This window comes from Cohnella sp. GCM10012308 (genome assembly GCF_042649185.1).
Taxonomy (GTDB): Bacteria; Bacillota; Bacilli; order Paenibacillales; family Paenibacillaceae; genus Cohnella.
Map to the genome: position 1 here is coordinate 115,343 of NZ_JBHRYU010000013.1, position 57,671 is coordinate 173,013.

Annotated in this window: 38 protein-coding genes (2 of these 38 running past the window's edge); 15 read left to right on the plus strand and 23 right to left on the minus strand. The window is 56.8% G+C overall.

Translation table 11 applies throughout. The features are described 5' to 3' along the window. The 10 genes from ACFOTD_RS16100 to ACFOTD_RS16145 form a co-directional block, all read right to left on the minus strand. Positions 1-615: the start of an extracellular solute-binding protein gene (locus tag ACFOTD_RS16100; RefSeq protein WP_378120460.1), read on the minus strand. The gene continues 1,071 nt to the left of window position 1, outside the view; 615 of the gene's 1,686 nt are visible here — the first part of the coding sequence; its start codon is at positions 613-615; its stop codon lies off the left edge, out of view. 60 nt (positions 616-675) lie between these two features. Further along, on the minus strand, positions 676-2,775 hold the full coding sequence (locus ACFOTD_RS16105; RefSeq protein WP_378120462.1) for a beta-galactosidase trimerization domain-containing protein: 2,100 nt from the start codon (positions 2,773-2,775) through the stop codon (positions 676-678). Between the two features lie 40 nt (positions 2,776-2,815). Further along, on the minus strand, positions 2,816-3,943 hold the full coding sequence (locus ACFOTD_RS16110) for an aminotransferase class V-fold PLP-dependent enzyme (RefSeq protein ID WP_378120464.1): 1,128 nt from the start codon (positions 3,941-3,943) through the stop codon (positions 2,816-2,818). A 210-nt stretch (positions 3,944-4,153) separates the two neighbouring features. Continuing rightward, positions 4,154-6,883, minus strand: a complete 2,730-nt coding sequence (locus tag ACFOTD_RS16115; RefSeq protein ID WP_378120466.1) for a hypothetical protein — start codon at positions 6,881-6,883, stop codon at positions 4,154-4,156. 686 nt (positions 6,884-7,569) lie between these two features. Next, positions 7,570-13,245 (minus strand): endo-1,4-beta-xylanase, encoded by a 5,676-nt coding sequence (locus ACFOTD_RS16120; protein WP_378120468.1) that lies wholly within the window; start codon positions 13,243-13,245, stop codon positions 7,570-7,572. 247 nt (positions 13,246-13,492) lie between these two features. Then, positions 13,493-15,670 (minus strand): alpha-glucuronidase family glycosyl hydrolase, encoded by a 2,178-nt coding sequence (locus ACFOTD_RS16125; protein WP_378120470.1) that lies wholly within the window; start codon positions 15,668-15,670, stop codon positions 13,493-13,495. A gap of 96 nt (positions 15,671-15,766) precedes the next feature. Continuing rightward, entirely contained in the window at positions 15,767-16,912 is a 1,146-nt protein-coding gene (locus ACFOTD_RS16130; RefSeq protein WP_378120549.1) for a family 8 glycosyl hydrolase, read from the minus strand. Between the two features lie 171 nt (positions 16,913-17,083). Continuing rightward, positions 17,084-18,007, minus strand: coding sequence for a carbohydrate ABC transporter permease (locus tag ACFOTD_RS16135; protein WP_378120551.1), 924 nt, complete (start codon positions 18,005-18,007; stop codon positions 17,084-17,086). 28 nt (positions 18,008-18,035) lie between these two features. Continuing rightward, on the minus strand, positions 18,036-19,010 hold the full coding sequence (locus ACFOTD_RS16140) for an ABC transporter permease (RefSeq protein ID WP_282910540.1): 975 nt from the start codon (positions 19,008-19,010) through the stop codon (positions 18,036-18,038). Positions 19,011-19,113: 103 nt separating this feature from the next. Next, the gene (locus ACFOTD_RS16145; protein WP_378120472.1) at positions 19,114-20,847 is read right to left on the minus strand and encodes a type 2 periplasmic-binding domain-containing protein; all 1,734 of its coding nucleotides are present in this window, start codon (positions 20,845-20,847) and stop codon (positions 19,114-19,116) included. 296 nt (positions 20,848-21,143) lie between these two features. Between ACFOTD_RS16145 and fni the strand changes: the two genes are divergently transcribed. The 8 genes from fni (at position 21,144) to ACFOTD_RS16185 (ending at position 30,180) form a co-directional block, all read left to right on the plus strand. Beyond that, the gene (fni, locus tag ACFOTD_RS16150; RefSeq protein ID WP_378120474.1) at positions 21,144-22,202 is read left to right on the plus strand and encodes a type 2 isopentenyl-diphosphate Delta-isomerase; all 1,059 of its coding nucleotides are present in this window, start codon (positions 21,144-21,146) and stop codon (positions 22,200-22,202) included. A 72-nt stretch (positions 22,203-22,274) separates the two neighbouring features. Next, positions 22,275-23,156, plus strand: coding sequence for a phytoene/squalene synthase family protein (locus tag ACFOTD_RS16155; protein ID WP_378120476.1), 882 nt, complete (start codon positions 22,275-22,277; stop codon positions 23,154-23,156). Positions 23,157-23,159: 3 nt separating this feature from the next. Next, positions 23,160-24,653 carry a phytoene desaturase family protein gene (locus ACFOTD_RS16160; RefSeq protein WP_378120478.1) on the plus strand — a complete coding sequence of 498 codons (1,494 nt, stop codon included), beginning with the start codon at positions 23,160-23,162 and terminating at the stop codon, positions 24,651-24,653. Then, positions 24,646-26,043: an aldehyde dehydrogenase family protein gene (locus ACFOTD_RS16165; protein ID WP_378120479.1), complete on the plus strand. Its 1,398-nt coding sequence runs from the start codon at positions 24,646-24,648 to the stop codon at positions 26,041-26,043. Before ACFOTD_RS16160 ends, ACFOTD_RS16165 begins: the two co-directional genes overlap by 8 nt. Before the next feature lie 29 nt (positions 26,044-26,072). Beyond that, entirely contained in the window at positions 26,073-26,579 is a 507-nt protein-coding gene (locus tag ACFOTD_RS16170; protein ID WP_378120481.1) for a glycosyl-4,4'-diaponeurosporenoate acyltransferase CrtO family protein, read from the plus strand. Beyond that, a complete protein-coding gene (locus tag ACFOTD_RS16175) occupies positions 26,576-28,102 on the plus strand; it encodes a phytoene desaturase family protein (RefSeq protein WP_378120483.1) in 1,527 nt (508 codons plus the stop codon). The genes ACFOTD_RS16170 and ACFOTD_RS16175 overlap by 4 nt, the downstream gene beginning before the upstream one ends. A gap of 16 nt (positions 28,103-28,118) precedes the next feature. Further along, positions 28,119-29,234, plus strand: coding sequence for a glycosyltransferase family 2 protein (locus ACFOTD_RS16180; protein WP_378120485.1), 1,116 nt, complete (start codon positions 28,119-28,121; stop codon positions 29,232-29,234). Between the two features lie 64 nt (positions 29,235-29,298). Then, a complete protein-coding gene (locus ACFOTD_RS16185; protein ID WP_378120486.1) occupies positions 29,299-30,180 on the plus strand; it encodes a MerR family transcriptional regulator in 882 nt (293 codons plus the stop codon). 45 nt (positions 30,181-30,225) lie between these two features. Here ACFOTD_RS16185 and ACFOTD_RS16190 read toward each other — a convergent pair whose 3' ends face one another. From ACFOTD_RS16190 to ACFOTD_RS16205, 4 genes are all read right to left on the minus strand, one after another. After that, positions 30,226-31,119 (minus strand): cation diffusion facilitator family transporter, encoded by an 894-nt coding sequence (locus tag ACFOTD_RS16190; RefSeq protein ID WP_378120488.1) that lies wholly within the window; start codon positions 31,117-31,119, stop codon positions 30,226-30,228. Between the two features lie 220 nt (positions 31,120-31,339). Beyond that, a complete protein-coding gene (locus ACFOTD_RS16195) occupies positions 31,340-31,993 on the minus strand; it encodes a glycosyltransferase (protein ID WP_378120490.1) in 654 nt (217 codons plus the stop codon). A 114-nt stretch (positions 31,994-32,107) separates the two neighbouring features. Then, positions 32,108-33,883, minus strand: a complete 1,776-nt coding sequence (locus ACFOTD_RS16200; RefSeq protein WP_378120492.1) for a sensor histidine kinase — start codon at positions 33,881-33,883, stop codon at positions 32,108-32,110. A 24-nt stretch (positions 33,884-33,907) separates the two neighbouring features. Further along, positions 33,908-35,497 (minus strand): response regulator, encoded by a 1,590-nt coding sequence (locus ACFOTD_RS16205; RefSeq protein WP_378120494.1) that lies wholly within the window; start codon positions 35,495-35,497, stop codon positions 33,908-33,910. A gap of 410 nt (positions 35,498-35,907) precedes the next feature. Here ACFOTD_RS16205 and ACFOTD_RS16210 point away from each other — a divergent pair, with 410 nt between their 5' ends. Then, complete coding sequence (locus ACFOTD_RS16210; protein ID WP_378120496.1) at positions 35,908-36,705, plus strand: Nif3-like dinuclear metal center hexameric protein; 798 nt, start codon at positions 35,908-35,910, stop codon at positions 36,703-36,705. 78 nt (positions 36,706-36,783) lie between these two features. Here the strand turns inward: ACFOTD_RS16210 and ACFOTD_RS16215 are convergent, their stop codons facing one another. Together ACFOTD_RS16215 and ACFOTD_RS16220 are read right to left on the minus strand one after the other, a co-directional pair. Beyond that, the gene (locus ACFOTD_RS16215) at positions 36,784-37,686 is read right to left on the minus strand and encodes a formylglycine-generating enzyme family protein (protein WP_378120498.1); all 903 of its coding nucleotides are present in this window, start codon (positions 37,684-37,686) and stop codon (positions 36,784-36,786) included. 108 nt (positions 37,687-37,794) lie between these two features. Continuing rightward, positions 37,795-38,430 carry a glycoside hydrolase family 11 protein gene (locus tag ACFOTD_RS16220; protein ID WP_378120500.1) on the minus strand — a complete coding sequence of 212 codons (636 nt, stop codon included), beginning with the start codon at positions 38,428-38,430 and terminating at the stop codon, positions 37,795-37,797. Positions 38,431-39,098: 668 nt separating this feature from the next. Here ACFOTD_RS16220 and ACFOTD_RS16225 point away from each other — a divergent pair. Then, positions 39,099-40,145, plus strand: coding sequence for an NAD(P)-dependent alcohol dehydrogenase (locus ACFOTD_RS16225; RefSeq protein ID WP_378120502.1), 1,047 nt, complete (start codon positions 39,099-39,101; stop codon positions 40,143-40,145). Between the two features lie 370 nt (positions 40,146-40,515). Here ACFOTD_RS16225 and ACFOTD_RS16230 read toward each other — a convergent pair whose 3' ends face one another. Next, positions 40,516-41,139, minus strand: a complete 624-nt coding sequence (locus ACFOTD_RS16230) for a TetR/AcrR family transcriptional regulator (protein WP_378120504.1) — start codon at positions 41,137-41,139, stop codon at positions 40,516-40,518. A gap of 149 nt (positions 41,140-41,288) precedes the next feature. On the opposite strand from ACFOTD_RS16230, the gene ACFOTD_RS16235 reads away from it, so the two are divergent. From ACFOTD_RS16235 to ACFOTD_RS16250, 4 genes are all read left to right on the plus strand, one after another. Next, a complete protein-coding gene (locus ACFOTD_RS16235; protein WP_378120506.1) occupies positions 41,289-42,524 on the plus strand; it encodes an MFS transporter in 1,236 nt (411 codons plus the stop codon). A gap of 50 nt (positions 42,525-42,574) precedes the next feature. After that, positions 42,575-42,952, plus strand: a complete 378-nt coding sequence (locus ACFOTD_RS16240) for a hypothetical protein (RefSeq protein ID WP_378120508.1) — start codon at positions 42,575-42,577, stop codon at positions 42,950-42,952. A gap of 184 nt (positions 42,953-43,136) precedes the next feature. Then, the gene (locus tag ACFOTD_RS16245; protein WP_378120509.1) at positions 43,137-44,588 is read left to right on the plus strand and encodes a stalk domain-containing protein; all 1,452 of its coding nucleotides are present in this window, start codon (positions 43,137-43,139) and stop codon (positions 44,586-44,588) included. A 203-nt stretch (positions 44,589-44,791) separates the two neighbouring features. Next, the gene (locus ACFOTD_RS16250; protein WP_378120511.1) at positions 44,792-46,894 is read left to right on the plus strand and encodes a TerD family protein; all 2,103 of its coding nucleotides are present in this window, start codon (positions 44,792-44,794) and stop codon (positions 46,892-46,894) included. A 1,067-nt stretch (positions 46,895-47,961) separates the two neighbouring features. Here the strand turns inward: ACFOTD_RS16250 and ACFOTD_RS16255 are convergent. The 4 genes from ACFOTD_RS16255 to ACFOTD_RS16270 all read right to left on the minus strand — a co-directional run bounded on the left by ACFOTD_RS16255 (position 47,962) and on the right by ACFOTD_RS16270 (position 49,771). Next, positions 47,962-48,495: a VanZ family protein gene (locus tag ACFOTD_RS16255; RefSeq protein WP_378120513.1), complete on the minus strand. Its 534-nt coding sequence runs from the start codon at positions 48,493-48,495 to the stop codon at positions 47,962-47,964. Between the two features lie 157 nt (positions 48,496-48,652). After that, positions 48,653-49,003, minus strand: a complete 351-nt coding sequence (locus tag ACFOTD_RS16260) for a DoxX family protein (RefSeq protein ID WP_378120515.1) — start codon at positions 49,001-49,003, stop codon at positions 48,653-48,655. Positions 49,004-49,025: 22 nt separating this feature from the next. Then, positions 49,026-49,445, minus strand: a complete 420-nt coding sequence (locus ACFOTD_RS16265; RefSeq protein ID WP_378120517.1) for an SRPBCC family protein — start codon at positions 49,443-49,445, stop codon at positions 49,026-49,028. Next, positions 49,442-49,771 (minus strand): ArsR/SmtB family transcription factor, encoded by a 330-nt coding sequence (locus ACFOTD_RS16270; protein ID WP_378120519.1) that lies wholly within the window; start codon positions 49,769-49,771, stop codon positions 49,442-49,444. Before ACFOTD_RS16270 ends, ACFOTD_RS16265 begins: the two co-directional genes overlap by 4 nt. A 158-nt stretch (positions 49,772-49,929) precedes the next feature. Between ACFOTD_RS16270 and ACFOTD_RS16275 the strand changes: the two genes are divergently transcribed. Next, positions 49,930-50,361 carry a hypothetical protein gene (locus ACFOTD_RS16275; RefSeq protein ID WP_378120521.1) on the plus strand — a complete coding sequence of 144 codons (432 nt, stop codon included), beginning with the start codon at positions 49,930-49,932 and terminating at the stop codon, positions 50,359-50,361. 103 nt (positions 50,362-50,464) lie between these two features. Here the strand turns inward: ACFOTD_RS16275 and ACFOTD_RS16280 are convergent, their stop codons facing one another. Next, positions 50,465-54,571, minus strand: coding sequence for an S-layer homology domain-containing protein (locus ACFOTD_RS16280; RefSeq protein ID WP_378120523.1), 4,107 nt, complete (start codon positions 54,569-54,571; stop codon positions 50,465-50,467). 251 nt (positions 54,572-54,822) lie between these two features. Continuing rightward, positions 54,823-57,671: the 3' portion of a beta-galactosidase gene (locus ACFOTD_RS16285; RefSeq protein ID WP_378120525.1), read on the minus strand. The gene runs 343 nt beyond the window's last position; 2,849 of the gene's 3,192 nt are visible here — the last part of the coding sequence; its start codon lies beyond the right edge, outside the window; its stop codon occupies positions 54,823-54,825.

A 57,671-nucleotide genomic window follows, 5' to 3' on the forward strand; every position in this document is an offset into this window, starting at 1 on the left:
CAAGTTCAGCTTCTTTCTCCAGTCTTCGCGAATCCACAGTACCGGGCTCTGTTCGACGGCGCCGGCGTTGAACGGGATCGCCATCAGCTTGCCGTCCTTCGAAGCCATTTTGAAGGACAACTCGCCGCCCTCGTCCATGTATTTGCGGGCCGTCTCGGAAATATTGTTCTCGTAGGCGTCGGTCAGATCGGCAATAAGATCGTCGGCGATCAAATCCTGCAACTGCGCGTCCGTCACCTTGAAGAAATCCGGCATTTCCCCGGAAGCCAGCATAATGCTTAATTTTTGATCGTAATCTCCGCTGCCAACCCAATCATACTTGATTTTGATGCCCAGTTCCTTTTCGATCCCTCTTGTCCATACGTTATTCTCAATGGAGTCTCCATCGGGATACTTAAGGTTCAGAATCTGGTCCCGTACCGTCGTCACCTCGATGGACGGCTCGTATTTGCCCGTTGCCGTTTTGCCGGTGCTTGCCGCCGAAGAGGCTGCCGGGCTGGACGAAGCAGCGGACGTCGCTTCATTGTTTTTGTTCGCTTCGTTGCCGCTGCAGGCCGATAGAAGGAGTGCCGATACCAAAGTCAGTACGAGTGCTGTCCCCTTTGTTCTTTTCACTGTACATCCCACCTTGTCCCATAAATTATTTATTTAAACTCTCAAGAGTCTAAACCAAGATTACGCGCCATAGTCCAATACGATCATGACGTGGGTTACCAGCAGCGGCAATTCGAACGCCACATATCGTCCGTCGAATCGATAATCGAGCGCCAGCCCTGAAGGGATGATCTGCAAGGCTTCGGGCTGCGCGAATTCCAGCAAAATCTTCACCTCTATATTGCGGACCGGAATGTTGGGCAATTCCTTCTGGATATTGACGGCGTGCATGACGAATCGACGGTTGTTAGCTTGATGAAACAAAGTCAGTTCAACGGCTTTGGGCGCATTCGTCATAAACTTTTTCGGTTTGGTTATCAGACTTTCTATGATGCGAATGAAAAATCTGCGTTGTTGTTCTTTCTCCATTCTTTCCAGCGGTCCAGCCGCGTATATCGTTTTCCCGAGACCATAGGAATGAGATACGACGGAAGGATAGTCGGTTTCAATTTCCGGCGGACTGCTGATCGCCGATGAGAACCGGTGAACGTTGCGCGGATCCAGATCGGGTAACGCAAGCGTGGCCAGAATCTCGGCTGAAGCATGGGCGGTAATCAGCAATTGATCGCTGGTCATGCTCAAGGGATACTTAACGGAATAATCCGGGAGAAGCCCTTCGCCCCTGCCTTTGGGTGCGACATACGTGACATTCTCCTGTGTCCGGCCCACATATGATACGCCCAGTACTTCCGACAATAGAAAATCGGGATGCCGCTTTCCTTCGTTGTCCAGCAGCGAGGAATTAAAGCTGGCGTAGAGACCTCCACCCCGCTCCACGTACTGCTTGAGCGCTTGTACCTCTTCCGCGCCGATCACGAGCAAATCGGGGAGAATGACAACCTGATACTGATCAAGCTTGGACAAACTAAGGTTGTTGATAACACCAAACGGAATATTGGCGTTGATCAAAGATTTCGCGGCATTCATCGAAGCGATGAAGTGCGGAGACATACCGACTTCCACTTCTCTGGTTTCCTTGCGGTTGTCGCCAATATCGATCAGCGACTCGAAGTTCGTATAGATGGCCACGTCCTGACAGAACGCCGCCGACGCATCCAGATAAGGTTCCAGCGGAATCAACTCGTCATACAGCTCGCCCATCATCAGGTACGTCTTCTCGTTCAGGGTACCCGCAGGATCGATGGCGTCAATGAAGCCGAAGGAGGACTGGTGTGCAATCGTCAGAAATAATTGCGCCCGCAGGTGGTCCTTGGTTTTCATGATGGTATGCTCAAGCAAATTCGAATCTGCCAACGATGTCATGAATTCCATGGCATGCTTCGGGTTGGAGCTGTGAAACAATTTGCATGTATAGGAGACGGTCAGCGGATCGCTGGACACATCACCGCTTAAATAGCTGTTGTAGTTGAAGAAGTCCTTGTTGCCGCCGCTTTGCCAACCGACAGAATAGGAGCTTACGTTGTAGCCGATGGAAGCCGTCGGCTTGATTCGGGAAACGGTTTCCGCGATCAAACCGGTAAATTCGTTCAACCAGCTTTCCCTGCGCCGTTGAAAGGCGACGAAACCCGCGTCGTCCCAATCGATGACGGTTGGCAGCTCGCTGATCCCGGTTTCTTCGTAATACCGTTTGCGGCAGTCCGCACAGTAACAGATCGTCTGCGGCAACAGGATCATATCGATCCAGAATCCGTCAAACGTGTAGTTCTCGCAAAGCTCCGCGATCTGCTCCAAGGCGAACAAGCGATACGGCGAGTTAATGCAGCAGACGCCGTAACGGCCGGGCTGGTCCCACATGTAATCCGCAGTGCCCTTGCCTTTCGCGCTGACCACGCGCCATTCCGGATGATGATCGTAGGCCCATTTCGACCATATATTATAGTAGACAACGACATTCATGCTCCGGCTCTTGGCAAGGGTCGTGATTTCGCCGACGATATCCTTGCCCGCAAGCCCCTTATGCCCATTGTCGGCTTTGGCCGGATAGTTGGCCAGACCCACGCAGGAGGTGGCATAGATGTATACCGTATCCACTTTGGCCAACGCCATCAAACGAATATATTCCTCGCTCTCGAACTCCGCCAGAAAGCGTTCGTCCCAGTCCGGTATATGCATATCGACAAGACTTCGGCGATAGCTTGTTTCGTACCACTGTCGTTCCATCTCGACCGCCCCTTGCCCAACAGAGTTTAAGCTTCGCTCTTCAGCCGGCGGCCGTAATTTCGGCCAACGCTTCCACTGCCCTATCTACATCGTTCTTATCGTTAAAAAGATGAATCGATAGGCGAAAGCGGCCGTCGCCTCCCATGACGTATACGTTTCTCTTGTACAGCGCTTCTGCGATTTCCTCTCCCTGGTCCGAAGAGAAACAGATGTTGCCGGCACGTTTGGCCGGATCGATCGGCGTCATGCGTTCAAAGGCCAAAGCTTCCATCCGTTGCAGGCAGTATTGCCCCAAATCCAATACATGACGCTCGATGCTGTCGATGCCGATTGTGTTCAGAAAAGCCGCCGATTGATTCAAAGCATAAATGGCCGCATAGTTCGGATAACCCCACTCGAACCTCCTGGCATCCTCCATCCACTCGAAGGACGGGGATTGCGATATGCCCTTGAATCCTTTCACGCTTCTCCAGCCGATCAAGCTGGGCTTGATCACGTCCATGCGCTGCGGATTAATCCCTAGTATACCAACTCCGTGAACCGACAAAAGCCATTTATAAGAGCTGCAAACAGTAAAGTCGGCATCGTTCATATCGACTGGTACGACGCCCAACGATTGTGTTACATCCAGCAACAAGAGCGTCCCGGTATTTTTCAGTTGTCCGTAGAGCTTCTTGCTGTCCAGTCTCGCACCCGATAAGTAACTAACCTGGCTTGTGACGACCAGCTTTGTTCTGCTGTCCACTTTGTCTAGAATGGCTTGCTCCGAAATCTGCCAATCGGCATGCTCCACGACCCTGACTTCCAGTCCCTTCTCCTTCAGCAGCAACCACGGCAGGACACCTGATGGGAACTCCAACGTATTGATCACGACATTATCGCCTTCCTTGAATACAAGGGATTGGGCAATCATCGAGATAATTTCCGACGAATTGGATAACAACGCGATATCGGAAGCTTTCCCCTTCAGCATTGCAGCCAGTTGTTGCTTGCATTGGAATTCGATCTCCTGGTTGCGTTCTCTTCCTTTCGCACCAAGCTCTCGATTGTGCAAGTATTGCGAAACCGCTTCCAAACCAGCTTTTAACGGAGGGCTTTCGGCACCTGTAAATAACCAGGCTTTATTCTGCAAGCCATTAAATAAACTTTTGTCCACTAAGGATTCCATGGGGTACCTCATTTCAATTTCTAATTATTATATATAATATATTCTATTAATTACATTATACTTCCGAAAAAATAAGATAGTCAAATCTTTTTTTGTCGGTTTGTGCGGATATTAATAAGGAAGCATCGAAGCAGCCAGCCTTATCTTTAGACCGCTTGCTTCGATGCTTTACTCGTTTAATGTCAGCTCAATCGTTCCGCCCGTGTCGACTCAGTATCCAGCGGGCAACGCGTAGAGCTTGCCTTCGCCGGGAAGGAACGAAGCGGTAAGCGAACCGGTAACCGTGTTGTAGGCTGTAGCGACCTCCAGGCCGGTCGTTTTCGATACTTCGGTTACCGAGGCCGGTTTTGGATTCAGATTAAAGGTGAAGCTGGTTGTGGTCGTTAAAGATTTGTTGACCGCCATAATATATTTGCGCCCCAAAGCGTTCTGGTAATAGGAGAGGATTACGTCGTCGGAAGAATTGCCCGGCTTCCAGAAGAAGTTATTCGGCACCCCCCGCACGCCTGTATACGTACTGCCGGAATGATACACATCACGGTTCGTAAGCCCCATCAGTGTCGGTCCAAGCCGGGTAATCTCAGCGTTCAGCGTCTGTACCGGCGCGTATAGATCAGTCTTGTTTCCGTCACGGTCGATGATCGCTGTAGTGAACGGGCCCTCTATCAACTCCGGCGTTTTCCATGTAAACCAGGACAGCCCCTTCATGCCGTAAGCAAGGCCAGTGTAAACATTCCAGCGCATTTGGTTTTCGTTCGGTCTGTTCATATAACCGCCCAATCCGACGGATTGCAGGAACATATGCGTTTTCACCTTTTTCCTTAGACCGGTATCCCTGACCAGTTCAAGATTAAGGAAATAATCGACGGTCAAGCCGCCATTCTGGAAAGGATAATGATCATAGGATAAGTACTTCAGACTTAAAGGACCTACCAGATCCACCCACTCGTCCAGATAATCGGAATAGAATTCCGTATATAAATTTCTGAAATAGAGATCCCAGGTCTGTGCCGTGCCGGATTGGTACGCTGTGCCATCGGTATACGCGTTCGTTGCGGAATGGACGACCCAACCTACCGAGTTGTCGCCGCCGCCGTTGTGGGACAGCTCAAAATAATACGTCGTATCCGGTTTAAGCAGCGCATTGACCGGGAAGCGAGGGTAAAAACCGTTATTGGTCTGGTTAAGCGTCGCCTTGCCGAGTAATTGGTTTTTCGCCGTATTATCGTAGACGGACAATGTCAACGCCTCTGTACTCGCCCATGTGTTGTAATCGATATACAGTTCTACGTACTTCAGCATGCGATCCAGATTGGCAGGGGTCCTAAAGGTTTGTCCGACCGGACTCGCGGAGCTGACGAAGGTCCCGCTGCCCGTCGTCTTTTGTTCCAGCACCTTGTCGCTAATGGCTGCAGCACCGAATGCCTTAAATACGAAATCCTTGGCGACGGCTGAACCGTTGATGTAAGCCGAACCGTCCCCATACACATTGCCCGCGGAATTCCAAACCGTAATGGAACCCGAACCGCTTAATGTAAGCTCCCAGTAATAACTCGTGTTCGGCACAACCGTCGCATTGACGGCAAACGCCGGATTATTGAAGCTGTTCGTGAAAGGCAAGGTGACCGTGGAACCAAACTGCGTTGTTCTTGACGGGGAGTCCCACAGCTTCAATGTAAGCGTGTTTCCCGCCGTCCATGTATTGGAATCGATCAACAATTGTACGGTATCGATTTTGGTGTTGTTAGCAGGATTCAGAAAAGTTTGTCCAAGACGTGCCGCGCTCGAAACCGAGCTTACGCTTTGCAACAAGGTCTGCGATGCGAGCAGCGTTTTTTTGGCCAACGGTTTTTTGAAAACTTTGAAATAAAAATCCCAGTTCTGCATCGTTCCGTTAATGTAAGCGGAGCCATTAGGCAAATCCGCCCCGTTCAATGAGCTGGCCCCCGAGATTGGACCCACGGAATTGTCGCCGCCGCCATTGTGAGTCAATTCCCAATAATAATCCGTGTTCGGCGTTACGGCAGTGTTCATAGCGAACAACACATGATTCATATTATTTGTCGAATAAAGCGTCTTGGACGAAAGCAAAGTGGTTTTGGCCGGTGAATTCCACAGCGAAAGGGTGAGCCCTTCTGTCGTGCTCCAGGTATTGTAATTAATATACAATTCCATATTCCCGATATAATCCATTTCCGCGGAAGTTCTGAAGGTTTGTCCCAGGCTGTTCGTACTGCTGACATAGTGGCTTACATCATCTCTGGTGGATTGCAGAACGGGCGATACGGGAATTTGGGCTCTGCCTGAAAGCGCCTTGAAATAAAAATCGTTGGCCTGGACCGTTCCCGTATTGTAAGCAGCCCCGTCAGCATAAGCGTCCGATGTCGATGTCGTAACCCAGCCTACCGAATTGTCTCCGCCGCCGTTGTGCGTCAGTTCCCAGTAATAGGTCGTATTCGGCGAAACCGCCGTCAGCAATTCAAAGCGAGGAAACGCTCCGTTATTGGTAGCAAAAAGCGTGCTTGAGGATAATCGAACGGTCTTTGAAGGCGAATCCCATAACGTTAAAGTAAGACCTTCGGTCGATCCCCAGGACGAGGCGTCTATATTCAACTCAATGGCAAAAATGTAATTGGAATCGGCGGCGGTCTTAAAGGTCTGGCCCAGCCGATTCGTGCTGTTCACCCAGGTTCCGTTGCCCACAACGGTTTGCGACGCGATTGGCGTAGGCGCAATTTCCAGTTGTGTGTAAGGATCGGCATAGGTGGGAAATAAATTCGCATAAGGAATGGCGTTCGTTTTGTTGAACAGGAAGCGGTTATACGCCTTGGCATAGCCTTGCCATCTGCTAGTGTCGGGCTCGTCGCGGACATAGAATCCGCCCAGCCCTGAATGCGCGTTATAATCATCCGCAAAATCGTCAATCTCCGCATCCGACAACCCGTCGACATACCAGAGCCGGTCGTCGGCCACGATGCCTTTCAACCCTCTCGCCGCGGACTTGTCCAACAATGCCGTGTTTTCTCCGACCGTATTGATACTTGTTCCGATTCCATTCAAAACATGAGTAATGTAAGCGTTTTCAATATAATCGTACTGCGTGTCGTTCGTAAGATCTGCCGGCGGAGCCAGAAAAAAACTGATCATAAAATCGTCGGCAAAAGCTTTGTTCGCCATTCCATTCGTCAACAAAAGAAGCAAGCCTAACAGTATGCCTTTCTTGAATGAACCTTTCATAAACGCACCTCACCTCTCAAATGTTTTGCATTTAATAGACGATTCAAGTCTATAAATTATATATAATATAATGTGTTTTATATGTAAATAGCTTCAATACCGATAAACAAGATATTTATTCACTTTCTCTCGCATGCTCGGCCTGATGCGCGAGCTTATCTCGAACCCACGCATGAACGCATACGGCAAGCCGGTCCGCTATGCCGTCTGAGGCAACGAGCAGTCTGACAGCCCGTTCGGCGCCATCGAAGCGCGTATCGCAAATGAAAAACAGGGCTGTCTCTGAGGTCAAATTGATGACCCCTTTGAGACAGCCCCTCCATAGAATTCTCGATGCCCTAGGATGAAAGATCAAAGAACAGCCTGGCTGAGCGGCATCGCCGCTTCGGTCACCGCAACTGCAGCAGAAGCACACGTTCCAGCATGACCGCGGCTTGCGCGCGAGTGCACGTACCGCCAGGCGCGAAGCTGCCGTCCGGCATGCCGCTCGCGACGCCGGTCCGGCGAAGCGCGGCTATGGCTTCCCGGGCGTAGTTCGCGATCGCGTCTTCGTCCGCAAAGGCGGCTGCCTCCTGGGCCGCTGCGCCAAGGTCGGCCCCGGCTGCGAGCAGCGCCCGGTGCGTCATGACCGCCATATCCTGACGGCTGATCCGGTCCCGGCCGCCGAAGGTGCCGTCTCCTTTGCCCCGCACGATGCCGGCTTGATAGGCTGCCGCAGCGGCGTCTGCGTACCAGTCATTCGCCTTGACGTCAGCGAACGGCAGCGCGGCAGAAGCATCGTCGGCCTTCAGATCGAGCGCCCGCACGAGCATCTGCGCGAACTCGGCACGCGTGACCGCTCGCTCCGGCGCGAAGAAGACTTCAGAAGCGCCTGCTGCGACGCTCGAGACATTCGGTTCGCTTACGGCACTCGAGCCGCTAGCGTCGTTGCCATTGCGGCCATTTACGCCGTTCACGATGCCCCGCGCCGCTAGCGCGAGAATGCTGTCCGTCGCCCAAGGCGCCAGACGCTCGTCGGCGAAGCGTACCTGTACCGGCGCTGCAGCATACAGGCTGAAATGGCTTGCATCGAACGTAACGGTGCCCGCGGCCGGATCGTAGCGGCCGTTCTTGATAACTTCAAGTTCGCCGTTATCGGATACAGCATAGATCACGACCTGGCCTGGACGGATGCCGGGCTCCTGCGCATAAGGTATCGCTACCCGAACTTTCCTGTCCGCGCCGAACGCGGCGATTCGCGTCCCGGCTGCACGCAGCGTGAAGTCGTAAATCGGCCGTTCGCCGATCTTCCCGCGGACTTCCCCGGACAGCGCGGCGGCATCCTTCAGACTCACGCTCAGTTCGACGTCCCCTGCGAGGCCCGCTTCTTCCAACAACGAGAGCGGCAGCGTAAAGTTGGCAAGTCCCGTGTTTATCCGAATTTCTCGCACGCCTGCCTCGTCCGCGGATTTCACCTGTGCAAGCGGCAATTGGACGGCCATGCTCTTCGTGCCGGCTGGCATTCGAACGTTGAAAGCGATGCGTCCTTCCTTCACGTCCTTCAGCGCTTCCGCAAATGCCGCCGCGCCTACGCTCGCCGTCGCATTGCCTTTGGCATCCGTCGTCACGGCGATCGGATCGGCGCCGGTCTGCGTTCCCGGATTCGTCCCCGTCACCGGTCCGTTCGTACCGTCATCCGGCTTGGGCCCGGCGGTCTCCGCGAGCTTCAAGACGCCGAATCTGGAGGTGTTCGCGTAGGACTGTCCGGTCGGGTCGTTCCAGGTGAATACGCTGTCCCGCGTCCCGCCGTCCTGATCGTTATTGACCTGCAGATCGAAGCCGATCAACGTGCCTGTGGCAGGCGATATCGTATCAAGGGCGATCGCAGCCTCCACGGCATACCCACCCTCTACAAGCTTCGTGGCAGAGATATAGTTGTCGTCTCTCGCATGCCCGCCGACCGTTTTCGCATTTTTATAGCTGATGCGATACTGACCGTCGTCATCTTCGTATGCAGCCGTCTTGCCATTATTTTGATCGACGAAAATCTCCAGCGAATCCTGTTCCCAGGCGTTCGCGATGACATCGCTCAGCTGAGCGTCAGTCACGACCGCGTAAACGTACAAGTACTGCGCATCCCACAGCGTGCGGAACTCGGCCTTCGCGGCCGCGCCGCCATGCTGCTCGACGACGACGTCCGTCCGGTAGGCGGGCGCCGCGGACCAGATGCCGTCGGGTTCGCCGTCGATGACGGGCGTGCCGCGCAGCGCCGTGCCGATCCGGGTGGCCTCGATATACGTCAGCACGCCGTAGCCCAGGCTGTCGCCGTCCTGCGAGCTGCGCGGATCGCTCCAGGAGACGATCACCCCGTTGCCGCCCTGCTCCGTACCGTCGTTAATCCCCTTGTCGGTCACTCGCACGTCGAATTTCACCTGTTTACCAAGCGCTCCATCCACTGGAATCGCCGTCTCCAGCACGTATCCGTCAGCAGTCTCCACGATGGACGAATGACCGCGCGGGAAGACTAGCTTGCGGATGCGGCCGTCGTCGACGAACAGCTCGACCTGATCCGTCGGCGTACCGGTAAGGTCCCGGACCGCAACGCGAACGTACAGTTGCTGCGCGTCCCATAGCGTCTTCACCTCGGCGTCCAGCGTACCGAGGCTCTCCGTATACATCGCCGGAACGGTCTGCCACGCTTGATCCGCGGCGTTCGCCGGCGAGCCCTGCGCCGTGTTCGCGGCTTTTGCCGTGAGCGGCAGCTTGGACGGATTCAGCGTTTTCACCGCTTCGATCATGCCCCAGTAGGCATACTTGGCCTGGTGCCGCTTATCGAACGGGAAAGGCGCGTCCTGACGGGTCGTACCGCGATTATGCAGCCACGTATAGTCGTCCGCGACGCCCCACAGCGTTACGTTGCTGATCCACCCTTCGGGATTGCCCGCGACCTTGCCCGCCTCGTCGAGCCGGACCAGCTCCTTGAAAAGCTCCTTGAAACGGTAGCCCTGCTTGACCAGAATATCCTCCGGAATCGGCTCGTAACTCGTGCTGTTGTTCGTGTACACCGATACGTCCAACTCGGTCAGCTGGTTGTCGAAGCCGGCTTCGGCGAACTTGCGGATCGAATCGGAAATCTGCTGGACTGACGGCCCGCTGATGTTAATGTGCGTCTGATGCCCGACGCCGTCGATCGGAACGCCTTCAGCTCTCAGCGTCGTCGCCAGACTGTAGAGAAAGTCCCGTTTTTTTGGATCGTGCGTGTTGTAATCGTTGATGTACAGCTTGGCGTCCGGAAGCTCGCGGCGCGCGACGGTAAACGCCGTCTTGATAAAATCCGTGCCGGTCAGCCGTAACCACTCGCTCCGCCGCATGCCGTCCGGCTGGCCTTCGTCGATCACTTCGTTGACCACGTCGACGGACTGGATCTGAACGCCGAGCGCTTTGAAATGCCGCGCTACCGTCTCGATATAGGTCGTCAGCCGGTTTAACACGAGCGTCTTGTTCTCCGGGGTCGCGGCCAGCGGTTGGCCCGCCTCGTCCTTGAACATCCACTCGGCGGCCTGCGAATGCCAGGCGAGCGTATGCAAGCGGAAGTCCAGGCCGTGATCCTTGGCATACAGCGCGATCTTGTCCGCCGAAGTCCAGTTCCAAACGCCCTCGGACGGGTTCAACGATGCGGGCTTCGTGGAGTTCTCGGCCACGATCGAGCTGTAGTGGAAATCGACCAGCGCCTTGGCGTCGCCCTCGATCTGCGCCGGCTCCACCGCCGCGCCGATCTTGAACGAATCTGCGTACACGTTCTTCAGCGCGTCGATATCCGTCTGGATCGGCAGCGGTCCGGCCACCGGCCCGACGTAGGCCAGCGCAAAGTCGTCGAGGTAAAACGAACGTTCGCCGCCGATATTGTCGGCTGCCTCTACGTAAGCCCGCAGCACGGACGGCGTCGTAGCCACCGTAAACGTGCCGCTCAGCTGCGTCCAGCCATCCGCGGTCACGCTTGCGTTAGCGGAGACGTTCGTGAACGCGCTGTCGCCGGACTGCACGGAGATCCGCAGCGCCGTCGGAGACTGCCCCGGCGCCATGCGCACCCAGGCAGACAAGTTATATTTATAGCCCTTGTGCATCTTGCCCATAACGTCCAGCAGCGGGCCGTCGTACTGTTGGGAGACGGTCGTGAGCAGGCTGCGCGAGCCGCCTTCCGTATGGTTGACCGCATCGGTCGCGGCGATATTTCCGTCGCCGAACCGGCGCACCCAGTCGCCTTGACCGTCCTCGAAGTCGGCCAGCACGCCGCTCTGATCGAGCTCGCCTTCACCAGGCTCGCCCTCGCCGGGCGTGACGTCTTTGAGAACAACCTCGTCGATATAGAAATCCGCCACGGACGTCGAACCGGTCGCCGATTCGATCCAGATGCGCAGCTCCGACGTATTCGCCGGCACTTCGAAGCTTTTCACCTCAAAAGTCGTCCAGCCTTCGGCGCTTACCTCCCGGTCCCCCGCAAGCCACGGATACTGATTATCCAACAGCGGCGATGCGACCTTGGACGCGAGATGCAGCGTATCGGTTCCCTCGCCCAGCTTCACCTTCAGCGACAGGTCGTACGTACGCCCGGACTGCATAAGGCTCGTCAGGTTCAGCGTCGGGCTGCTGGCCCGCGAGCCGCGGCCGCTGAACTTGAGCGCATGCGTCCCGTCCGATGCCGTATCCGCGGACACGCCAATCGTCCCGGTCCCGCCCCAGCTCAGATTTTCCCAGCCGCCCTGCTGCCCGTCCTCGAAGCTCTGGGACAGCACGACGGTGCCCGATACCGGTCCAGGCTCCGCCGGCGGCGTCGGTCCGCCGATCTTGGCCGCGAACGTCGCGAGCGTGTCGCCCGCCAGCACCATCTCGCGTCCAAGCGCGAGCTTGTCGTCTGACGGCCGCGTGATGCCGTCGCCCACCTTGAACGCCAGCTCGATACCCTCGGCTGCCGCCGCCTGAGCGACGTCCGCGTTGTAGGCGCCGTTCGGATAAGCGAGCATACGCGGCTTTTCGCCCGTCAGGCTCTCCAGAAACGCGCCTCCTGCCGCGATATCGGCCTGCGCAGCCGCTTTGTCCATTTTGGTCAGATCGCCGTGCGTCTTCGTGTGGTTTTCCAGGTCGAGATTGGAATCCGCCGCGAGCGCGGCCAATTGCGCGTTCGTCATCCCGTATTTGCCTTCGCCGATCCAATCGGCCACGATGAAGAGCGTCGCCTTCATGCCGTACTGCTTCAGGACAGGCCATGCATTGCTATAAAAATCGGGCGTGCCATCGTCGAAGGTCAGCAGGACGGGCCGCTCCGGGGGCGCCAGGTCGCCGCGGATCATCTCCTCGTACTGCTGCGCGGACAGCGTCGTATAGCCGTTGTCAGACAGGTACTTCATCTGCTTTTTGAAAAGGTCGAGCGTCGTCTGGTAATCGTTGCCCGATTCGGCGATCGCGTTCACCTTGTGGTATAGAACGACGGGGATCTTCGCCGACGGCGCCGGCTCCCCGACCGGCAGCGACACAAGCTTGACCGCAAAAGTGTCCACATAATAATCGACCGTCGCGCTGTCTGTAGACTGCACGTATACCTGGTAGCCGGAGGCGCGCGCGTCGACCGTCAACCGGCCCTGAAGCGGCACCCAATCGGCAGCCGTAACCGGCTTGGCGTCGATCTTGGCATAGGCGCCGGCGTCGCCTTGGGGCAGTCCCTGCTGGTTAATCGTCAGCTCGACCGTCGCCGATCCTACCGGCGTATCCTCCTTTAGCTTGGCGTAGATGGAAAAGTCGTACGTCGCGCCAGGCACGAGCGCGTTCGCGTTGACGCCCGGCCCGTTCCACATCGCCGAGCGGCCGGTCGCGAGCAGGCTGCCCGCTCCGCTCTGCGCGGCCGCCGTCGACTGCGCGACGGTCTCTGTCCCGCGCTTGAACCAGCCGTCCGTGCCCGTATCGAAGCCGGCGCTCATCACCGTGTCTCCCACGGCGGCCGCGGCCGCTTGGCCTGCGCCCAAGCCAGTCGGCACCGCGATCGCGATGCCGAGCAGCAAGGCGAGTACGGGCTTGACTCTTATTTTCCACATCCAGGCATTCCCCCTTGAACGTTGTTCTGGATTCGCAAGCGGTACATGCACGGCCGGCAGCATCAACGAGGAAAACCGGCCACGCAATGTAAGCGCTTCATAGTCGCTTGCGTTTCTTCATTATGCAATTTCCGCCAGCAGGGTCGTACCCGGCAAACTATGGGATTTACTATAAAAAATAAAGATTCTCGCCTTTACGCGAATCGTCACTTAAATACAAACCAGCCGCTTCCTTGCTGCGGCAAGTTCAATAAATCGTCCGGCCGCGAGCGTCCGGAATGCCGGATTTGCGGTAAAAGTAGCTGTTGAGCTGGTCCCGCCATTCCTGCGCATGCTCGGCTTGGCAGGCGAGACGCTCGCGGACTTCCACGTAGACGCGCGCGGGGAGCCGGTCTGCGATGCTGTCCCAGGATGTCAGCAGTCCGGCCGCCCGCTCGGCGCCCTCGAAGCGCGTATCGTAAATGTGTTGAATGACCGTTTTGCCGCTCTTGAGGCGCATGTCGTAGGAAACATGGCGAAAAAAGAGCAGCAGCTCGTCCGGACATGTCTGCGGAGATTCGTACATGGCCGCGGCAGAAGCGGGATACTGTCCCGCATAGCCGGTTCCGGTCGCGACGCTCCGGTCCACGCCGATGCCGTACCGGTCCGCGTAATGGTACGTGCCCCAGGGGCTGTATTCGTACCCGTCGACGTTCGGCCCAAAATGATGGTTCGGATTGACCATCCAGCCGACGCCAAGCGGCGCCGTGTACGATTCGTAAATGGCGTGCGAGTCCATCAGCATCCGGATGACGGTCTCCTCGACGGTCGGGTCCAGCCCCAACGCCATTCGGATCCACTCTCGTCCGATGGCTTCAGCCGAAGCCGACGGGTTCCAGGCGAGACGGCCGAAGCCGTACCAGTTCGCCTGCGCGAGCAGATGGCCGGTCCAATTGGGGTCGGTGCCGACATTGGCTACGGCAGCCAGGCCGCCGCGCCACTCTCCCCGCTCATCCGCCCCTCCGCCTCGCGTCTCCAAGCCGGCCTCGCGCTTAAGCCCGCCCGCCGCATCCGCCACCGTGCGGCCGTCGCCGCCATCGAAGTCCAGCACCTCCTTCCACATCGGAAGGAGGTAGCAAAGATGACGCTGCTGTCCCGTGTACTCCTGCGTAATCTGAAGCTCCAGCGCAATCTGCGTGCGCCGGAGGCCGAGCAGCAGCGGCGAGACGGGCTCCCGGACCTGAAAGTCCATCGGTCCGTGCTTGATCTGCAGCACGACATTGTCACGGAACGCGCCGTCGAGCGGCATGAAGTGGTCGTACGCGGCGCGCGCGCGGTCGGTCCGCCGGTCCCGCCAATCCTGCTTGCAATCGTACACGAAACAGCGCCAGATGACCGTGCCGCCATGCGGGGCGAGCGCGTTCGCCAGCATATTGGCGCCGTCCGCATGATCCCGCCCGTAAGTGAACGGTCCCGGCCGATGCTCCGAATCTGCCTTGACGACGTAACCGCCGAAGCCCGGGATGCGCCGGCACACCTCATCCGTCGTATCGCGCCACCAGGCCGCGACGGCCGGGTCCAGCGGATCGGCCGTAACGAGCCCGCCGAGCTCGATCGGCGCGGCGAAGTTGACGCTCAGATAAAGCGCGATCCCGTACTCGCGCAGGACGTCGGCCACCCGCGCCACGTCGTCCAGTCGTTCGGGCGCCAGCAGCCGCGTCTCTTCGGCGTGAACGTTGACGTTGTTGACGGCCACCGCATTAATGCCGATTGAAGCCGTAAGACGCGCGTAATCGCGAATTCTGTCCATCCGTTCGCCCAGCCGTCCATCATTAAAAAACAAACTCCCGCCCGCATAGCCCCGTTCGACGGAACCGTCCGCATTGTCCCAATGGTCGATCATCCGCAGCGGATAAGCGGGCCGCTCTACCGTTTGGAGGCCGCGAATGTCGCCGCCCGTCTGCATAAGGCGGATGAACCCGAATGCTGCGTACAGGACGCCTTTCGCGCCGCCTCCGAGCAGATAAACGCTGCCGTCCTTGCCGGATCGGATCGCATAGTCCTCATCGCCGAACGAGCCGATGTCGGACATTTCCGTCGCTCCTGCTCCTGCTCCTGCCTGCGTACTCGCCGCACCCGACGCCGATTTAACCCATATGTCACGTAGCGCATCCGCCAGTCCGACGACAATGGCCGGCCCTACCGCCCCTTCATCTCCGACGCCGGCTTCGGCCTCCGCCGACAAGTCGACCGGCTCGCAGCCCAGCAAGCCCTTGATCGCGCGACGCAGCTCCAGCCGCGCCGAAGCCAGCCCATCGCCTTCGCCGACCACGATCAACCTGCCGCATACCGCCGCATACCGGGCTCGCAGCGCCTCGTCCTCCAACCGCCTGTAACCCAACCATGCTTGCTCATACGCCTCATGTCCGGCTTTTCCGGCGATCATTATTCATGCGCCCCTTCCGTGCAAATAAAAAGAGTCTCCTGCAACAGAGACTCCTGTTCTAACCGCTTACTTCAAGCACCCTGCCGACCGCCGCGCCTAGGCCGCAGGCATCCAGATCCGGTACCGCCCGCTCAGTGCCAGCAATGCGAACATGTACAGGCAATTGTCGTAATAGCGCCGCTCGCCCTCGCGCACCGGCGTCCGCCAGAACAGCGCGACGGCCTCGCGCGCATGCGGGCTGTCCGGCGCGGCGAGCGCCGCGCACGCGTTGGACGCGATCAGGCCGACCGGGTGCAGCGCCGTTTCCTCGAACGGCGTGCCGTCGATCCGGTAGCGCCGGTAGTCGGCCGGGTCCTTGTCCGCGAAGAAGCGCAGGATCGCCTCCGCTTCGCGCGTCATCCACGGCGTTGCGCCGAACCAGGCCGCTTCGAGGCCTACATTGGCGGCGACCCGGTACGAGTCGCTGTAGAAATGCCCGTAGCCGCGCTCATCGTTCGGCGTGCCGTCGTAGTAGGCGTATTCCGGCGCCAGTCCCGTCTCGGGATGGCAGGCGAGCGGCAGATACGCCCGGCTCGCCGCGGCCGCTTCACGCCAGAACAGCCGGTCCGCCTCGTCCGCCCACAACGCGAACAGCTCGTAAAAATGCGGCAAATGATACGAAGGGTCGCTGTACGCGCACTCCGGGACGAACTTGATGAGCCGGTTGTCCCGGTTCCACATCGGATAACCCGGCCCCTGCTCGCCGTTGTGCAGGCAGGCCCGCAAAATATCCCTCGCCTTGGCCGCATAATCCAGCGGCGGCTCGCCTTCGCCCCATCGGTGCGAAGCGAAGAACAGGGCCAGCGCGAAGTACTCCTCGCCGTCCGGCGCTGGTCCCGACGAATTCCGCGTCCCGTCGGGCGCGCACGACCATGCGAAGTAACCCGCATGCACGCCGTCCTTCATATGCATGTACGTCCACGTCCAGCGCCACAGCCGGTCGAACAGCGCCTTGTCGTCCATCTGCACGGCCATCATCATGCCGTAGGACATACCCTCCGTCCGCACGTCGAGATTGCCGGTATCCAGCATATAACCCGTATCGTCGCCGGACGGATAATAGATCCGGGTACGCTCGTCGTCGCCGAACAGCCGCCGCCACGCATCCGCCAGTCTGGCCTCGATCTCCTCCGGCGCATAGCCGTACCGTTCAAGCAGGTTCGGATACTGCCCGGTGCCAAAAGCACCCGTTCCGCCATTCATCGCGCTGTCTCCCCCTTTTCCGACTGACCCATCTCCGCCGTGCACTGCGCTCGCCGCCCTCGCCGGTGCCGAAGGCACCTCGCCTTTCTCCATCACGCCTTTCTCCATCACGCCGTTCTCCATCGCGCCATTACCCATCACGCGTTTCTCCATCGCGCCTGTCTCATTTCCTTATCCCTTCACGCCGCCTACCGTCATGCCTTTCACGAAGTACTTCTGCAGAAACGGGTACACGACGATCATCGGGACGGCCGCCACAATCGTCATCGTCGCGCGGATCGAGAGCGGGGACACCTTGATCGAAGCGCCCGCCGACGAATTCGCGAACGCCGACTCCGCGCTGGAGGTCGTGTTCGAGTTTTGCAAAATTTTCTGCAGCTCGTACTGCAGCGTGCTTAGCTTGACGTTGGAGGAGTTGTACAGGAACACGTCGAACCACGAATTCCACTGGTACACCGCCGTGAACAGCGCCACCGTCGCCAGTACGGGCAGACACAGCGGCAGCACGATGTTAATGAACGTCCGGAAGTCCCCCGCGCCGTCGATCCGCGCCGACTCCATGATGCTCTCCGGCAGCTGCTCGATAAAGGAACGGATGATGATCAAGTTGAATACGCCGATAATGCCCGGCAGGATGTACACCCAGAAGCTGTTGATCAGTCCCAGATCCCGGATGAGCAGATAGTTCGGGATCAGGCCGCCGTTAATGTACATCGTGATGATAAAGGCGACCGTGACGACCTTGCGCAGCACGTACTCCTGGCGGCTGATCGTATAGGCGACCATCGCGGACGCGAACACCGTGACGATCGTGCCGATGACGGTGCGCAGCACCGAGATCAGCGTCGCGTTGTAGATCGTCGCTTCGCCGAAGACGAATCTGTAGTTCTCGCCGGAAAACTGGCGGGGCCACAGATGGATGCCGCCCTTGATCGAATCGCTGGCGGCGTTGAGCGACACGGCGAGCGTGTTGAGGAACGGGTACAGCGTCACGATCATGAGCAAGGTGAGAAAAACGTAGTTCAAAGTATCGAACACCCGGTCGCCGACCGAGGAATGCCGTCGCGAGCCGCGGGCCCGCCGCGACTTCGCCATCGCGTTCGCCATAGGGACCATCTCCTTTTTAGAACAGTCTGTCTTGTCCCAATCGCTTGGCGATATGGTTGGCCGAGAACAGCAGGATGAAGCTGACGACCGTCTTGAACATGCCTGCCGCGGTCGCGAGCGGGAAGTTGAACTGCTGAAGGCCGTACTTGAGCACGAATATGTCAATGTTCTCGGAATAATCGACGTTCATACCGTTGCCGAGCAGGTACTGCGGCTCGAATCCCGATTCCAGCAAATAGCCGATGTTCATGATGAGCAGCACGATAATGACCGGTTTGATGCCCGGCAGCGTGATATACCACATCCGTCTCAGGCGGCCCGCGCCGTCCATCTCCGCCGCCTCGTACTGCGCGGGATCGATGGAGCTGATGGCGGCCAGATAGACGATCGTATTCCAACCTACGTCCTTCCACACGGAGCTGGCGCCGAAGATGCCCCAGAACCATTCCGCCTTGCCGAGGAACAGGTATTCCTGCCCCTTCTCGATCACGCCGAACATCTTGAGCAGTTCATTGACGACGCCGTCCGGCGCCAGCATCGTCTGGATGATGCCCGCGGCGACGACCCAGGAGATGAAGTGAGGCAAATAGCTGACGGTCTGCACGACGCGCTTGAACGCGACCTTGCGGACCTCGTTCAAGAGCAAGGCGAGAGACACGGCCGTTACGAAACCGAGCACGAGATTGATGCCGCTCATCGCGAGCGTATTGCGCAGGGCGATCAGAAAGCGGTCCTCCGAGAAAAGCGACCGGAAATGCGAAAAGCCGACCCACTGCTGGTCTTTGAAGGCCAGCGAAGGCTGATAATCCTGGAACGCGATCGTCCATCCCCATACCGGTACGTATTTGAAAACGAACAGCCAGATGACAAAGGGGACGGACATCAGAACCAGCATGCGCTGGGATACGAGTTTTTTGACGAACAGCTTCAGCCCACCCGGCTCTGGCTTCGACGTCGACGGCGACGTTGGCAGCGCGGTGTTGTTTTCCATCGTTCTTGCTCCTTCCGTCGGGCTAAAGAATAGAAAGGAAAGCCGGCCCTCAGCACGAAGCAGCGCGTTAAGCCGGCTTAGCCCTTCTATCGAAAACCTTTCTTTACTTGGCGACTTCCACGATTTTCTTGATCTGCTCCGTATACCACTTTTCGTAGCCGGCCGTATCGAGCTTGCCGAATTCCTTCATATAATCGGACCATACGCCTTCAAAGTCCGCCGGCTTCGCGAGCACGAGCTTGGCGTAGTATTTCTTAAGCAGATCGTCCTTCTTGGTCTCCCAGATTTGCTGCGGCGATCCCTGCTCCTTGGGGATACTCCAGGCCGGGAACCACGGACGGTCTTCGGGCTTGTCGAACATCTGCGCATAGGTCTGCACGCCGTACTTGTCCAGGATCGTCTTGTCGCCTTCGGTCAGGCTGAGCTGGAACACTTCCGGCTGGAAGCCCGGCGCCACCGCGTTGCCGTCCGCAAGCGTGGACGAAGTGCCGTACTGCGGCCAATCCCAATCGTACGTCTTGAAGCCGAACTTTTCGTTAAACGCGTCGTCGAGCTTTGCAATCTGCTCTGCCGTCCGGTAGAAGCGGCCCTTGTCGTCCACTTCGTAGGTCTCGCCTTTAATGCCCCAGCTCTTGAGCACCTGATTGTCGTCCGTCAGCAGGTTGTCCCAATATTGGATAATGCGGGCGGGATCCTTGGCGCTCTTGGTGATGCCGGCGCCGCGGTTGCTGGTCCATCCCGGCGGATCCAGGTACTGGTCGTGCGTGCCGTCGAACGTCACCGGCAGCGGGAAGTAGACGAAGTCGTCCTGCGCCTGATCCTTTCTCGCCGCGTCCTTCAGCACGTTCATCGCGTTGCCGATCTGCCAGCCGTAATCGAAGAAGCCTACGACCTTGTGCGAGGTCAGCTTGGCGATGTATTGATCGTAGTTATCGACGAAGGAGGCTTTGTCGAACAGATTTTTGCCGTTCAGATCGTTAAGCGTCTTGAGCCAGCGCTTCTCGTTCTCCGAGCCGGCGTACGTCTTGGCTTCGTTCGTATGGATGTCGACCATGACGTTGCCGTCGTTCGGGAAGCCGGCGAGGTGCATCGGCGGATTGGAGGTCGCGAAAAACCGCCAGTCGTGCGTCAGCGTGATCATGCCTGTCAGATTCTCGTCCTTGTGCTTGGCGACATAGTCCTCGACAAGCTTGACGTATTCGTCCAGCGTCTTGATCTTCGGATAGCCCGCTTCCTTGAGCACGCGGCGCTGTACCCAGAACGCGCCCTGGTTGATGTTGGGATCCGCCACGTACTCGCCGACCTGCGGTCCGAAGGGCAGGAAGTAGATCTTGCCGCCGTAGTCCGCCCGCATGCGCTCGAAGTACGGGCCGTAGACGCGCTTGATGTTCGGGCCGTACTGCTCGATGAGATCGTCGAGCGGGATAAACGCGCCCGCCTTCAGCACTTCCTCGATCGCCGCGTCGGGTATGATGACGTCCGGATATTGGTCGGAAGCGATCATCGTGCCGATCTTCGTATTCAGGTCTCCGACCAGATGCTCGATCTTGAAGTTTACGCCCGTCTGATCCTCGAGCATCTTGCCGATCGTCGTCTCGTTGGTGTTCAGATCCTTCTCGCCTGCCACGCCATTAAAGAAACTGAACGTAACCTTGTCGAGCGGCTTCTCTGATGCAGATGCCGTTGCCGAGGCCGAGGCCGATCCGCTCGCCGGCGCCGACGAACTGCCGGCGGGCGCGGCGGAGGACGCGTTGCCGTTATTGTTGCCGCTCGAGCATGCGGTCATCGATACGGCCAAGGCGGCAGCCATGCCGGCTGTCCACAGTTTTTTTGCCACTGCGTTCGATCCCCTTCCCTGACGATCCATTGTTTTTGTAAGCACTTTCATTATAAAACGTTCTCGCGAGTTTGTTTACCGGATAAACTAAAGATCCTACTTTGGATATTTAGGATATGGAATTTTGGGACATAAATGCTATTAACAAAGCGCTTTCCGGCCAAGCGTTGGACAACCTATACAAAATCGGCTATTATCTAATCAATAATCTATACAATATCTATACACAATATTTGATATCGATCTGTCGAGCCCGCGTCGCACCCCCAGTGATGAATCAAGGAGGATCATTCCGAATGACGAGCGATCCCGTAAACAATGCGTTAAGCACGGCTACGATCCGGCGAAAAGACGAGCATCTGGATTTGTGCTTGCATGCGGATGTACAAGGATTAGACGCCGGGACGGGCCTGGACCGTTACCGATTCCGGCACAATGCCCTGCCCGAGTTGAACTTTGCTTCGATCGATACATCGGCGCGTTTTTTGGGCCGGACGCTGAAGGCGCCTTTTCTGGTCAGTTCCATGACGGGAGGAACGCCAAGAGCAGGCGAGATCAACCGTCGGCTGGCAACGGTTGCCCAGGCGAGGGGATGGGCGATGGGACTAGGATCGCTGCGGGCGGCAATTGAAAATCCCGAAGCGGCGATGTCCTTCCGCGTCCGGCGGCTGGCGCCGGATATTCCCCTCATCGCCAACATTGGGGCCGTGCAGCTTAACTATGGCTTCAATGCCGAGAAGTGCAGCCAAGCGATCGGTATTGCGGAGGCCGACGGCCTTGTCCTTCATCTTAATTCCCTGCAGGAAGCGATTCAGTCGGGCGGCAATACGGACTTTAGCGGACTGCTGCGGCAAATCGAGAAGGTATGCCGTTCGCTGAATGTCCCCGTAGGCGTGAAGGAAGTAGGCTGGGGCATCGACGGGGACACGGCCCGGAGGCTGTATGACGCAGGCGTTCGGTTTATTGACGTCGCAGGCGCCGGAGGCACCTCCTGGAGCCAGGTCGAAAAGCTGCGTTCCCCGGATCCGGTCAAAAAAGCCGCCGCGGAAGCATTCTCGCAGTGGGGGCTTCCGACGGCCGAATGCATTCAGGAAGTGCGCTCCGTTTTACCGGGCATGTTATTAATCGGCAGCGGGGGCATCGCCAACGGACTTCAGGCAGCCAAAGCATTGGCCCTGGGGGCGAACCTTGCCGGACTCGGACGCAGCTTGCTCGAAGCGGCCCATGACTCCGGGGAGAGGCTTGACCGCGTGTTCGAGCAAGCTGAGCTGGAGCTGCGGCTTGCCATGTTCGGGATCGGCGCCGCCAATATTCGGGAGCTTGGAGAAACCAAACGCCTAGTGAAGAACGAATGAAGCCGCTGCGTTCCGCCGAATTCGCAGACCGTAAGATTGCCGGGGTAATCGTAGAGTCAGAAGGAGGCCTTTATGGACACGGAGCAATTGCAAGCGGATTTCGTTTATTGTGAAGCCATTATCAAGAGGCATTCCAAAAGCTTTTATTACGCCTTTTCGCAGCTTCCGCCGCAAAAAGCGAACGCGGTCTACGCCATTTACGCGTTCTGCAGAACGGCGGACGAATGCGCCGATTCCAACCGGCGCCCGGAGCAGAAACTCGCTTCGTTGCGGCAGCTAAAAAAAGAGCTCGATTTATTCAGGGATCGTTCGGAAGCGGATCGTCCCCTGTGGCGCGCGCTCAGGCATGTCTTTTCCGAATACGAGATGGACATCGGGCCCTTTTACGACCAACTGACCGGACAGTTCATGGATTTGTCGTTTTCCAGCCCGAAGAACATGCATGCGCTTGAGCGCTACAGCTACTATGTTGCGGGCTCGGTCGGTTTGATGCTGCTGCCCGTGCTCGCTTCCAATGCCGCCGCCGACCTCCGCCCGTCAGCAATCAAGCTGGGCATTGCCATGCAAATAACGAATATCCTGCGCGACGTCGGCGAAGACCTCCACCAGAAGCAGCGCATCTATTTGCCCGAGGAAGAACTGGAGCGCTTCCGTTATACCCCGGCGGATTTGCGGCAGGGCCTGATTAACGAAAATTTCGTTCAACTATGGGAGAGTCTGGCCCAGCGGGCCGAAGGATTGTACGACCAGATTCACGGCAGTCTGGACTTGTACGATGCCGACAGCAAGATGCCTCTCGCTTTGTCCGTCGGCCTGTACAGAGCGATATTGGATGCCGTAAGAAACAACGAATACGACTGCTTCTCCAAGCGCAACTATGTGGCGAAGGAAGCAATAGCCAAAATCAGCGCGTCGATTGTCAACGGTTCCTCAATGGCGGAAAGGTGTGTGTGACGATTGAAAAAGAAAAGCGTACTCGTAATCGGCGGCGGACTTGGCGGCCTGTCCGCGGCGATCTCCTTAAGGCAGAGCGGCTATGACGTTGCTTTATACGAACAAAACAGTCACATCGGCGGCAAGCTGAATCGGCTCGAGCAGGATGGCTTCGGCTTCGATCTGGGTCCCTCCATTTTGACGATGCCGCACATCTTTGAAAAAATGTTTGCCGCGAGCGGCAAGCGGATGGAAGATTACGTCCCCACCGTCAAGCTGAACCACCAGTGGCGCTCCTTCTTCCCGAACGGCAACCGGATCGATCTCTTCGAAAATCTGGCGGATATGAAATCGGAAAATCCCTCCCTGAACGAGCGGGATATGCGCGAGTACGAGAACTTGCTCCGATACGCCAAAAAGCTGTACGCGCTGACGGAGCAAGGATATTTTAAGCACGGCGCCGACAATACGAAGGATATCGCGCGGTACAACGGCGTTTTGAGCGCCTTGACGGGCTTCGATCTGTTTTCCACGGTACATAAGTCCATTGCCAAACGGATAAGCAACCGGGACCTGCGGGACATGCTCTCTTATTTTATCAAGTATGTCGGCTCCTCTCCTTACGATGCGCCGGCCGTATTGAACATGATGGTCTACATGCAGCATGAGCAGGGCCTATGGTACGTTCCCGGCGGCATGCACCTGCTCGCTCGCGGATTGGTACGGCTGGCCGAAGAGACGGGCGTGTCTATTCATACCGGCCGGCGAATCGTACAGCTACGGAAGACGGACGGCAAAATAACCGGGGCATCGCTCGAAGACGGAACGGAGCTGTCGGCGGACTATTTCGTCTCCAACATGGAGGTCATCCCGTTCTACGAGAAGCTGCTGCAGGAAGAGGAGCCCTTTGTTCAACAGCTCAAAAAGAAATACGAACCGGCAAGCTCGGGGCTTGTCTTGCACCTGGGCGTGAAGAAGTCGTACCCGCAGCTTGCCCATCACAACTTTTTCTTTGCGGACAACATGAAGCGGCAGATGGATCGCATCTTTCATACCCATGAGCTGCCCGACGATCCGGTCATTTATCTCGTAAACGTCAATAAAACCGACCCCGCGCAGACGCGCGAAGGCTACGAGAATTTAAAAGTATTGCCCCATATCCCTCATATCCAGGACAAGCCCTTTACGCAGCAGGACTACGATCGTTTTGCCGAGCGGGTGCTCATCAAATTGGAAAAAATGGGATTGGAGGATCTGCGCAGCCATATCGTGACCAAAGACATGTGGACGCCGGAGGATATCAAGCGGGTCTACGGCTCCGACCGCGGGGCCATATACGGCACCTTGTCCGACCGCAAAAAGAACAAAGGGTTCAAGCATCCGAAGCAGAGCACGCGGTACGACAATCTCTACTTCGTCGGCGGCACGGTAAATCCGGGAGCCGGCATGCCTATGGTTACGTTAAGCGGTCAGCAGGTACGGGACAAAATCGTGCAAAGGGATGCCAGCGATGGATAGTCAAGAACGCGACGCGCTGCAGGCTCTATTGGAAAAGCAGCAGGAAGCTGCGCGCATGCGCCCGGTCCCTACCGTGGAAGAACGCAAAGACACGCTGCTGCGGCTCAAGCGGATGCTGATGGACCATGAAGCCGCATTTATAGCGGCGCTCGTATCCGATATGCCAAGACCCGCCTTCGAGGCCTATTCCTTTGAGATCGCCTTGCTGCTCAACGAGATCGAGCACGTATGCGGGTCGTTGAATAAATGGACGAAACCCGCGCGTTCCCGCGCGTTTAAATTCGGCTATATGGAAACGATCCGCACCCATAGAAGTCCTTACGGCAGCGTTCTGATTATCAGTCCCTGGAATTATCCGCTGCAGCTCGCCTTGATGCCGGCCATCGGCGCGATTGCGGCGGGTAACCGCTGCGTGATCAAACCGTCGGAATACGCGCCGGCTACAGGCGAGCTGCTGCAAAAGACGGTCGCCCAAACGTTTCCGCCCGAAGTGCTGACCGTGGTGACGGGAGATGCGCAGACGTCCAGGCTGCTGACCTCCCTCCCCTTCGATTTCCTATTTTTCACGGGGAGCCGGGAGACGGGCAAGGCCGTATCGCAGCAGGCCGCGGCGCAGCTGACCCCCGTCGTTATGGAGCTCGGAGGGAAAAATGCCTGCATCATGGACGCGTCGGGTTATTCTCCCAAGGCCGTTCGCGAGATCGTCTGGGGCAAATTCCTTAATGCAGGCCAGACCTGCATCGCGCCGGACACGCTTTTCGTGCATGAATCGGTCTATGAAAGAACGCTTGCGGAAATAGGTTCGGCGTTAATCGAATTTTACGGGGATAAGCCTCATGCGAGCAAAGACTATGCCCGCATTTGTCATGCCGGACATTTCCAGAAGCTGCAGCGGCTCATCAAGCAAGGCAGCAGCCGGTATGGAGGCGCCGTCCATGCGGAAGATCTATACATCGCCCCGACTGTATTAACGGACATTCCGCCCGGCAGCTCCATTTTGCAGGAGGAGATTTTCGGCCCCGTTCTCCCTGTCATCCCTTATCGCGACCTGGGAGACTTATTCGAGCAAGGAGCGATTCAGCGCGATGCCTTGGTCGCCTATCTATTCAGTCGCAACAAGCAGCAGATCAAGCGGGTCCAAGCTTACATGCGGTCTACTACCGTCAGCGTCAATCAGGTCATCCATCACGGCGCCAATCCCCGCGTCGCCTTCGGCGGCATCGGACGCAGCGGACATGGCAGCTATCATGGCAAAGCCGGCTTATTAGCTTTCAGCTATGCCAAAACCGACTACCAAGCCCATCGTTACCTCCATGTATCCGATAAATTCCCGCCTTATTCGGAACAGGACCTGTCTATCGTCCGAAGGTTTAGAAAGTGGCTGCTGTAGCGGAAAATACGAGGTTGAGGAGGACTGCCGTGCCGCTCGTAAACTTGCCTCACCTGTGGGTCGTTCTGATCGACGTCTTCGCCTGGGCCATTTTTCATCTCGGCATTTCCGTCATTTGCCTGAAGCTCCCTCAGTCTTATTTCCTGAAGGACAAGGCCTGGTTCCGGCTTTGGTCGTGGGAGAAATCAGGCAAGCGGTGGCAGCAGTTATTTTTCGTCAAACGGTGGAAGGGCCTTATCATAGACGGAACTGCAATACTGAGAAAAGGCTATGCCAAGAAAAGCTTGCACGGTACCCGCATAAGCGATCTGAACGTATTCGCCGCGGAAACCAAACGCGCGGAGCTGACCCACTGGCTGTCTATGGCGCCTGCCCCTTTATTTTTCCTCTGGAACCCCGTATGGGTAGGGTGGATCATGATTCTGTATGCGGGGGCGTTCAACTTGCCCATTATTATGGTGCAGCGATACAATCGCGGGCGCATCGATGCCATAACGTTAGCGACGAATAAAAAGGGAGCGGGGTCGTTCACATGAAAAAGAAGGTGCTGGTCGTTGGCGCCGGCGTCGCCGGGCTTGCGAGCGCGATCCGGCTGCAGCATGCCGGATACCAGGTTGAAATTTACGAGAAAGAAGCGCTGCCGGGCGGGAAAATGCACCGCATCGAAAAGGACGGCTATTCGTTCGATTTGGGGCCGACGATCGTCATGATGCCGGAATTGTACAGGGAGATTTTCGAGCTCTGCGGCCGCAACCCCGACGATTACATCCCCATGGAGCGATTGGATCCGATGTACCGGGTGTACTACAACGACAAGCCGGACGAGCCCTTCGACATCTCCTCCGACCTTACGCAATTGACGAAGACGATCGAAGGCGTCAGCGAAGCGGACATGGAGGGATTTTTCCTCTATCTGCACGAAATTTACAAACGTTTTATCGTAGCCAAGCACAACATCATTCAAAGACCGTTCCGCAAAGCCCGCGATTTCTATAACTTCTCCATGCTGAAAAAAGCGATGAAGCTGAAGACGCTGGATACGGCCGACCGTTTTATGAGCAAATATATCCGCAACGAACGGCTCAAGCAATTGATTAGCTTCCAGACGCTGTACATCGGCATATCGCCTTTTCGAAGTCCGTCGTTTTACACCATGATACCGATGATTCAATTCATGTACGGCGTATGGTTTATCAAAGGCGGCATGTATACGATGGCTCGGGCGATGGAGAAGCTCTTTAAGGAACTGGGCGGCACCATTCACTATAACCGCCAAGTGCAGGAAATAAGCGTGCAGGGACGCAAAACGACCGGCATTGTCGCAGACGGGCAAAAAATCTCCGCGGACTTCGTGTTATGCAACGCAGACTTCCCTTACGCCATCAAAAATCTGGTGAAGGACCGGGCCGCCAAAGGAAAATACAGCGATAAAAAGGTCGATAAATTGAAATATTCCTGCTCCTGTTTTCTGCTCTACTTGGGCATGAGCAAAAAATACGAGGAAATCGAGCACGTCCACAATTTTATTTTTAATGAGGATTTGAAAAAAAATCTGGATGACATTTTTGCCGGAAATAAGCTGACCAACGGGTCGTTTTACGTATACGTGGCATCCAAAATGGACGCATCTATGGCCCCTGAAGGAAAAGACGGCTTATACGTTCTGATGCCGGTATCCCATCTCGGGGCAGCCAATTATGAATGGAACGACGCAACGATCCGGGATTACCGGGCCTATATCCTCGATACTTTAAAAAAGATTCGCGGCCTTGAGAACATCGAACAAGAGATCGTCACGGAAACCTGCGTCACGCCGCGCGACTTCGAATCGAGGTTCAACGCCTATAACGGCTCCACCTTCGGCCTGATGCCCATTTTGACGCAAAGCAACCATATGCGCCCGCAAAGCAAGGCCAAGCATTGCGACAATCTGTACTTTACCGGCAGCAGCACGCATCCGGGCGCGGGCGTCCCCATCGTGCTGTTATCCGCCAGAATCGCCGCGCAGGAACTGATGCAGGACGATCAAGGCATCCAATTCAATTATTCCGGAAAGTAAACGAGGAGGGAATTTTTTGCCTGTTTCGGTCGGGATCAATCTTCTCGTCGGTTTGCTGGCGCTGCTCGTCGGATTCATGATGTTTCGGTCGCTGCCGGTTCTTGCGAGGGCCGGCGGCCCTGTACTATTTCCGTTGCTGTCGATCGTTATCCCCGCACGCAACGAAGCAGGCCGGATCGCTCCGCTGCTGCGTTCGTTGCAGGAGCAGCATTACAAGTCATTCGAAGTGCTGGTCGTGGACGATCATTCGACCGACGAGACGGCGGCGATCGCCCACAGCTTCGGCGCCACCGTACTGCATAACGACGCGATACAATCCGGGTCGGGGAAATCCGCGGCCTGTTGGCACGGTGCGCAGCACGCGAGAGGACAATGGCTGCTGTTCCTGGACGCGGACACCGCTCTCGCGGATGCCGACAGCCTCACGAAGCTGCTCGGCTCCTATCGGCAAAGAGGCGCCAGGGGGATATTATCCCTGCAGCCCTATCATACCGTGCATCGCTTTTACGAAAACTTATCGGCTATTTTTAACGTCATCGTGATCGTCGGCATGAACGTATTCACCTTATGGAAGACGCGGTTTAACACCGCGGGCTCCTTCGGTCCATGCATTTTATGCAATAAAGACGATTATTTCTTGTCGGGCGGCCATCACAAAATCCTGGGAGCCGTGTTGGACGACCTGGCGCTGGGACAGGCGTTCTTGGATAAAAATCTGCCGGTCCGATGCATGGGCGGGGGCGGCGTCATCAATTTTCGCATGTACCCGGAGGGTTTGAAAACCCTCGTAGAGGGCTGGTGCAAAAGCTTTGCCGTCGGTTCGAAATCCACCCACCCGATCGTCATGTCGATGATCGTTCTCTGGATATCCGGCGCTTTTATCAGCACCGGCGCATTCGTATCTTCGATTGCGTCCTTGAATCCCGCCGCCATGGCGCTTAGCGCCCTCCTGTATGCGGCATATGCGCTGCAAACCTGGCGATTCGCCCGCAGATGCGGCAACTTTCGGAAAAGCTTATTTTTCGTTTATCCGTTACTGTTTACGTTCTTCGCGGTCTTGCACGTTTATTCCCTATTCAGGGCGCATGTATTGCATTCCGTAAAATGGAAGGGACGAAAAATAGAGGTTTGACAAGCGCCCGGCCTTCCTCATCTTGTATCGATTTTGTATAATTTACAAGGAGGAGGAACGATCAATGTATAGCATGAAGCGGGCATCCGAGCTTCTCGGCATCCCCGTCGTCACCATTCGCGCCTGGGAGAATCGATACGGGATTATCTCCCCGAGCCGAAGCAGCGGCGGACACCGTCAGCTAAGCGACGGGGATCTTGCCAGGCTAGGCTTTCTTAAAGAACAAATCGAAAAAAACGGCTTAAAAATCAGCGAAGCGGTAAAGCTTCTGCAGCAGAGCGATTCTGTCCCCGTGGAACAGGCCGCAGAGCCATCCGCAATCGGCCAGATGTACGACGGTCTGGTCGATAAGCTGTATGCCGAACTCATGCAATTCAATGCCGCGCAAGCGGATCTGACCATAGATCTGGCATTTGCCCTGTACGATGTCGAGGAAACGCTTCGGCGCATCATCGTTCCCGTTCTGTATCGGATCGGCGCGGAGTGGGAAGCGGGGAAAATTAAAGTCGTTCAGGAGCATTTCGCTTCGGAAACGATCATGCGGAGATTGTCGGCATTGTTTCGCGTGTTTCCCGTTAATCCAAGCCTGCCGGTCGTATTGGCGTTTTGCCCGGAAGGAGAACGCCACCATCTCGGATTGTTGTCGTTCAGCCTTTTTTTGCGCAAACGGGGCGTAAACGTCCTGTACGCCGGTCCCGACACGCCGCTTATGGAGCTGGAAGGCATTATTGAAAGTCAGAAAATATCGTTCGTCGCGTCTTCCGTTACGGACCCCCGCTATACCGGGAAGCTGATGGCGTGGATCGAAGAAACCGCGCGGAATCGCCCGGAATTGCGGTTTTTGCTGGGCGGGGCCGCGTTCGATAATCCGGCGTTCCGGCGCGACGTGAAGGCGAACGTGCGTTACCTGTCCGCCGATCAATGGGAGGATTGGAGCCAAGCTTAGGACGGCGCTCCCTCCCCATGGCGCAAAGCATACGACCGCAGCCGGTTAAGACAGCATTTCCGACACGTCGACCGGCTCGTAGTGAACGTGGACCTCGTACACCTCCGAGGTCTTCTTCAATTTATTTTCCACGCTCGTCGCGATCTCGTGCGCTTCCGCGAAGTCCAGCTCCATGTTGACGAGCACGACGACGTCGACGACCGCGCTGCTGCCGTAATTTCTCGCCTTGATGTCTTTGACGGCCTCGACCCCCTCCACCTCCAGGATCGCTTCCTTGAAGGATTCGATGGTCGATTCGTCGAACCCGTCGGACAAATGATGGGAGGCGTCGCGGAAAATATCCCAGGCCGTCTTGCAGATGATGAGGCCGACGACGATGGCGGTAACCGGGTCGAGCCACGGCAGGCCGAACTGCGAACCGACGATGCCGATGACCGTGCCCACGCTCACGAACGCGTCCGAGATATTGTCCTTGGCCGCCGCCATGACCGCTTGGCTGTTGATCTGGAGCGCGAGCCTTTTGTTATACCGATAGACGAAGTACATGACGACCGCACAGAACAGGCCCGTCCATACCGAGATGAGGTCCGGCGCCTTCTCGCTTCCGTTGAAGACCGACGACACGGCGGCGAACAGGACTTGCAGCCCGACAGCCGCCATAATAAAGGAAGAAATGAGGGACGCGATCGTTTCCGACTTCCAATGTCCGTATTGATGGTCCTTGTCCGCCGGCTTCTGCGCGAGCCGCAGTCCGATCAGGACGGCGATGGACGCGACGATATCGGTCGCGTTGTTCATACCGTCCGCCCTTAGGGCTTCGGAACCCGAGGCGTAACCGATGATTAATTTTAGAGCCGAGAGGACGATATAAGCGACGATGCTGATGATCGCGCCGCGTTCCCCCAGCTTCAGATTATCGTACCTTTGCTGCTGATCCATTTTCCCGTAGTACCTCGCTCCCTCTCCAATACCATCCATACTAGCAAGCGAAAATGGAGTGGGTCTAGAGAAACGTTTTTTCGCAGGGGCTACAAACGTGTCGGGTCACAACAATCGTGTCCGTTCGCAAAAAAGTTGCGCGGCGTAAAAAAAGCTTTCTATAGCCGCCCCTTGGACGATTGTAGAAAGCTTGCTTCTTCGCATTAACTGCCGAGCTCGACTAAAACTTGTCGGGAAACTGCTTGACGATGCCCTCGGTCAAAATATCCGCGAGATGAATCATATGGATCTCGTTCTTGTCCGTCGCGGCGATATCTCCCTTCCAATCTCCCTTGAGACAGTCGAGGACAATCTCCGTGATCAATTGAAGATGCGTATAGAGCATGTCCTGCAGCGTCTTGAACGACCAATTCGGGTTGGCCCCGCTCAGAAACTTGGCGATGTCGTCGGCGTTCCGATGCCAGTCGGCCTCAAGCTTCGTCACGTCCGCCTGATTGCCGGCTTTGGCGGCGGCTACGATTTTGACCGCGATCTGAATATGCTCTCTCAGCAGGTCGGCCAGCTTGTTCCCCGCGGCTTCCCCGTAATAAGGCTTGATGAGATCGCCGATGTCCTGCTGATTGCGCAGCAGCCGGTCCAGCACGTCCTGCTGATCCGGCAGATTGGACAGCGCGCTGACGATGTAGCTTCTCGTCCAGATCGTATGGTCGATCCACGCTTTTTGCATATCGGTTTTCAGCTGCACCATCTTGGGGCTCAAGCAAGCCGTATTCTTGCTTTTGCCAGCCATCGCTTGAACGGATCCGCTGCCGTTCGTCATACCAAGACCAAGCGCCAAAACAAAAACCAACGCCAGCATCCATTTGTTTCTCAACTCATCTGCTCCTCTATGCGGTTGGAATGACAGTCTGGCTTATTTTGGTTGAGCCTGTCCCTTTTTATTCAACCGGGCGGATGGCAGGATGCCGGGCGGATGCCGGGTTGGCGTTCAGCCCTCCGCTTCTCCCCTGACAACGAGGCGGAAGGTCGTTCCCTCCCCCTCCTTGCTCGACACTTCGAAGCCGAATTTGTCTTTGTAATACAGCTTCAGCCGATAATAAACGTTTTTGATGCCGACGCTCTCCCCCATTTCATCGCTCTGCTCCAGCTCGCTTAAGATGGACGCCAGCCTGTCCGGCGGGATGCCCGCCCCGTTATCCTGCACGGTGCAGACAAGTCCCTCGGCGGTCTTCGCGACCGCGATGCGGATCAGTCCGCCCTCCTTCAGCTTTTCGATGCCGTGAATGCTGGCGTTCTCTACGAGCGGCTGCAGCGTCATCTTCGGAATCATGAGGCCCAGCACCGACTCGTCGGCTTCGATCCGATAGTCGAGCTTGTCCCCGAACCGGTACTTCTGGATGTCGAGGAAGCACGCGACGAGATCGAGCTCGTCCCGGATCGTTACCCAGTCTTTGCCCCAGGTGAGCGACTTGCGGAAAATTTTGGCCATGCTGTGAATGATGCGCGCCGTCTCCTCTTCCTTTTTCATCAAGCTGCGCATGCGTATCGTCTCGAGCGAATTGAACAGAAAATGCGGATTGATCTGGCTCTGCAGCGCGTGCAGCTGCGACTGGTTGCGCTTGATGAGCAGCTCCTTCTTCTGAATGTCCGCGATGTAGACGTCGTGGATGAGGCTCTTGATCTGCAGCGTCATCCGGTTGAACTCGGCCGTCAGCTGCCCGATCTCATCCTGGGCGTCCTGCCGCGCGATCGTCTCGAACGTATGGTTTTTTACCTTTTTCATATGCTTCAGGATGCGCACCAGCCGCGCGTTGAGCGACCGGGAAAACCAGATGATGATAAGCGTCGGCAGCAGCACGTTGGGAATGGCCAGATACAGCACGAAGTTTTTGGACTTGCGCACCTCCTCCAGCACCGCCGATTCCTTGAACCTGCCCACGATCCGCCAGTCGGACAGATAGGGAACGCCCTTGAAGTCCTCGTCGATGACGATCGTGTCCTTGGACACCGGGGTCGCGGCAAAATCCGCCGTCTGCGCGAGGTCGACTTCCGGATTGGTCGTGTACTGAATCTCGTTGCCCTGCAGCAGGTACAGATCTCCCTCCAGGGTCACGTTATGGAAGATCTCCTTGATCGCTTCGGGATGGAGATCGATCTTCATGTACTTTTCCCATGGCTCCGCGGCCTCGGTATCGGCAATCTTGCGGACGACGCTCAGCATGTCGCCGGTCGCGCCGGGATAGTCGGACGTCGTCCGCAGCACGATCGGGGCCGACAGCGCCGAATCGCGGACGAGCCGGTACCACGGCTGCTCTTTCGTGCTTGCCGTGACTCGCTCGACTTGCCCGCCATAGATAAGCGTGTCGTTGTCCGAATACAGCGTAATGCGCTGGATCGCCTCGTACACGGGACTATATTTATTAAGCATGCTGATAATGTAGGTTTGATAGTTGTACACGTAATCCGACGGCACGTCGTAATTTTTGTCCATATATTCGATCAGCAGCGCATCGTCGTAGATGACCGCGGAGATGCCGACGGCCACGTTGACCTGCGTCATGAAGTCGTTGCGGATCTGCTCGATGGCGAGCGAGATGTCTCTCATCTTCTGCTTTTTGACGTTGTTCGTCGTAATGTTGTAGAAAATAACGTTCGTCAGCACGACCGGGATGAACACCGACAAAAAGTAGACGATCAGCATTTTGTTGCGGAGCCTGACGTTATTTAAGCTGAAGGCCCGCTTCCGAATCCGTCGCAATCCCATTCGCATTCCCTGCACCGCCGATAATCAGATCTTTTCGCCGATGGCATTTTTGTACGCGGTCGGCGTTTTCCGTTCGACCTTCTCGAATTGGGTGACGAAGTAGTCGGCATTGCAGAAGCCCACGCTAGCCGCGATCTCGTACACCTTTTTGTCCGTCTGGCGGAGCTGGCGCTTGGCCTCCTGAATGCGCAGCTGCAGCACGTATTCGTTGAAGTAGACCCGGTACGTTTTCTTGAACAGCTGCCCGAGGTAGACCGCGTTCATGTAATAACGCTGCGCGATGCTCTTCAAGCTGATATTCTCGTGGAAATGCTGGTCGATGTACGCCTTGATCTTGGCGATATCGCCCTTGCCGATCGATTCGCGCAGCGACGAGATATAATCGGCGCATTCGGTCAGGAAGGCCAGCAGCAGATGCCGCAGACCCGCGAGCGAGCGAGGGGCTTCCTGCCAGCCGATCGCCGCATTCATCGTTTTCAGCTTGCGGTCGTCGCCCTGCATCGTGCGGACGATGCCCGTCGCCCCGTAAACGACGCGGGATACGGCCGCCGCGACGGCGTCCGGCGCAAAGCGCTGCTCGCGGAACGCCGCGAGCATCCGGTCCAGGGCGTCCGTCATCGCGCCCGCGTCATGCTCCTCCAGCCCTTCGAGCAGCGCGGCGTATACCGCGGGCTCGATCTCGCGGCAGGCGTCGGTCTCGGCATCGCGCAGCTCTTCGAACAGGAGGACCGTCTCCCCGGCCTTCGCGAACTTCGCTCTGCGCGCCTCCTGCGCGGACAAAAAGGACTGTCGGGCCCGCAGGAGGCCCGGCGCGGCCTCGCCGACGTAGACGCGGGGCACGGTGCCGTCGCCGCAGCCGGCCGCTCTCGCCAGGCGCTCGCCCAGCGCCTTCGCCTCGCGCGCATCGGCCGTGCCCGGCACGAGGAGGCCCAGCTCGTACCGGTCCCTGAAGTGAACGTAAGGCTCGCAGGAGCAAGGCGGCACGGCGCCCGCCTCCGACACGGCGCGGGCGAGCGCGCGGGCCGCGTCGCCGGCGCGGCGCAGCGCCGCCTCGGCCTCCTCCTCCGGCGGCGCGTCGTTCAGCTCGACGGCATAATAGCGGAATTGCAAATCCGCCGGCCATCCCAGCGTATGGCGGCCCGCGTCCAGCTCGCGCGCCTCCGCGCGTCCCGACACGAGCGCTTCGAACAGCGACGGGCGCCGCAGCGCGTCCTCGGCCTCGGTCCGCTCCTGCTCCCGCTTCAGCTGCTCGCCGATCCGGACAAGGCAGGCGATAAGCTCATATTCGTCGATCGGCTTCAGCAGATAGTCCTGCACGCCGAAGCGTACGGCCTGCTGCGCGTACTTGAAGTCGCCGAAGCCGCTGATGATAATAAAGTGCGTGTCGCGATAGCCGCGCTCCTGCGCCGCCCGGATCATCTCGAGTCCGTCGAGCACGGGCATGCGGATATCGGTGACGACAATGTCCGGCGACAGGCGGCCGATCAGCTCCAACGCCTCTTCCCCGTCCTCCGCCTCTCCCGCCACCTCGAAGCCGTATTGCTCCCAGGGAATCAAGCCCGCCAACCCTTTGCGGGCGAACATTTCGTCGTCCACCAGAATGACCTTTCTCATGGCAACCTCCCGTCCGGCCCGATCGCCTCGGCATCCTTATTGTAATCGCTTTCATATCTCGTGCCGAAGGCGGCACGGCATTTTATCGTCTTCGCTGCTTCTATTGTAGCGTATCGCGGTCCCGGCCGCACTTTCAAAACTTAGCATATTTCTTTGTAAATTTAACAAGTGCGGCCGCTGTGCGGCGGAGCTAAACTTTGGACGGTGTCAAACCATGGTTTGCGGGGGTGTCCGAGGACATAGGCTCTGCTACAATGAGAGCGCCTCGGTCCGCGGCGGAACGCCGAGCGATCGCGTCCAGGCTGAAATCACAGCCCCAGGCTGAAAATCACAGCGAAAACAGAGCGGCTGCCGCCACGGATGCGGAGCTGCCAAAAAGCGCCTATCTTACGTGAAAGCGGGTCTTGCCCATGCCCCTTGCTATTCGCGACATGATCGCCTGGCTGCGCGGCGACGTGCCGCCGGTCGCGGATACGGTCGACGTCCTGCTCGGCCCCCACGATCCGGATGCGCCGGTTAGCGGCGCGGCCGTCGCCTTCATGCCTTCGATCGAAGCGGTGGAGCGCGCGGCTGCGCTGGGCGCCAATCTGCTGATCGCCCACGAGGGCCTCTATTACAGCCACCGGACACCCGATCGGCTCCCGGAAGGCGATCCCGTATACGCGTTCAAGCAGGACTTGCTCCGCCGGTCCGGCGTCGCCGTGTATCGCCATCACGATTATTGCCACCGCGCGAAGCCCGATCCGATCACGCTCGGCCTGGTCCGGGCGCTGGGCTGGGAAGCCGGGCTCCAGCGCATGCTGCCGGCGGCGGCGGTGCTCGCCGTCCCGGCGATGCGCGCGGACGAGGCGGCCGCGCACGTCAAGGCACGGCTCGGCCTGTCGGGCGTCCGCTTTGCGGGCGACGCCGCCGCGCTCTGTCGCCGCGTCGGCGTGCTCGCCGGCTATCGCGGCGGCGGCGGGCTCGCGATCCCGCTTCTGCGCGAGGAGCGGCTCGACTTGATCGTCGCCGGCGAAGGACCCGAGTGGGAGACGCCGGAGTACGTGCGGGATGCGGTCCATCTTGGCGCGGGGAAGGCGATGCTCTTCATCGGGCACGCCGAGAGCGAGGCGCCCGGCATGCGGCTCCTGGCGGAACGGCTGCGCATGGCATTTCCCGGGCTGCCGGTCCATTGGCTGGACGGTGATCCGGCGCTGCGGTACCTTTAGCGGCTCGCCGCAAGCGCCGGGACCGGGCTCCGATGCAGCGGCACGATTCACGGATGGCCCGCACTTCCTGGCGCGGCGTTATGCCTTCGGTCCGGCCGCGCGAACGACGCGAAATCCCTGGTCCGGCCCGACGCCGCTCGCCTCGAACTTGCCGCGGTAGGCCGTCTCCCCGCTGCCGATGTCGCCGATCCACCCGCCGCCTTTGACGATGCGGTACAGGCCGCTCCCGAGCTCCGGATCCTCATACCAGTCCCAGCACCATTCCCGAACGTTGCCGGTCATGTCGTACAGCCCCAGCTCGTTCGGCTTCTTGCCGCCGACCGCCCGCGGCTGCGTATGGTTGTTCTCGATCGCGGGCCAGTTCCAGGCGCCGGACAGACGCTGCTCGCCGGCATTTCTCCAGTACCAGGCCGCCTCGTCCGCTTCGTTGCTCCCGCTGTACGTATAGCTCTTGCTCGCCGCGCCGCCGCCGGCCGCATACTCCCACTCCGCCTCGGTCGGCAGTCGGTAACCGTCCGCTCCCTCGCGGATCGTGACGATCCACTTCAGGGAATCGTTTTCGCTCCGATTGCGCGGATCCTTGTTCGTTTTGTCGATGACGTAGTAGGGCTCCAAGCCTTCCTTCAGACTTCGCTCATTGCAATACGCGACCGCGTCGTACCAGCTTACCATCTGCACCGGCAGACGGTCGCCCCTAAACGCCGAGGGGTTGCCGTCCATGACTTCGGTCCACTCTTTTTGCGTGACCTCGTAGCGGCCGATATAAAAGTCCGGCACCGCCGTCTCTTTTCCATAAAATCCGGACTTCGTATTCGTGAAGTTCCCCCCTTCGATCAGCGCGAAGCTATCGCTTGCGGCAGGCGTCCCGCTTGCAGCAGTGCGGGCGGGCGTTGTGCTCGCTGCCGGCTTGCCGTCGGACGAGCGAGCGCAGGCCGCGAGAAGGACGGCGGCGACAAGCGGAATCAAGGTAAGTTTTCTCATGCATCTGCCTCCTTTCGGACGGGTCGAAGCCAATCGGTCCCCGGCGTTGAAAAAGAGAAGACCGCCGGCGGTTAGACCGGCGGTCTTGTGTCTCTTAATAGGGGGACATTACCAGACGGTGACGTTGGAGCTGCCGCTGCTCTGGTAGCCTTCGGTCGCCAGCACTTGATAGGACCAGCTGCTGCCCAGGTTCATGCCTTTGCTCTTCCAGGCGTTGACGTGATTGCTGAAGGTGATCGCTACGTTGCTCCCGGTCGGCCGCTTCGACTGCCGCACGCTCCAGTACTGGGTGAACGTCTGGGTGCCGTCGATCGAAGGCGCGTTGTAGCGCGTCGTCGTGTAAATGTCATACGTGCCGCCGTCGCTGTTCACGGTACCTTTATAAGTCCCGGTCGGCCTGTAAGTGCCCCAGCTGTCCACGACGTAATATTCGATGAGCGAGTTGCGCGTCCAGCCGTACAGCGTCAGGTAACCGTTGCCCGAAGGCGCCCATACGCCGGCATTGTAATTAATGACCCGGTTCGGCGAGCCGGCGTTCCAGCCTTTGCCGACCACGAAGTTCCCGGTATTCGACCAGTTGACACTGTAGTTGCCGCCGGAACCGTTGACCGCATTGACCGTCCCGCCGCCGTCCGTCCAATTCTGCCAATAGTCCGTCGCCGCGCTCGAGGCCGTCGCGAACAGGCCGAAGCTCATCGTAGCCGCCAGCAATGCCGAAGTCATTTTCTTTGAAAGTTTAAACATCATATTCCTCCTCGTATTCGTTTCGGATTTAATCATGCCTCTCCAGGCACCGCTTGGGCCTTCCTCGCGCAGCTCGCCCGTTTGCCGCGTCTGATATCGTGCAGAGTACGACTGCCTCACCTCCGAGTTCATTATAAATTGTAAGCGCATCCATAAATACCTAAGAAATTAAAGATTGGCCTCCAATAAATTTACATATTTGAAGCTTCCTATGAGATGAGCACCTATAATAATCAACACATTTAGCCGATCTGTTCACATCTGAACAGATCGCTTTTTTTTAACCATTGAACGCAGGCTTCGGCCCTCTATAATAGACACGAGCCGCTTAAACAAAACGTATCGAGCTTGCGCGGCGCGCTGGCCTGGAGCATGCCGGTGGCTTCGACTCCAACCTGAATCCCATATGTCATGGCCCCCACCGCGTCGGATGCCCCGGACTTCGCGAACGGTTTGTTTTAACGTCGTCTTACCTTGACGTCACCGCCGGCGCTTCTGCCGGCGGTTTATTGATTGCCGAATGGGGTGCGTCGTTGTCGTTGTCGTACTCGTAGGCGTCTTATTGATTGCCGAATGGGGTGCGTCGTTGTCGTACTCGTAGGCGTCTTGCCAAACCGCGCGCTGCCCGCAGCTCCGCTACAAATCATGAACATCCAGGAGGTTTTACGATGATCACCGTTAACGCACGTGCGACCTTTGGCCCCGAAGGCCCGTTCAAACTGACCGAGATCGAACGCAGAGCGCTTCAGCCGCACGACGTTCTTATTGAAATTAAATACGCCGGCATCTGCCATTCCGATATCCACACCGCCCGCGGCGAGTGGGGGCCGGTTCAATATCCGCTCGTGCCGGGGCACGAGATCGCAGGCATCGTCGCGCAGGTCGGGCCGGCCGTCGCCAAGTATGCCGTCGGGGACCGCGTCGGCGTCGGCTGCATGGTCGACTCCTGCGGCGAATGCCCGAACTGCCACAAGGGCGAGGAGCAATACTGCCTGAACGGCATGACGGGCACCTATGGCGCGATCGACAAGTACGGCCAATATACGCAAGGCGGCTACTCCACTCATATCGTGGTGACCGAGGACTTCGTCGTGCGCATTCCGGACGGCATCGCGCTTGACGCGGCCGCGCCGCTGCTATGTGCCGGCATCACCACCTATTCGCCGCTGCGCCACTGGGGCGCCGCTCCCGGCAAGCGCGTCGCCGTCGTCGGACTCGGCGGGCTGGGACATATGGCGGTGAAGCTCGCGCATGCGATGGGCGCGGAGGTCACGGTGCTCTCCCAATCGCTCAAGAAAAAAGAAGACGGCCTGAAGCTGGGCGCGGACCACTACTATGCAACGAGCGATCCGGCGACGTTCAAGACGCTGGCCGGCGCATTCGACCTCATCGTGAACACCGTGAGCGCGAAGCTCGACATGAGCGCCTACCTGTCGCTGCTGGCGCTGGACGGCACCCTCGTCAACGTCGGCGCGCCGCCGGAGCCGTTGTCGGTGAACGTATTCTCGCTGATCGGCCACCGCCGCTCGTTCGCCGGATCGATGATCGGCGGCATCCGCGAGACGCAGGAAATGCTCGACTTCTGCGCCGAGCACGGCATCGCGCCGGAGATCGAGGTCATCTCCGCCGACCGGATCGACGAGGCGTGGGAACGCGTGCTGGCTTCGGACGTGCGATATCGGTTCGTCATCGATATCAGCACGATGGAGGCTTAACTCCCGACTTTGGGACCGGACTTTTAACGAACGATTGCTTCGTCTCCCGGTTGCCGTACAGGTAAAGTGATGCGGATCTGCAGGCTTTGCTTCGTCTCCCGATTGCCGTAAGGATAAAGATGCGAATATGCAGGCTTTTCTTCGTACCCCGGTTGCCGCAAGGATAAAGATGCGAATATGCAGGCTTTTGTGACGGCAAGCGCCCCCGAAGCGCGGTTCGAGCATCAAAAGATGTACGTACGCAGGCATTTGCTTCAAAAACCGATCCAAGTGTAAAAAAGGATGCATATTCGCAGGCTTTTGAGGCTGAGCAACCTGAAGAAAAGAGGCTGTCCCCAATGAAGTCATCATCCGGGACAGCCTCTTCTTTTCATTTTCTCGGTTCATGCACCGATTCAGGTTCCGTACATGGCGGCGCTATGAGCAGCGACAGCGCCGAGTCGATGCAATTATCGATCCATTCCCGACTAACATTCGATTTCTTCAAGACGGTAATTCCGACGAAAGCTGCCACAAGGGACTGCGCGACTGCCCGGCAATTGACCGACCTATCGATCTCCCCCGCGTTTACGCTCCGCTCAAGCGCCTCTTCGAATATCGCCGCCAAATATTGTTGATGCTCCCGCGTCAAGATTTCAAACTTGGCATCGTGCGGGGCGAGCTCCACCATCGTATTAACGCAGAAGCAGCCATCCCGCTCATGCGTCCCGTCCGGGAACGCCCCTTCGAGAAACAGTTGCCTGAAACCAGCCTTGACGCTCGTCGTTTTGCTTAGCTTCGAGCGCACCGATTTGGCATGCAATTCGTTATAGCTTCGAAGCGCCGACTCAAACAAAGACAACTTGTCTCCGTATGCGGCATATAAACTTGGTTTCTGGATCCCCATGCGCGAGGTTAAGTCACTGAGCGATGTCGCCTCGTACCCCTTTTCCCAAAAAACATGCATCGCCTCGGTTAATGCCCTTTGTTGATCGAACGCCCGATTTCTAGCCATAACGCCTCCCGATAAAATACCACTTGGTACATAATATAATATCTAACAATGCCCACTCGGTCAATAATCAGTTGACATTCCATAAATAACATGCGTTAATCGTAGAAAATAAAATCATACCGATCGGTACAGAAAATGGAGGATTTTTAATGTCGAGTTCACCGGCGCTTCATCCGAATGACCAAGTGTCACATACTCAACTTACGCGTGCGGCGGTTTTGCTGTATGCCATTATCTGCGGCTTGGCAGTCGCCACGGTTTATTTTTCTCAGCCTTTGCTTGATGCGATCGCGCTTGAATTCGGTATCGGCAGCGCGGTAATCGGCATCGTAGTATCGGCGACGCAATGTTGTTATGCGTTGGGTTTATTTTTTCTGGTCCCGCTAGGAGATATGCTCGATCCGCGCCGGCTCGTCGCCGGAATGCTCGCGTTTATAGCGATCGGATTAAGCGTCGTTGCGTTTGCTCCGAATAAATGGTTCCTGTTCTTCGGCATGGGAATCGTCGGCTTCCAGGCTGTAGTTGCGCAAGTCCTCGTTGCGCTTGCCGCTAATCGCGCATCGCGGCATAGTCGCGGCCGTACCATCGGAGTCGTTACGAGCGGTATCGTAATCGGGATTTTACTGGCCCGTACCTTCTCTGGCATTTTAACGGATCTCGCCGGATGGCGGTCCGTTTATTTAGTTACGGCGGTGATTACGATCGGCATGGCATATTTATTTCTGGCCGTTACCCCCGCCGCAAAGCGTCCGCCAAGTCCAGCCACCTATACGGACATGCTCCGCTCCATCAAGGATTTATTCGTCCACGTTCCGCTGCTAACCGTTCGCGGACTGCTTGCCTTCTTCCTATTTTCGGACTTTAGCATTTTATGGTCCTCCCTGGTATTGCCGTTGAGTTCCGCGCCCCTGTCGTTCAGCCACAGCATCATTGGGCTTTTCGGACTGGCAGGTGTCGCCGGTGCGCTGGCCGCCGGCAGTGCGGGACGACTGGCAGACCGGGGATTCGGACAATGGACGACAGGCGTCGCTTTAATTTTATTATTGTTTTCCTGGCTGCCCATAGGGCTGCTTCAGCATTCCATTTGGCTGTTTGTCATAGGGGTCGTGATGTTGGACTTCGCGGTGCAGGCGGTTCACGTTACGAATCAAAGCATGCTCTTGAATGTCCGTCCGGAAGCGAGGAGCAGGTTGACAGCAGCTTACATGATGTTTTACTCCTTCGGAAGCGCGGCTGGCGCAGTAGCGTCGACGTGGATTTATTCTTGGGCGGGGTGGTTTGGCGTGTGCGTGCTGGGTGCCTTGGTAAGCATAATCGCGTTGATTTTTTGGGTATGCACTTTGAAAATGGGGCGTAACGTCGACAACACTTGTCCATGCGATTAATGAAACTTCGCATACGATACAGCATGCCAAAACCAAAGGAGGTGAATGGCATGCCCTATTCAACCGGTACGGTCACGAACACGAGAGACTTCAACACGGCTGCTTCCAACATCGTCCTGAATGTCAGAAATCTGGATATTGCCACTCCTGTCAGCGTCATTATCAAAATTTTTGCTTCCGTTGACTCGGACACCTTTTATACGGCGTACGCGTCTTCGTTTGACGTTCCGCCGAATGCTTACGACGTCAGAACCTTCTTCATCGGAGGCAATGTCGCTTATGAAGTGCAGATCGACATGTTTTCCACCTCGATGCCCAATGCTCTGCTGTCCACTTACGGCATCGACGAATTCGGCAATCTGGTCACAGACCAGCGCTTCGCACAGAGCGAATTGAGCTTTATTTCTGTTTTGAGCCCGAACCCGTAACGAGTAAAGAAGAATGAAGGTTGTGCCTGCCGGTTGACCGGCAGGCTTTTTCGCTATGGGACAAGCGTCGTGGCGGTTTGGCGTTATAATGATCTTGCGTATAACACCCCCTCCGAATCGCAACTATATTCAGGCCGCCTCGTCCAATTAGAAGTTCCTTCTATTTGGAAATGGAGGCAATTTCATGTCCAGATCATTTTTTCGCAGAGTCAGCATTGTTTGTCTATCGCTGTCCACCCTGCTCCTATCCTCCGCATTCGCCCAAGCGACCGAATCGTCCGGCAACGCTGCGAGCAACCCCATCGTTTCTATCGAGGCGGGCTGGAACTCGCAGTTTCTCGTCTATGCCGACGGCCGCGCCGCTGCATGGGGAGCCAATAAGGACAGTCAACTCGGCGACGGTACGTATTATGAGCAGTACGTGCCCAAGTGGCTGTCTCTTGCGACCGTGAAGCAGGCGGCTTCTTCGATGCGCGCTTCCTACGTATTGCTCCAAGACGGGACAGTATGGCGCTCCGGCACCTATATGGATAACGTTAAACACGTTTTGGTGACCGATCCCCCGACCCGGATCGAAGGGCTCGCCAGCATCTCCGCGATCAGCGCAGGGAACGACTCGTTAATCGCGCTTAAGAACGACGGCACCGTGTGGACGCTCGGCAACGATCTGCAAGGCGCAAACCGCGCATCCCAAGATTCCAAAGTTCCCGTGCAGGTAAGCGGTCTGCAAAATATCAAAGCCGTATCGGCGGGCGGCTACCACTTCATGGCGCTGGGCCGTGACGGGCAAGTCTGGACCTGGGGCTACAATTACTACGGCGCGATCGGCAACGGCACCAAAGACACGCAGTTCGAGCCCTATCTTGTCACTGGAATCGGCAAGGTCAAGTCCATAGCTGCGGGCAATTATGACTCCAATGCGCTTCTGGAGGACGGCAGCGTCTGGAACTGGGGGAGAACCATCGGGCTCACAAGTATCCGTAAAATTCCCGCGAAGCTGAATGCTTTAAAGGCTACGGTCGCAATATCCGCCGGCGGTCAGTTGTTGGCTTTGCAGGCAGACGGAACGGTAAACACGGTCGAAGGCAAGGTCGCCGGTCTCTCCCATGTCATCCGAATTAATGCAGGATATACGTTGAATCTGGCACAGACGAAAGACGGAGCCATATACAGCTGGGGCTACGGCGGCTATCCCGGCGATGGCACGCAATATTGGGTCGACGCCAAACTGTCCAAAGTCAAAATGCCGCTGCGCTTTTCGGTGAACGGCGAACCGGCAAACGTAAAATTGTCCCCCATGTACCGCGACGGCATGCTGTACATTTCCCGATCGGAGTTGTTCCAGAGCCTGGGCGTAAAGGTGGATATCCGATTCTCCGATCCGGATCCTAAAAAGTATAACGCGGTCTATGAAACGTGGACGTTCTCCAAGAGCGATCGGCTTATCTCTTACTCGTTGCACGACCAAGGATACCGAATCGGCGACGAGCTTATAGCGGATGCGCCGAAGCCCTTTTCGGTAAACGGCAACTACTCCAATACGACCATGTTTCCCCTCCGATACCTTTGCGAGAAATTGGGGATTTCCGTGGCGTTAGACGCGGCTACGAATACGGTCATGCTGCGTGAATCCTAAATAATAGCCGTTTCTTGCAGACCGTAATACTTCCGCCCTGTTCGCGTTCCGGAAAATATAGGATGATGAATGACATCAGGGCCGGCGGTCATCGGCTGCCGGTTCTGATCTCCAGGCTATTGCGATCCTTCCTTCTACAATCAATTTCTGATAATTAGGGTCGCAGCTTTCCTGGAGATTCTTTTTTTTCGGGAGATTAGACAATGATTAATTCCGTTTATTTGCGCCGTGCGCTTAAGGTAATCGTGGAAACTGATCAACGCACCGATTCGGTTTCCTCAGCTTGGCTGGCTACCGCCCTGAAGAACGTCGAGGCGTTAGGATATCGGTTTTCGCCGCGCTTGGCGCGCGAGGTCAGTCTTCTTTCTGCTAAAGAATTTCATGTGCTTTACGATGGAATTGTTGCCGATCTGAAAGCGATGGTCGGAGCTCATGTCCAATATGTGCCGATGTACCCCGGCTTCCCCGAACAAGTCATGCTGGAGTCCGATGCGATTCTTTATCTAAATGCATGCTATCATTACTTCACCCTGAAGCTGCCCGGTTACGAAGCCAACGACAGACCGTCGCTGAAGGGTAAGCGTAGCGGACTGAAGGTCATCGACCTCGGAACAAAGCCTGAATTCAACGTGCTGATCGGTCGGATTATGAACGCAAAGGGATCGATCTCGCAGACCGACAAACAAGATATCGATATCGCGATCAGCTGTTCGGAGCGCAGGGAATTATCCGAGATGCTTCCTTCCACGATTCCTTTTAAGGAAAATGCGGCTTTTGTGGTTGGCTCCCTTCTCAAACACGGCAAAGCTGAATCGGCATTAATCGGACGATACGTCAAAACGGCTACCGACGTTCTTCGGCTTGCCGTCGCCTGGTCGGGCGGAGATACGAGTCTTGCGGAGGCGACGCGGTTCCGCAAGTTCTCGCGACCTGAGAGAAAGTTGCTGCTCTCCTTACTGGAAGAGAGCAACTCCATGACCGAGGATATGCTGCGGTACAAACAGCGCTGGATACGCTTGGGCGAGATACTTCATCCGTCAGAATATAAGCGCCGATTCCCTCAGTGTCAGGAAGCCTTCGATATCCTTCGGAACGATAAGCCCTTCGCTACATTCAACAATAGCGTTGAACTCGCTTTTCAGTCGAATCAGGTCTGGACGCTTATCGATCTGCTGATGCAGCGTCCGGGCGAATTCGCCAGAAGGCTGGATCAATTGGCACGTTCGACGGAACACGGCGAGTACGTTGTGCTGGCTTTTGAAGAAGTGATAAACGAGATAGCGACGCCTGTATTGCTCCAGGTCAAATCGCATTTCGCACATCGCCAGAACCCGCAGAAGCTACGCACCTTTTTCCCAAAAGGCAATGTAGCCAAAGCATTTTCAATTCCATATTCGCTCTCCGACATTCCGGAAGCCGTATGTACCGCTATCGTGGACGCATGCCGGCAGGAGCTGGTTCGCCGCTTCTCCTTGCTGCCTCCGCTTGGGAAGACGTACATCGATCAACGCCTTAAAACCTACCTCGTTCCGTTTTCACAACGATCAGCAAGCAAGTCGCTGCGCACCATCGTTCGCGGCAGCCGCGTGCCGATGCCCGAGGGAGATACGATCCGCTTTTTTAATTGGTGGAAAGAAGGCTTGGTCGATGGTCAGCCAACCGGGACCGTCGACATCGACTTGTCCGCCGTATTTTACGATCATAATTGGCGATACGTCGAGCACATCTCCTATGCGAATTTGCGTTCCTCCAAGTATCTGGCCGTCCATAGCGGAGATATCGTATCCGCGCCTCATGGCGCTTGCGAATTTATCGACCTGCACATCCCCTCGCTTGTCGGAAAGGGCGTAAGGTACGTAGTCGCCTCGCTGCAATCCTTTACTCTGCAGCCTTATTGCGACTTGCCGGAATGCTTCGTGGGATGGATGATACGCAGAAAGCCGGGTTCCGGCGAAGTGTTCGAGCCTACTACCGTTGTCGATAAAATCGACTTGACGGCAAATGCGCAGATTGCGATTCCGGTAATACTGGATTTAGCGAAGCGTACCGTGATCTGGACCGACCTCTCGCTGACAAGGCACCCCGCCTACTACAATAACGTGGAAGGGAACCGGAAAGGAATGACGCTGATGGGCCAGGCCATGGCTGAACTGAAAAAGCCCGATTTGTTCGATTTGTTCCTGCTCCATGCGCAGGCAAGAGGCGAGCTCGTCGAATCAATCGGGGAAGCGGAATCCGTCTTCGCCGTGAACCAAGGGGTGTCACCCTATGATATCGAGCTGATTATGGATGAGTATTTGGGATAGGTAGATCGATAATAAAATTAGACATATTTTGAAATCTTATTTACTCCGGGGGTCTAAAAATGGTATTTTTTCCTCTTTTTTTATCAACAATTGTAGCTCTATTATCAGTCTTTTTACCAGTAATAATTCTAAAATCAATGAAGGATATTAATAAGTTAGTGTGCTATTATATTTCTCCACTTTTTCAATTAATTTTGGTAGTCATAGCCTACTCCATTTTTCCCAGTTTTTACAACAAACATGATCATTACACCTATTTTATGTTTTACTCAACAATAGTAAGTGTTACAGTCGTAATTATCTCAATTATTATCACGGGCGCTATGAAAGGCATCCGAAAACTTAGTAATCAAACAACACAGAATAAAAGTATTGAAATATTTAGATTGATTATGTACCTGTTGTACTTTTTAACTTTCCCACACTTATTATTCGGATTAATCTATTCCTTTTGGGGCATTGCCGTACTCGCAAATAATATTACTATTTACGAATCTTTGTATTTTAGTTTCTCTGTAATATATTCTTTACCAGAGAGTAAAGTATTAGATGAATTCAAAAATTATATTTCAGATAGCCATGTCATTCAATTCCTTTATATATTGCATATAATTATTACAAAAGCATTTGAGATAATAGTGCTGGCATTTGTAGCTTCAAAGTTGTTCAATTTTATGAACTTCTCTCGAGTAGAAAACTAAAATTTAAATTAGAAACTCTGTAGCGAATACAAATCTGGAAATATAGAAAAGGTTTAGTGGGTAGAATCCTTTGTCATACGATCATGCGGCGACCTTTATTCATCTTAAACTTTATAAAGACAAAAATCCCGGCAATGAATGCGACCATCATTGAAAATGCCAAAAAACTGTTGCTCCAATAATGTTCCTCTGCATCTTTGGAATCGTTGTGAAGAATAAAATTATTTAAAAATTCATAGCCATTGCTCTGCCCCAAATAAACCGTGCACAAAGGTAAAATAAAGCAAGCGATAGATACTGAGCGCTAATGAGTCCAATAGGCTTTAGAGTTGCTCCGGACGACGATGATCGGCAATATAAATCCATTTACACAAGCTTTCTGCCCGTAGGCGTCCCTGCCCGTAACTGCCTCCCCCTAGCAAGTCCCGAGCCGGCGAACAGAGCGTAGCCGATCGCGCCGCCGAGCGTGTTGAGGATCATATCGTCCACGTCGAAGCTGCCCATAGCGAGGACCAACTGCGCGCTCTCGAGCGCAAAGCTGACGCAAAGCGCATAGAAGAGCACGGCAGGCAGCCGGCAGCCGACGAACAGGCCGAGGAACAGCCCGAGCGGCACGAACAGCGCGATGTTGCCGAACAGGTTGATCGTATCGTGCATATGCGGCAGGCCCGCTACATTTTGCCGGATCGATACGAAGGGCGTCAGGTTGGCGAACTGCCATCTGTAGGCGATATTGTGCGGCTGGTCGGCCGCCTCCAGCAACAGGCGTCCGAGCAACGGGACGTTCACCTCGCTGAATTTGAACAGGATGATCTTGATCAATATGTAAAGGTAGCCGGCAAACAATGCGGCGGCGGCAAGCTTTAACCATAAAACAGGCGAAAAGTATTTCGCGTTCACTCGTTCCACGCTCCTCTGCAGCTCTTAATTGCAGTTTAGCGCATAATGTTAAAGGTTTTGACGGGCTAACATTTAAATTTTTCTTAAAGCCGGAAGCGCAAATAACAAAACGAGCCGCAAAGCACCGGTAACCGGCGTCCGTGCGACTCGCTTTTCCTCAAGCAATCTGCTGCACAATGATCAGCGAGGCGGCAACCAGCGTGATGAACAAGGCCGGCACCGCGCTGCTTGCGGGATGCTTCACTCTAAAGTGCGCCAGGACCGCTACGAACATCGTAAATGCGATCCAGATGCCCGCCCACAGCAGCACCTCCGGCTTCCAGTAACCGATGACCAGTCCGATCGCGCCGATAAGCTGAACGACGCCCGTCACCACTCGGAACCATTGCGGCAGCTTCAGCGAATCGAACATGTCGACGAAATTTTTGGATCCGGTCAGCTTGGTCACGCCGCCGCCCACCATCGGGAAGATCAGAAAGCTCTGCAGGACGATTAATACGATGCTCATTGAGCGATTCTCCCCTCGCCGCTTAGGCCAGTACTTTTTCCAGCTCGCCGCACCATTTGGTCCAGCCACTCTTCGCGCCTGCCAGGCCATGCACGTTGGAGAAGCCCGTTTGCTCGAGATGCAGGCTCACCTTGCCGTCGCCCAGATCTTGCAGCGTCCAGGTGACCGTATGCTTCTCGTCGCCGCTCGCCCAGGTGTAGGACACTTTGTTCGGCGCTTCTACGACAAGCACCTCGCCCTCGATGAGGCCGTCCCAATACTGCGAAGGCTCCGTGCGGAAGTGGAAGCGATGTCCGACGACCGGCTCGAAGTTATTTTCCATCGGCTTGCCGGTGTGGATATTGGCGATCCACTTGGCCAGCTTGCCGGAATCGGTCAAAGCGGACCACAGCTTCTCGATCGAAGTCGTGTACTCAAAATCCAGGGTTAAAGACAAACTCATCGTTGTTCCTCCTCTAATAGTTGGCTTAAGCGCCGTAGATTCACATTCCAGAACTTGCTGTAGTGAGCGACCCAATCCTGAACTTCTCTGAGCGGAGAGGCGTTAAGTCGATATCGCGTTTCCCTGCCGAGCTTGCGGTCGACGACCAATCCAGCTTCCTTAAGTATAGTCAAATGCTTGGACACCGCCGTCCGGCCCATCGGAAATTGCTCCGTCAACGCATGCAGCGGAATCTCCTCCGCCTCCGCCAACAGGCGAATCAGCCGTCGTCTCGTCGGGTCTGCTATCGCGTCAAATACGTCACGCAACGGATTCTTGTCGCTCACAACACCCTCTCCTAAGTTCTTATGGCCTTCTCATTGGACACCTTTCGGTGACTATTTCGAGTATAGGACACCTTTAAGTGTCGTGTCAATGCGATACTTTTTTGCAACCTTAACTCTGTCTAACGTGTCTACCTTTGTATGAGGGGGATGAGCCAACGATGAACCAAGCCACTAAAATTGCGATAGCCGTACCTGCAGTCTTTGCCGCACTTCTCATAACCCTCTTCGTGGTATGGAAGACCAACGATGAATTTTTCCGGCAATTCCGCAGCTTCTCCGTGACCGTCGTCAATCAGTCCGATTACGATCTTGTCTCCGTCGAGACAGGCATCTTGCGCAGCGACGCCGCCGGAAATGCAGTCCAAGGCGGCTCTAAAAACACCTATGGGAAAACCATTAAGGCCGGTCATGAAAAAGTGATTAGCCCTAAGCTGAGCCTGAACGGCGAAGGCGGTATTTATCTCAAGTACACCGACTCGCGCGGACAGACGGTACAAAAAACGGTGTGTTCGTATACGGAAAGCGCGTCCGGCTATTCTACCGTCACGATAAGAAATGACAGAGTCGACGTGAAGGAAAATTGTCGCTAGACGCCTCCGCGAACAAGGGAGAAAACAAAAAGCAGACGCCGCGCGTCTGCTTTTTGTCCATCCCAATGGGCTTTCCTATTGGTTTCGTAGGCTAGCGATTCGATTATTGGAACAAGAGCATCGAGATGACTTTGGCGGTTTCCGCGCGGCTCGCCGGGTTAAGCGGCTTGAAGCTGCCGTTCGCATCGCCTTCCATCAAGCCCAGCTTGCTCAGCGCTTGGGCCGCTTCGCGCGCCCAAGCCGCGAGGTCGGCCTGATCGCCGAAGCTCGCTCCGCCGTCCTGCGGAACCGCAACCTTGCGGTAGTCCAGCGCGCGCTGAATCATGACCGCCATTTCCTGCCTCGAGATGTCCGCGTTCGGATTGAATCGGCCGTCGGCGTTGCCCATTACGATGCCGTTCTCCACCGCTGCGGCAACAGCCGAGCCGTACCAGGCACCTGCCTTCACGTCCGCAAAGGCAGCCGAGCCCGATGCCTGAAGCCCAAGCGCTCTTGCGATCATCGTCGTGAATTCGGCTCTCGTCACTTTCTTGTCCGGGCTCACCAGACCGTCGCCGGTGCCTTGGATAACGCCGATACCGGACAGCATTTGGACGTACGGGTACGACCAGTGGGAAACCGCCAGATCCGAGTAGCCGTGCTTCACTTCAACCGCCGCATACGTCACGCCCGAGGACAGGGCCGGCGTCTGCTTTTGGTTGACGAGGCTGAAGGTCGCAAGCTCCAGCTTACCGCCTTCGGTCACCCGGTACAAATTCGTATAAGGCGTAAGCGACAAGCTGTTCCAATCCAACGTGTACGCAAATGCCTTGCCGTTGGAGGATACGCTGAAGGCCAAGCGACTGGAAGCTTCCGCGTTCGGTGCCGTCGCAACCTGATTCAGGGTGCCGGCATTCTCGAGTTCTTCCTTCTTCCACGTCAGGACGAGATCCGATCCGTCGGCCGGCGCGCTCAGCCCGGCTGCCGCGATCCGGATTTGCGGCTGATTGTCGCCTTCGATGACCAGGGAATCGACTTTGTTGGCGGCCAGCTTGGCCAGAAGGCTCGGATCGATTTTTAACTGCTGAATCGTGCCGGATACCTTCACCGTCAGATCGCCGTTCGCCTGGACTGCTTGCAGTTCCTTTTCCGTCAGCTCATGCACCGTCTTATCCGTTTCACCGGAACCGGTCTGGTTGTTCGGCGTGCTCGTGTTGGGCGTGCCCGGATCCGTGCTGCCGTTCGTCTTGGCAATCGCAAATGAATCGACGAGCTCGCCGGTCAGCGTTCTCGCTTCGACCTTGATCGCGTCGTCCGCGACTTGAACGTGAGAATAGACAGGTACGTCGTCATCGAACGAGAAGTTCAGGTAATCGTACTTCTCGCCGTCGTAGAACTTCCAGCCGGAAGCGCCGCCGTCCAGGTACACGGTGCCGACGCCGTTCGCGGCGACCTTGCCGCCCGCCATCGGATGCGTTCTCGCATACACGTGATCGTGTCCGACCAGGACCAGATCGACCTTATGGCTCTCGAGAATATCGGCAAAATAAACCTTAACGTCTTCCACGAGATCCCCGCGGCCGGCTTCCGTATGGTAGACGGGACGGTGGAACATCGCGATGGTCCATTTTTTCTTGTTGCTGTCCAGGTCCTTGCGCAGCCATTCCGCTTGAAGCGCCATCTGTTCCTTCGTTCCCTCGGAGTTCAGGACGACGAAGTGGGCCTCGTCCAGATCGTAGGAATACGCGTATTCCTTGTACGTATCCGGTCCGTTGTCCGGCAGGATCGCGCCCTTGGCATAGACCTCTTTGCCTTCTGCCTTGACGTCATGGTTGCCAAGCGTCGTCGCCGAAGGAAGGGACGTCGCGTAGCTGCCCGATGCCTCCCAGAATCGCTTCCACTCCGCGAACGCGCCGCCCGCATCCACCGCGTCGCCGCCATGCATCAGGAATTGGGTATCCGGATACGTGTCTAGCGCGTTTTGAATGAGAGATTGATACGTTTCCTTGCCGTTGTCGGCCTTGATGTGGGAATCCGTGACGAAGACGAACGATACCGGCGTGGACGTTTTCGCATCCGTCGTCGAATAGTCATACCACTCGCTCCACTTGGAGTCTCCGCCACCTACCCGATACTTATAGGCGGTCGATTCGCTAAGCCCGTCGACCAGCGTCGTGTGGAACCGGATCTCGCCCTTCGGTCCGTTTTCCAGCTCGCTAAGCACTTGATTGGCGCTCTCCGCCTTGACTGTCGTAATCTTGGAGTCGTCCGGGACCAGCTTATCCTCTTTCCAATCCGCTGCCTTTACGTATTGAATGTAATTCGTCTTGGCCAGCGGGCTTGTCGTCCAGCCTACGCTAAGCTGAGAAGACAAATCCTCTGTAATGTACGTTTGTACGTATTCCGGCTCCATGATGCCATAGGGCTCGACGACCTCGAAGCTCATCGCCGCGCTATTTTGGCTGCCGACGACCGCTTGCACCTTGTAGGTGCCCTTCGCCAATGTCGCCACGTCGGTTTTCAGCTCGCCATTTTCGTCCGTCTGGCCCAAGGAACCGTTCAAGGGAACGATTGATGCGACGTCCACGTTCGCTTCTTGAACGTAGCCTGTCGTCACGCCGTCGGGCAGCTGAACTTCAAACCAGCCGTCGTCCGATTCCGGCGTTCCATAGATACGCGTACCTGCGGGAAGAGTTGTCACCACGGGCTCCGACGTATCGTCGTCCTCATAAACCGGCGTTTCCGCATTGATCGTAAGGACGGCCATCTGCCCCAGCAATCCGCGCAGGAAAACGTCCGCGCCTGCAAACGGCGTTCCGTCATGCTTGGTCACCTTGAAGGTCGTCGCCGTATTCAAGCCTACGCCATCCACCGCGATCAAGTAAGGAAACGCGATGGTGTAACGCACAGGCTGGGCCAAAGAAGATACGCTGGCTGCATCCGAAACGAGCGTGCCCGCGCTCATCTTCACAAGCTTGAAGTTTTCCCCGCGGTTCAGTACGGCATCGGAGCTCACGCGGAATTGCACCGTGGCGAGGTCGCCCGAAGACTGAATATCGTTCACGTCAAATTGGAGCACGCCCTCTGCATCGGACGTCTTGGTTGCCGTCGTTCCGTTCTTGGAGACGATCTGCTCGACGACGAGCGTGCTCGGATCGTATTGGAGCGAGACCTTCGAAGACTTGCTCGTCCGGTCTCCGGCGAGGGAGACGGTCACTTCGTACAGCTCGTTGCTGATCGCCTCGGCCGGCGCCGACATGACGAGACGCTCGCCGGCGTCTTCCGTGAAGGAATAGCTCAGACGAGCCGGATTGCCCGCCTTGTCCTTGGCCGTCACGACGACTTCGTGGTAGCCGCTCGTGATGAGCGCTGCAGGCAGCGTCAGCAGCTTCGTTTCCTCTGAGTAAGTCGCCTGCGCCGTCAGATCCTGACCGTCCACGAGCAGCGTGATCGAGGTCGGGTCGATACCGGACAGCGTGTCCGTACCCGCTTGCACGTCCTGAATGCTCACCTCGAACTTATCCAGGTCGCTCGTTAGCAATGCATTCGGCGCCGGAGAGATCGCTTGAATCGCTGGAACTTCATGATCGAGCCCCTTGTCCACGTAGATCAGCTGAACGTCGTCGATCCAGAGAGAGCCCTTGTTTTTCTTGGACATATCGGACTGCTTCACCTGGAAGTAGAGCTCCAGGGAGCTGCCTAGGATCTTGTCCTGAGGGACGTCGACCTCGATGTACTTCCAGCCTGTCCAGTTCACGCCGACGCTACTGTCCGCATAATATTCAGGCGTAAAAGAAGAACCCTTGCTGTCGCGGAACTTCGTCGTTAACAGGTGACCGTCATTGTTGCCGTATACCCATAAGCCGACCTTGATCGGGTTGCCCTGAATCGCGATGCTGCCAGCGCCTGGAGCGAGCTCCAGCTGCGACGGATTATCGACGACGTCGATCATGTCGTAATCGATTTTAAGAGAGTAGTTACCGTTTCTCACATACTGCTTATCGTCCTCGATCGACACGCCGGCCGATACGACCCGCTTCGGATTTAATTTAACGACGCTGGCACTGCCAGATTCGAAGTCTTCCAATATCGACACGCCGTTTGCGTCGCCATAAGTCGGTTCTGCGTGCGCGACATGCTTGACGGACGCCGGTACGGCGAAGGGAACGGACAATAGGACCGCCATCGATCCGATGACGATACGGGTAATACCAGGCTGACTAATTCTCAATTTCAGGCACATCCTCTCTTTAATGCGTGCTGCCAATAAAGGAGATTATAGATGGCCCATGTCAATTCCAATCCAATTTTATGTAATCATTTGGTGAACTTTCGACAAAAAGCGGGGCGGGGAGCGAAAGCGGGGAGTGAATGCGGCGGGCTCGTTTGTTGATCTACGTTCATACTTGGGGCAGGCGCGGGGGCTCGCATAAAAAACAAAACCGCCAGGAACGCACCCTGGCGGCTTGTCGGAAAAGACTATTATTCTTGCTCGTTCAAGCGCTCGATCCGCGTCTCGTCCGGCCGGTAAACGGCGGTCACGGCGCCGGAGCGGTCGATTGCGAACAGTACCGAGCGCTCGGCTTCGAGCTCGAACCGGTAAATGCCTCCGCCAACGGGATCGCGCACCTCGATGTCAGCCGGCACCGCATACTCGGACACGAAGATGAACAGCGAGCCTTGGGCGAAATCCAGCTTGCGACCGAAAACGCCCGGCAGCTCGCCGCCGCGTCTCCACTCCAGCTCCGGTCCGACGCCCGCCTCGCCCAGCGCATACCGGTACAGCTCCGTCAGCGTTGCGTTCCGCTCGTTTAATTCGACGGGCAGCGGGCAGCGGATCAGCTTGCCCCGGCCGAGCGGCTGAACCGTAACTGAGACTGTGCCGTTCGCATCCGCCGCATCCGCCGGAAGCTCCTTGGCCGTCTCGGCGAACCGCAGCTTGGGGAACGAGACCGGCAGCGCCCGCCCCTCGAGCAGCAGCAGCTCTTCCCTTCGCACGTTGGCCCAACGCGTCTCCCCGATCCGGGATGCCATGCGGGACGTCGGACGCCAGTATTCGTCCAGTCCCATCGGGCCGGTAAACAGCAGCGTGCCGCCCTTCGTTTCGACGTGCGCCAGCAGTCGCTCCAGCGCCTCGCCGCTGAAGTTGTGCGGGCTCGGGACGATCAGCAGCTTGGGGGCATGGCTGTCCAGCGAATCCAGCGCATACTCCGACAGTCCGCGAATCGGCTGCTTCAGCTCGTAGAGCATCGTGCGGGTCAGCCGCGTCGTCGCGTCCATCGCCAGCTTGCGCGTCGAAAAGTCGTTGGAGAACGGATAGACGACCGCCGTTTCCTCCAGCCTGCGCTCCTTGAACAAGTCCGAGATCGAAGCCATGAATCGGCCGAAGTCGTACGACACGTCCGCCTCCGGCTTCTGCGTGCCGTCCGCGCGCAGCGCCCCGATATTCGACTCGTTGACGTTGTCCATGTAGGGATTGATGTTCCAGATCCACTGCACGGCGCCGGCACCGCCCGAAGCGAAGGCGTACGCGTACTTGCGTTCGAGAATCGGCTTCAACTCGCGCTCAGAGCGCTTCGCCTTGCCCTCCGGCGTCTCTACGTACATGAGGCCGGTCTCCTGAACGAGGTTCGGCTTGTCCGGCGTCTTCGTGAAGATGCCGTCCCACATCAGATCGTCGTTCTGCCACCACGTATGCACAGTCGTGTAGTCGACTGCCGGTCCGTAGAAAAACGGGGACGGCCGCTGGCTGCAGATGCCCTCGTCCTGGCCGACCGTCACGAGCTGCGCAGGCTGCGCATCGCGGATGGTCGCGCTGAGTTCGCCGATCCAACGGTTATGCATGTCCATGGAGAAAAGCGTGTAATCCAGCAGCCTGGCATTGCGCCGCGGCTGTACGCCGGTAATCTTGAACTGCAGGTCCGCCGCCGTCGGCGCGCGGACCGACTCGAAGTCCGGCAGCTCCTCCGGCGTCATGTTCCAGCGCTCCTGAAGGACCCGGATGCCGTTACCGTGACGGGCTTTCAGCCACTCCACGTACAACTTCCGCTCAAAGGGATCTCCCGCCGTCTGCGCGCCGTTAAAAATGTTTTTCGGATCGAACAGAGAAGGCTCGTTAATCAGATCCCAGTGCACATGCGTCGAGGCGGCGTGACGCGATACGATCGCGGCGATAAAACGCTTCTGCGCCTCCACGCTCCGTGGATCCAGGTACGGATTCGACCCCTCCCACAGCTCAGGCGTAAAAGTAAAGAACGTGAAGGTCACCTCGAGCCCGTGACGCTTGGCCGTCAGCAGGAAGGCGTCGATCGCCCGCATCGTCTCCTCCGACGCGTGGCCGTCGACGAACATCGTCTGCCGCCACATCGACCAGATGCCGGTGCGGATCAGATTGATGCCGGCCCGGCTCATCTCGGCCATGTCGCGGTCCCAGGCGGCCGCGTTCGGCAGCAGCAGAAACTTGCGCGCCACGTCCGACGTCATGTAGGTCATCCCGACGATCGGAACCGGCTTGCCCCCGCGCTCGAAATAATCGCGGCCGCACGCCAGGAATTGTCCCTCGGCCAGCAGCTCGCGGTCGAAGCCCCAGAAGCCTTGGCGAAGCAGACGGGTCTCCCCGTCATCGGACGTCGCCCGGCATTCCGCTTCGTAATAACCCGGCTCGGCGTTCAACCCGGCGGGAAGCCGCACGAACCGTAGCTCGCGGGAGGCATCCAGCGATGCGCGTTCCTTCCAGAGAAGCTCGCGGCTCCCATCCTCGCCCGTGCGGAAGACTTCCAGCTCGAAGGTCCATTTCCGCGAAACGGATCCCTCTCCGCCCCCGAGTCTGCCCAGCTCTTGAAGCTGTACGGTGAAAATAGGCCGCTCCCCGCGCTCATAGCTGGCGTAGTTCGGCTTAAACCAAATCTCGGTCACGCCTCTCGCGCAATAGGCGGCCCAGTCCCCGAGCGCTCGCAGCCCCTCGTCCTGCCACAGCTTCGCTTCCGCCTGCAGATGAACGAACAACCATCGGCCGCCTGCGAAGACGCCCTTGGTGTTGTCCAACAGCACGGCCGGCGCCGCCACCTCGCGCCCGTCCCGCGATACGCCCTTCAGCAGCGGATACAGATGCGCGTCCATCGGGCCGGAGGTCCCCCCGTCGCCCGGATGGTCGTCGAGCGTCGTGAAGTGCGCGACGATGCCGTACGTCGGCTGCACGCTAAACAGCTCCTCCCTGCCTTCGAAAAGCGGAAATTCCTCGGAAGCCCGATACTTCTCGATCGGACCCGGGTTTACGGGAAGGAGCTCGTGGATGCCGAGCAGTTGATGGTAAGCCGTCTGCTCCGTCTCCA

Bases quoted from the DNA above. Each gene is read 5' to 3' on its own strand.
- ACFOTD_RS16275 (WP_378120521.1), top strand. From the start codon at position 49,930: ATGAACCAAGCCACTAAAATTGCGATAGCCGTACCTGCAGTCTTTGCC.
- ACFOTD_RS16125 (WP_378120470.1), bottom strand. From the start codon at position 15,670: ATGATCGCCGGAAAAGCCGGACATGAGGCGTATGAGCAAGCATGGTTG.
- ACFOTD_RS16230 (WP_378120504.1), bottom strand. From the start codon at position 41,139: ATGGCTAGAAATCGGGCGTTCGATCAACAAAGGGCATTAACCGAGGCG.
- ACFOTD_RS16250 (WP_378120511.1), top strand. From the start codon at position 44,792: ATGATTAATTCCGTTTATTTGCGCCGTGCGCTTAAGGTAATCGTGGAA.
- ACFOTD_RS16240 (WP_378120508.1), top strand. From the start codon at position 42,575: ATGCCCTATTCAACCGGTACGGTCACGAACACGAGAGACTTCAACACG.
- ACFOTD_RS16245 (WP_378120509.1), top strand. From the start codon at position 43,137: ATGTCCAGATCATTTTTTCGCAGAGTCAGCATTGTTTGTCTATCGCTG.
- fni (WP_378120474.1), top strand. From the start codon at position 21,144: ATGACGAGCGATCCCGTAAACAATGCGTTAAGCACGGCTACGATCCGG.
- ACFOTD_RS16200 (WP_378120492.1), bottom strand. From the start codon at position 33,883: ATGGGATTGCGACGGATTCGGAAGCGGGCCTTCAGCTTAAATAACGTC.
- ACFOTD_RS16130 (WP_378120549.1), bottom strand. From the start codon at position 16,912: ATGAATGGCGGAACGGGTGCTTTTGGCACCGGGCAGTATCCGAACCTG.
- ACFOTD_RS16225 (WP_378120502.1), top strand. From the start codon at position 39,099: ATGATCACCGTTAACGCACGTGCGACCTTTGGCCCCGAAGGCCCGTTC.
- ACFOTD_RS16110 (WP_378120464.1), bottom strand. From the start codon at position 3,943: ATGGAATCCTTAGTGGACAAAAGTTTATTTAATGGCTTGCAGAATAAA.
- ACFOTD_RS16135 (WP_378120551.1), bottom strand. From the start codon at position 18,007: ATGGCGAAGTCGCGGCGGGCCCGCGGCTCGCGACGGCATTCCTCGGTC.
- ACFOTD_RS16105 (WP_378120462.1), bottom strand. From the start codon at position 2,775: ATGGAACGACAGTGGTACGAAACAAGCTATCGCCGAAGTCTTGTCGAT.
- ACFOTD_RS16260 (WP_378120515.1), bottom strand. From the start codon at position 49,003: ATGAGCATCGTATTAATCGTCCTGCAGAGCTTTCTGATCTTCCCGATG.
- ACFOTD_RS16185 (WP_378120486.1), top strand. From the start codon at position 29,299: ATGTATAGCATGAAGCGGGCATCCGAGCTTCTCGGCATCCCCGTCGTC.
- ACFOTD_RS16155 (WP_378120476.1), top strand. From the start codon at position 22,275: ATGGACACGGAGCAATTGCAAGCGGATTTCGTTTATTGTGAAGCCATT.
- ACFOTD_RS16210 (WP_378120496.1), top strand. From the start codon at position 35,908: ATGCCCCTTGCTATTCGCGACATGATCGCCTGGCTGCGCGGCGACGTG.
- ACFOTD_RS16120 (WP_378120468.1), bottom strand. From the start codon at position 13,245: ATGTGGAAAATAAGAGTCAAGCCCGTACTCGCCTTGCTGCTCGGCATC.
- ACFOTD_RS16190 (WP_378120488.1), bottom strand. From the start codon at position 31,119: ATGGATCAGCAGCAAAGGTACGATAATCTGAAGCTGGGGGAACGCGGC.
- ACFOTD_RS16205 (WP_378120494.1), bottom strand. From the start codon at position 35,497: ATGAGAAAGGTCATTCTGGTGGACGACGAAATGTTCGCCCGCAAAGGG.
- ACFOTD_RS16265 (WP_378120517.1), bottom strand. From the start codon at position 49,445: ATGAGTTTGTCTTTAACCCTGGATTTTGAGTACACGACTTCGATCGAG.
- ACFOTD_RS16140 (WP_282910540.1), bottom strand. From the start codon at position 19,010: ATGGAAAACAACACCGCGCTGCCAACGTCGCCGTCGACGTCGAAGCCA.
- ACFOTD_RS16175 (WP_378120483.1), top strand. From the start codon at position 26,576: ATGAAAAAGAAGGTGCTGGTCGTTGGCGCCGGCGTCGCCGGGCTTGCG.
- ACFOTD_RS16165 (WP_378120479.1), top strand. From the start codon at position 24,646: ATGGATAGTCAAGAACGCGACGCGCTGCAGGCTCTATTGGAAAAGCAG.
- ACFOTD_RS16235 (WP_378120506.1), top strand. From the start codon at position 41,289: ATGTCGAGTTCACCGGCGCTTCATCCGAATGACCAAGTGTCACATACT.
- ACFOTD_RS16220 (WP_378120500.1), bottom strand. From the start codon at position 38,430: ATGTTTAAACTTTCAAAGAAAATGACTTCGGCATTGCTGGCGGCTACG.
- ACFOTD_RS16215 (WP_378120498.1), bottom strand. From the start codon at position 37,686: ATGAGAAAACTTACCTTGATTCCGCTTGTCGCCGCCGTCCTTCTCGCG.